Annotated in this window: 45 protein-coding genes and 2 pseudogenes (1 of these 47 cut by a window edge); 24 read left to right on the forward strand and 23 right to left on the reverse strand. The window is 74.9% G+C overall.

Features of this window, described 5'->3' with window-relative positions; all coding sequences use genetic code 11:
- Window positions 1-330 precede the first annotated feature (330 nt).
- Window positions 331-2,930, forward strand: a pseudogene (locus tag D450_RS29790) (ATP-binding protein).
- Window positions 2,930-3,607, forward strand: coding sequence for a response regulator (locus tag D450_RS0109190; protein WP_017538373.1), 678 nt, complete (start codon window positions 2,930-2,932; stop codon window positions 3,605-3,607). Before D450_RS29790 ends, D450_RS0109190 begins: the two are co-directional and overlap by 1 nt.
- A gap of 19 nt (window positions 3,608-3,626) precedes the next feature.
- On the opposite strand, the gene D450_RS0109195 is transcribed toward D450_RS0109190, so the two are convergent.
- Window positions 3,627-4,736: a glycerophosphodiester phosphodiesterase family protein gene (locus D450_RS0109195; RefSeq protein ID WP_017538374.1), complete on the reverse strand. Its 1,110-nt coding sequence runs from the start codon at window positions 4,734-4,736 to the stop codon at window positions 3,627-3,629.
- Window positions 4,737-4,881: 145 nt separating this feature from the next.
- Entirely contained in the window at window positions 4,882-5,814 is a 933-nt protein-coding gene (locus D450_RS0109200) for an aminoglycoside phosphotransferase family protein (protein WP_017538375.1), read from the reverse strand.
- 277 nt (window positions 5,815-6,091) lie between these two features.
- On the opposite strand from D450_RS0109200, the gene D450_RS0109205 reads away from it, so the two are divergent.
- Window positions 6,092-8,125: a heavy metal translocating P-type ATPase gene (locus D450_RS0109205; RefSeq protein WP_017538376.1), complete on the forward strand. Its 2,034-nt coding sequence runs from the start codon at window positions 6,092-6,094 to the stop codon at window positions 8,123-8,125.
- Between the two features lie 12 nt (window positions 8,126-8,137).
- Here the strand turns inward: D450_RS0109205 and D450_RS0109210 are convergent, their stop codons facing one another.
- Window positions 8,138-8,398: a hypothetical protein gene (locus D450_RS0109210; RefSeq protein ID WP_017538377.1), complete on the reverse strand. Its 261-nt coding sequence runs from the start codon at window positions 8,396-8,398 to the stop codon at window positions 8,138-8,140.
- A gap of 70 nt (window positions 8,399-8,468) precedes the next feature.
- Window positions 8,469-9,158 (reverse strand): sirohydrochlorin chelatase, encoded by a 690-nt coding sequence (locus tag D450_RS0109215; protein ID WP_017538378.1) that lies wholly within the window; start codon window positions 9,156-9,158, stop codon window positions 8,469-8,471.
- 785 nt (window positions 9,159-9,943) lie between these two features.
- Between D450_RS0109215 and D450_RS0109220 the strand changes: the two genes are divergently transcribed.
- The 3 genes from D450_RS0109220 (at window position 9,944) to D450_RS0109230 (ending at window position 12,587) form a co-directional block, all read left to right on the forward strand.
- Window positions 9,944-10,753: a nucleotidyltransferase domain-containing protein gene (locus tag D450_RS0109220; protein WP_017538379.1), complete on the forward strand. Its 810-nt coding sequence runs from the start codon at window positions 9,944-9,946 to the stop codon at window positions 10,751-10,753.
- 61 nt (window positions 10,754-10,814) lie between these two features.
- The gene (def, locus tag D450_RS0109225) at window positions 10,815-11,390 is read left to right on the forward strand and encodes a peptide deformylase (protein WP_017538380.1); all 576 of its coding nucleotides are present in this window, start codon (window positions 10,815-10,817) and stop codon (window positions 11,388-11,390) included.
- A 225-nt stretch (window positions 11,391-11,615) separates the two neighbouring features.
- Window positions 11,616-12,587: a coiled-coil domain-containing protein gene (locus tag D450_RS0109230; protein WP_017538381.1), complete on the forward strand. Its 972-nt coding sequence runs from the start codon at window positions 11,616-11,618 to the stop codon at window positions 12,585-12,587.
- A 53-nt stretch (window positions 12,588-12,640) separates the two neighbouring features.
- Here the strand turns inward: D450_RS0109230 and D450_RS0109235 are convergent, their stop codons facing one another.
- The 3 genes from D450_RS0109235 to D450_RS35170 all read right to left on the reverse strand — a co-directional run bounded on the left by D450_RS0109235 (window position 12,641) and on the right by D450_RS35170 (window position 15,900).
- Window positions 12,641-13,903 carry an MFS transporter gene (locus tag D450_RS0109235; RefSeq protein WP_026128459.1) on the reverse strand — a complete coding sequence of 421 codons (1,263 nt, stop codon included), beginning with the start codon at window positions 13,901-13,903 and terminating at the stop codon, window positions 12,641-12,643.
- 16 nt (window positions 13,904-13,919) lie between these two features.
- Window positions 13,920-14,720 (reverse strand): alpha/beta hydrolase, encoded by an 801-nt coding sequence (locus D450_RS0109240; protein ID WP_017538383.1) that lies wholly within the window; start codon window positions 14,718-14,720, stop codon window positions 13,920-13,922.
- Between the two features lie 91 nt (window positions 14,721-14,811).
- Window positions 14,812-15,900: a CPBP family intramembrane glutamic endopeptidase gene (locus D450_RS35170; protein WP_275041888.1), complete on the reverse strand. Its 1,089-nt coding sequence runs from the start codon at window positions 15,898-15,900 to the stop codon at window positions 14,812-14,814.
- Between the two features lie 184 nt (window positions 15,901-16,084).
- Here D450_RS35170 and D450_RS29795 point away from each other — a divergent pair.
- Together D450_RS29795 and D450_RS0109255 are read left to right on the forward strand one after the other, a co-directional pair.
- Window positions 16,085-18,270 (forward strand): annotated as a pseudogene (locus D450_RS29795) (elongation factor G-like protein EF-G2).
- A gap of 385 nt (window positions 18,271-18,655) precedes the next feature.
- Window positions 18,656-19,339: a formylglycine-generating enzyme family protein gene (locus D450_RS0109255; protein ID WP_039820288.1), complete on the forward strand. Its 684-nt coding sequence runs from the start codon at window positions 18,656-18,658 to the stop codon at window positions 19,337-19,339.
- Between the two features lie 274 nt (window positions 19,340-19,613).
- On the opposite strand, the gene D450_RS0109260 is transcribed toward D450_RS0109255, so the two are convergent.
- Together D450_RS0109260 and D450_RS35600 are read right to left on the reverse strand one after the other, a co-directional pair.
- The gene (locus D450_RS0109260) at window positions 19,614-20,327 is read right to left on the reverse strand and encodes a hypothetical protein (protein WP_017538386.1); all 714 of its coding nucleotides are present in this window, start codon (window positions 20,325-20,327) and stop codon (window positions 19,614-19,616) included.
- 2 nt (window positions 20,328-20,329) lie between these two features.
- Window positions 20,330-20,773: a response regulator transcription factor gene (locus D450_RS35600; protein WP_017538387.1), complete on the reverse strand. Its 444-nt coding sequence runs from the start codon at window positions 20,771-20,773 to the stop codon at window positions 20,330-20,332.
- Window positions 20,774-20,974: 201 nt separating this feature from the next.
- Here D450_RS35600 and D450_RS0109270 point away from each other — a divergent pair, with 201 nt between their 5' ends.
- On the forward strand, window positions 20,975-21,742 hold the full coding sequence (locus tag D450_RS0109270) for an SDR family oxidoreductase (protein WP_017538388.1): 768 nt from the start codon (window positions 20,975-20,977) through the stop codon (window positions 21,740-21,742).
- Between the two features lie 105 nt (window positions 21,743-21,847).
- Here the strand turns inward: D450_RS0109270 and D450_RS0109275 are convergent, their stop codons facing one another.
- A complete protein-coding gene (locus D450_RS0109275) occupies window positions 21,848-22,648 on the reverse strand; it encodes a M48 family metallopeptidase (protein ID WP_017538389.1) in 801 nt (266 codons plus the stop codon).
- Window positions 22,649-22,775: 127 nt separating this feature from the next.
- On the reverse strand, window positions 22,776-24,707 hold the full coding sequence (locus D450_RS0109280) for an amidohydrolase (protein WP_017538390.1): 1,932 nt from the start codon (window positions 24,705-24,707) through the stop codon (window positions 22,776-22,778).
- A 469-nt stretch (window positions 24,708-25,176) separates the two neighbouring features.
- Between D450_RS0109280 and D450_RS0109285 the strand changes: the two genes are divergently transcribed.
- Complete coding sequence (locus D450_RS0109285; RefSeq protein WP_017538391.1) at window positions 25,177-26,319, forward strand: acyltransferase family protein; 1,143 nt, start codon at window positions 25,177-25,179, stop codon at window positions 26,317-26,319.
- A 136-nt stretch (window positions 26,320-26,455) separates the two neighbouring features.
- On the opposite strand, the gene D450_RS0109290 is transcribed toward D450_RS0109285, so the two are convergent.
- Window positions 26,456-27,472, reverse strand: a complete 1,017-nt coding sequence (locus D450_RS0109290; RefSeq protein WP_017538392.1) for a CDP-alcohol phosphatidyltransferase family protein — start codon at window positions 27,470-27,472, stop codon at window positions 26,456-26,458.
- A 240-nt stretch (window positions 27,473-27,712) separates the two neighbouring features.
- Between D450_RS0109290 and D450_RS0109295 the strand changes: the two genes are divergently transcribed.
- A complete protein-coding gene (locus D450_RS0109295; RefSeq protein WP_017538393.1) occupies window positions 27,713-29,152 on the forward strand; it encodes a GuaB1 family IMP dehydrogenase-related protein in 1,440 nt (479 codons plus the stop codon).
- A gap of 82 nt (window positions 29,153-29,234) precedes the next feature.
- On the opposite strand, the gene D450_RS0109300 is transcribed toward D450_RS0109295, so the two are convergent.
- Window positions 29,235-29,723 carry a nitroreductase family deazaflavin-dependent oxidoreductase gene (locus tag D450_RS0109300; RefSeq protein ID WP_017538394.1) on the reverse strand — a complete coding sequence of 163 codons (489 nt, stop codon included), beginning with the start codon at window positions 29,721-29,723 and terminating at the stop codon, window positions 29,235-29,237.
- A 235-nt stretch (window positions 29,724-29,958) separates the two neighbouring features.
- On the opposite strand from D450_RS0109300, the gene D450_RS0109305 reads away from it, so the two are divergent.
- From D450_RS0109305 to D450_RS0109330, 6 genes are all read left to right on the forward strand, one after another.
- Window positions 29,959-30,747 carry an ABC transporter ATP-binding protein gene (locus D450_RS0109305; RefSeq protein WP_017538395.1) on the forward strand — a complete coding sequence of 263 codons (789 nt, stop codon included), beginning with the start codon at window positions 29,959-29,961 and terminating at the stop codon, window positions 30,745-30,747.
- Window positions 30,744-32,897, forward strand: coding sequence for a YhgE/Pip domain-containing protein (locus D450_RS0109310; RefSeq protein ID WP_017538396.1), 2,154 nt, complete (start codon window positions 30,744-30,746; stop codon window positions 32,895-32,897). Before D450_RS0109305 ends, D450_RS0109310 begins: the two co-directional genes overlap by 4 nt.
- 90 nt (window positions 32,898-32,987) lie before the next feature.
- Window positions 32,988-33,578, forward strand: coding sequence for a TetR/AcrR family transcriptional regulator (locus tag D450_RS0109315; RefSeq protein WP_017538397.1), 591 nt, complete (start codon window positions 32,988-32,990; stop codon window positions 33,576-33,578).
- A gap of 128 nt (window positions 33,579-33,706) precedes the next feature.
- A complete protein-coding gene (locus D450_RS0109320; RefSeq protein WP_017538398.1) occupies window positions 33,707-34,462 on the forward strand; it encodes an ABC transporter ATP-binding protein in 756 nt (251 codons plus the stop codon).
- The gene (locus D450_RS0109325; protein ID WP_017538399.1) at window positions 34,459-36,792 is read left to right on the forward strand and encodes a YhgE/Pip domain-containing protein; all 2,334 of its coding nucleotides are present in this window, start codon (window positions 34,459-34,461) and stop codon (window positions 36,790-36,792) included. The genes D450_RS0109320 and D450_RS0109325 overlap by 4 nt, the downstream gene beginning before the upstream one ends.
- Window positions 36,793-37,163: 371 nt before the next feature.
- Window positions 37,164-37,562 (forward strand): DUF3592 domain-containing protein, encoded by a 399-nt coding sequence (locus D450_RS0109330; protein ID WP_017538400.1) that lies wholly within the window; start codon window positions 37,164-37,166, stop codon window positions 37,560-37,562.
- 19 nt (window positions 37,563-37,581) lie between these two features.
- Here D450_RS0109330 and D450_RS0109335 read toward each other — a convergent pair whose 3' ends face one another.
- Genes D450_RS0109335 through D450_RS0109360 form a run of 6 tightly spaced genes read right to left on the reverse strand, consistent with a single transcriptional unit; the run spans window position 37,582 to window position 45,192 of the window.
- Window positions 37,582-38,817, reverse strand: a complete 1,236-nt coding sequence (locus D450_RS0109335; RefSeq protein ID WP_017538401.1) for a cytochrome P450 — start codon at window positions 38,815-38,817, stop codon at window positions 37,582-37,584.
- Window positions 38,814-40,412, reverse strand: coding sequence for an acyl-CoA synthetase (locus D450_RS0109340; RefSeq protein WP_017538402.1), 1,599 nt, complete (start codon window positions 40,410-40,412; stop codon window positions 38,814-38,816). The genes D450_RS0109335 and D450_RS0109340 overlap by 4 nt, the downstream gene beginning before the upstream one ends.
- Entirely contained in the window at window positions 40,412-41,569 is a 1,158-nt protein-coding gene (locus D450_RS0109345) for a thiolase domain-containing protein (protein WP_017538403.1), read from the reverse strand. The genes D450_RS0109340 and D450_RS0109345 overlap by 1 nt, the downstream gene beginning before the upstream one ends.
- Window positions 41,566-42,633, reverse strand: coding sequence for a hypothetical protein (locus D450_RS0109350; RefSeq protein WP_017538404.1), 1,068 nt, complete (start codon window positions 42,631-42,633; stop codon window positions 41,566-41,568). The genes D450_RS0109345 and D450_RS0109350 overlap by 4 nt, the downstream gene beginning before the upstream one ends.
- On the reverse strand, window positions 42,630-43,640 hold the full coding sequence (locus tag D450_RS0109355) for a Zn-ribbon domain-containing OB-fold protein (RefSeq protein WP_017538405.1): 1,011 nt from the start codon (window positions 43,638-43,640) through the stop codon (window positions 42,630-42,632). Before D450_RS0109355 ends, D450_RS0109350 begins: the two co-directional genes overlap by 4 nt.
- Window positions 43,624-45,192 carry an acyl-CoA synthetase gene (locus D450_RS0109360; RefSeq protein WP_193789656.1) on the reverse strand — a complete coding sequence of 523 codons (1,569 nt, stop codon included), beginning with the start codon at window positions 45,190-45,192 and terminating at the stop codon, window positions 43,624-43,626. Before D450_RS0109360 ends, D450_RS0109355 begins: the two co-directional genes overlap by 17 nt.
- Window positions 45,193-45,365: 173 nt before the next feature.
- Here D450_RS0109360 and D450_RS0109365 point away from each other — a divergent pair, with 173 nt between their 5' ends.
- The 3 genes from D450_RS0109365 (at window position 45,366) to D450_RS32355 (ending at window position 48,757) form a co-directional block, all read left to right on the forward strand.
- Window positions 45,366-46,184 carry a crotonase/enoyl-CoA hydratase family protein gene (locus tag D450_RS0109365; RefSeq protein ID WP_017538407.1) on the forward strand — a complete coding sequence of 273 codons (819 nt, stop codon included), beginning with the start codon at window positions 45,366-45,368 and terminating at the stop codon, window positions 46,182-46,184.
- A 355-nt stretch (window positions 46,185-46,539) separates the two neighbouring features.
- Complete coding sequence (locus D450_RS31755) at window positions 46,540-48,375, forward strand: DUF7507 domain-containing protein (protein ID WP_017538409.1); 1,836 nt, start codon at window positions 46,540-46,542, stop codon at window positions 48,373-48,375.
- 142 nt (window positions 48,376-48,517) lie between these two features.
- Window positions 48,518-48,757 (forward strand): helix-turn-helix domain-containing protein, encoded by a 240-nt coding sequence (locus tag D450_RS32355; protein ID WP_083932589.1) that lies wholly within the window; start codon window positions 48,518-48,520, stop codon window positions 48,755-48,757.
- Between the two features lie 94 nt (window positions 48,758-48,851).
- Here D450_RS32355 and D450_RS0109385 read toward each other — a convergent pair whose 3' ends face one another.
- The 3 genes from D450_RS0109385 to D450_RS0109390 all read right to left on the reverse strand — a co-directional run bounded on the left by D450_RS0109385 (window position 48,852) and on the right by D450_RS0109390 (window position 51,045).
- Window positions 48,852-49,289: a DUF4333 domain-containing protein gene (locus D450_RS0109385; RefSeq protein ID WP_017538411.1), complete on the reverse strand. Its 438-nt coding sequence runs from the start codon at window positions 49,287-49,289 to the stop codon at window positions 48,852-48,854.
- Window positions 49,290-49,305: 16 nt separating this feature from the next.
- Window positions 49,306-49,608, reverse strand: coding sequence for a DUF397 domain-containing protein (locus D450_RS35405; protein ID WP_083932590.1), 303 nt, complete (start codon window positions 49,606-49,608; stop codon window positions 49,306-49,308).
- A 465-nt stretch (window positions 49,609-50,073) separates the two neighbouring features.
- Window positions 50,074-51,045 carry a GlxA family transcriptional regulator gene (locus tag D450_RS0109390; RefSeq protein ID WP_017538412.1) on the reverse strand — a complete coding sequence of 324 codons (972 nt, stop codon included), beginning with the start codon at window positions 51,043-51,045 and terminating at the stop codon, window positions 50,074-50,076.
- 98 nt (window positions 51,046-51,143) lie between these two features.
- On the opposite strand from D450_RS0109390, the gene D450_RS29810 reads away from it, so the two are divergent.
- Window positions 51,144-52,496, forward strand: coding sequence for an APC family permease (locus tag D450_RS29810; RefSeq protein WP_017538413.1), 1,353 nt, complete (start codon window positions 51,144-51,146; stop codon window positions 52,494-52,496).
- 13 nt (window positions 52,497-52,509) lie between these two features.
- Here the strand turns inward: D450_RS29810 and D450_RS0109400 are convergent, their stop codons facing one another.
- Window positions 52,510-53,595: a VanZ family protein gene (locus D450_RS0109400; RefSeq protein ID WP_017538414.1), complete on the reverse strand. Its 1,086-nt coding sequence runs from the start codon at window positions 53,593-53,595 to the stop codon at window positions 52,510-52,512.
- A 500-nt stretch (window positions 53,596-54,095) separates the two neighbouring features.
- Between D450_RS0109400 and D450_RS29815 the strand changes: the two genes are divergently transcribed.
- The 3 genes in view from D450_RS29815 to D450_RS0109415 are tightly spaced (at most 26 nt apart) and all read left to right on the forward strand, a layout consistent with a single transcriptional unit that may run on beyond the window.
- Window positions 54,096-56,762, forward strand: a complete 2,667-nt coding sequence (locus tag D450_RS29815; protein WP_152520820.1) for a sensor histidine kinase — start codon at window positions 54,096-54,098, stop codon at window positions 56,760-56,762.
- 26 nt (window positions 56,763-56,788) lie between these two features.
- Window positions 56,789-57,187, forward strand: coding sequence for a roadblock/LC7 domain-containing protein (locus tag D450_RS0109410; RefSeq protein WP_017538415.1), 399 nt, complete (start codon window positions 56,789-56,791; stop codon window positions 57,185-57,187).
- Window positions 57,188-57,198: 11 nt separating this feature from the next.
- Window positions 57,199-57,517, forward strand: the 5' portion of a protein-coding gene (locus D450_RS0109415) for a DUF742 domain-containing protein (RefSeq protein WP_239647436.1). It continues 56 nt past the right edge of the window; the window shows 319 of its 375 coding nt (coding positions 1-319); its start codon is at window positions 57,199-57,201; its stop codon lies off the right edge, out of view.

Consider the following 57,517-nt stretch of genomic DNA (forward strand, 5'->3'; position numbering starts at 1 on the left):
CCGGAGCCGTGCTGACCAGGGTCCTGGGGACCGGACGGGGGGTAGGGGGGACCGGCGGCCATCGTGGGGACTCCTCAGGGGGTTCTCGGGGGAGGGGGGGAGGAAACGCCCGGCTGGGCGGGCGCGATCCACCGTACACACCGGCGGGGTCGCCCCCGGCACGTGACGACCGGCACACCGCCCGTCAGGGGTGCGTTAAGAATCTCCGCTTCCTCCCCGTCACCCCCTTCAATGGCGTTTCGGGCGGGTTCCCGCCCACCGAGGGGCCACCCGCCCGCCGGACGGGCCGATCACGGAAGAGCAGTGGAAGACCAGGCGAAATCACCCACAATGGATGGTGTGACACGAGGACGGCTGCGCATCTACCTCGGGGCGGCGCCCGGGGTGGGCAAGACCTATGCCGCGCTGAGCGAGACCCGCAGGCGCGCCGCCCGCGGCACGGACGTGGTCATCGGCTTCGTCGAGACGCACGGCCGCGGGCGCACCGCCGAACTCACCGAGGGTCTGGAGGTGCTGCCGCGCCGCCGGATCGCGCACCGCGGGACGGAGTTCGAGGAGTTCGACGTCGACGCCGCGCTGCGCCGCGCCCCGAAGGTGGCCCTGGTCGACGAGCTCGCGCACACCAACGTCCCGGGCAGCCGCAACGCCAAGCGCTGGCAGGACGTCGAGGAGCTGCTCAACGCCGGCGTCGACGTCGTCTCCACGGTGAACATCCAGCACCTGGAGTCGCTGAACGACGTCATCAAGCAGATCACCGGCACCCGGCAGGGCGAGACCATCCCCGACGAGATCGTGCGCCGCGCCGACCAGATCGAGCTGTGCGACATGTCGCCCTTCGCGCTGCGGCGCCGCATGTCGCACGGGAACATCTACCCGGCGGAGAAGGTCGACGCCGCGCTGTCCAACTACTTCCGCGAGGGCAACCTGACCGCCCTGCGCGAGCTGGCCCTGCTGTGGGTGGCCGACCGGGTCGACGAGGGCCTGGCCCGCTACCGGGGCGAGCACAAGATCCGGCACACCTGGGAGGCCCGCGAGCGGATCGTGGTCGCCCTGACCGGCGGCCCCGAGGGCGAGACCCTCATCCGCCGGGCGGCGCGCATCTCGGCCCGGCTGCGCGGCGGCCACCCCCAGCCCAGCCACCTGATGGCGGTGCACGTGGCGGCTGGGGACGGCCTGGCGCGGGTGGCCACCGAGCCGCTGGTCCGCCAGAAGCGGCTGCTGGCCGAGCTCGGCGGCACCTACCACCAGGTGATCGGCGACGACGTGCCCACCGCGCTGCTGGAGTTCGCCCGCGGGGTGAACGCCACCCAGATCGTGCTGGGCTCCTCCCGCCGCCGCTCCTGGCAGTACGTGTTCGGTCCCGGCGTGGGCGCCACCGTGGCCCGCGAGTCCGGCGACATCGACGTGCACATCGTCACCCACGAGGAGGTGGGCAGCGGCCGGGGGCTGCCCCCGCCCCTGCGCGGGGCGATCGGCCGCGCCCGCGCCGCCTGGGGCTGGGCGATGGCGGCGCTGCTGCCGCCGCTGCTGGCAGGGCTCCTGCACCTGCCGCCCTTCAACGCCCTGGGGCTCACCACCGACCTGCTGGTGTTCCTCACTGCCACCGTCGGGGTGGCCATGGTCGGCGGCCTGTGGCCGTCGATCGTCTCCGCGGTGTGGGGCAGCGTCCTGCTGAACCTGCTGTTCACCCCGCCGCTCTACCGGGCGACCATCGCCGACGCCGACAACACCATCGCGCTGGCGGTGTTCGTCTTCGTGGGGGTGCTCGTGGCGTTCGTGGTCGACCTGTCCAAGCGCCACTCGCTCGCGGCCGCCCGCGCGCGCTCGGAGGCCTCCACCATCTCCCTGCTGGCGGGGAGCGTGCTGGCCTCGGAGAATCCGCTGCGCGCGCTGCTGATCCGGATCCGCGAGACGTTCACGCAGCGCTCGGTGGCGCTGCTGGAACAGCAGGACGACGGGTCCTGGTCGCTGGTGGAGAGCCACGGCGACGCCCCCTGCGCCACCCCGGACGAGGCCGACGCCCTGGTCTCGGTCAGCGACTCCCTGGCGCTGGCCCTGCGCGGCCGCGTGCTGCCCGCCTCCGACCGGCAGATCCTCAGCGCGTTCGCCAGCCACATCGGCATCGCCCTGGAGCGCCAGCGGCTGGGCCCGGGGGCCGCGNNGCCCTGGAGCGCCAGCGGCTGGCCCGGGACGCCGCGCTGGCGCGGCGCCAGGCCGCCGGGAACAAGATCCGCACCGCGCTGCTGGCCGCGGTCTCCCACGACCTGCGCACCCCGCTGACCTCCATCAAGGCCAGCGTCTCCAGCCTGCGCTCGCCCGAGATCCACCTGGACGAGGCGGACCGCGGCGAACTGCTGGAGAACATCGAGGAGTCCACCGACCGGCTCAACGGCCTGGTCGGCAACCTGCTGGACATGAGCCGGCTGCAGACCGAGTCGGTCACCCCCAAGATCCGCGAGGTGGGGCTGGAGGAGGTGGTCCCGGCCGCGCTCATCGGCGTCCCCCCGGCGGAGGTGGAGGTGGACGTGCCCGACGCGCTGCCGCGGGTGCGGGTCGACGCCGGGCTGCTGGAGCGGGCGGTGGCCAACGTGCTGCAGAACGCGGTGCGCCACTCCCCCGCCGGCGGACCGCCGGTGCGGGTGGCCGCCAGCGCCCACGAGGGGGCGGTGGAGCTGCGGATCGTGGACCACGGTCCGGGCGTGGACGACGAGTACAAGGAGCGCATCTTCGAGGCCTTCCAGCGCCTGGGGGACGCCCCCCGCGGGACCGGAATCGGCCTGGGCCTGGCCGTGGCCCGCGGGTTCGCCGAGGCCATGGACGGCGGGCTGGCCGCCGAGGACACCCCCGGCGGCGGGCTGACCATGGTCTTCACCCTGCGCTCCGCGGCCCGGCCGGGCGCGGGGCCCGAACCGGAAACCGAGGACGCCTGATGCGGATTCTCGTCGTCGACGACGACGCCCAGATCATCCGGGCCATGCGGATCAACCTGCGCGCCCGGGGCTACGACGTGGACACCGCCTTCGACGGGGCCTCGGCCCTGCACGCGGCGGCGAAGAACCCCCCGGACGTGGTCCTGCTCGACCTGGGCCTGCCCGACATGGAGGGCGGCGAGGTGATCGAGGGGCTGCGCGGCTGGACCCAGGTGCCCATCATCGTGCTCTCGGCGCGCCACTCGGCCAGCGAGAAGGTGCGCTCGCTGGACCAGGGGGCCGACGACTACGTGACCAAGCCCTTCGGCATGGACGAGCTGCTGGCCCGGATCCGCGCCGCCCAGCGGCGCTCGGCCCCGGTGGAGGAGGCCCCGGTGGTGGCCGCCGACGCCTTCACCGTGGACCTGGGGGCCAAGCGGGTGAGCCGGGACGGCCGGGAGGTGCGGCTCACCCCCACCGAGTGGCACATCCTGGAGATCCTGGCCCGCAACGCCGGACGGCTGGTGAGCCAGCGCCGGCTGCTGCAGGAGGTGTGGGGCCCGGCCTACCAGAGCGAGACCAACTACCTGCGGGTCTACATGGCGCAGCTGCGCCGCAAGCTGGAGCCGGACCCGGCCCACCCCCGCCACCTGATCACCGAGGCGGGGATGGGCTACCGGTTCGAGAAGAGCGGCTGAGCCGCGGGGCGGGCGCGCCTCAGGCGCGCTCGTCCAGGTACTCCTCGCGCGCCTGGCGCAGGTGGTCGGGGTTGTCGGAGAACACCCCGTCCACGCCGGTGCGCAGCACCTCCACGTAGTAGGTGCGGTGGTCGCCGTAGGCGGTGGGGCCGCCGCCGGTGCGGTACCCCTCGGGCAGGAAGCCGTTCTCGCTGCGCAGGGTGTAGGGGGTGACCAGCAGGCCGCGCTCGTGGGCGTCGTCCACCAGCGCGGTGGGCTCGGCGGCCCGGCCGTCGTCCCCGATGGGCAGCACCCAGCGCAGGTCGGGGCCGATGGCCTCGGCGTACTCGGCGATCCCGTCGAGCGCCCCGGGGGTGGTCAGCTCCTGCTGCCCGGAGCCGATGAGCTGCACCACGGGGGTGTCGACCAGGCCGTCCACCTCGCGCGCGCTGTCCGGCTCGAAGGACTGCACGATGACCGGGGCGTCCTCGCCGTCGAGCCCGTGCCTCTCCAGCGAATCGGCCAGGGCCCTCTCGGTGTCCAGGCCGATGGAGTCGAAGTAGGCCCCGTGCTTGAGCTCGGGGATCAGCATGACGTCCCGGTAGCGGGGGTGCTTGGTCATGATCCTCCACTGGAGGACGACCTGCTCCCAGGTGGGGATGCGGAAGGCGCCGTCGAAGCGGGTGTTGTCGGGGCGGATGCCGGGCACGCGCTCCTTCGCGCGCAGCGTCCTGATCTCCTTGAGCGTGAAGTCCTCGGAGAACCAGCCCGTGACCGAGCGCCCGTCGATGGTCTTGGTGGTGCGCCGGTCGGCGAACTCGGGGCGGTCGGCCACGTCGGTGGTGCCGCTGAGCTCGTTCTCGTGGCGCACCACGAGGCGGCCGTCCTTGGTGGGCACCAGGTCCGGCTCCACCACGTCGGCGCCCATCCGGTAGGCCAGCCGGTAGGCGGACAGGGTGTGCTCGGGGCGGTAGGCGGAGGCGCCGCGGTGGGCGATCACCCAGGGCTCGTCGAGGAGGGACTCCCCCGCGGCCGCCGGGTCCGGGCGCTCGGCCGGCTCGGCGGCGGCGGGGGCCTGCAGGGAGGCGAGCATCGCGCCCGCGGTGGCGGCGGTGGCGGCCAGGGCGATCCATCTGGGGGTGCGCGGCATGGGTCTCCTTATGTCCGCAGGTGGTGCACGGGCATGGGAGGTTTCCGCACCCGCGCGTCGCCGGGCTTCACTCGGCTTGAACGAAAGCCCACGCGCGACGGAAAAGTAAACGGACGGTCCGCTTGTGGCCAGGGCCCCGCGCGCCTCACGCGCCCCCGTCGGCCAGCTCCATGAGGAAGGCGAACTGCGCACCGCCGGCGCGTCCCCGGTCGGCCAGGGCGACGGCGTAGACCGGCGCGAGCGCGCGGCACCACTCCAGCAGCCGCTCCTGGGACACCCCCATGGCCTCGGCCAGGGCCGCGGCCCGCGTGCGGGCCTCGTCGCAGCCCCGGGTCCGCCACAGGACCCAGTCGATGCCGTCGGCGGCGGGGTCGCCCAGGCAGGCCCGGGGGTCGACGGCGACCAGGCCGCGCTCGGGCCCGCCGTCCAGGACGTTGCCGGGGTGCAGGTCGCCGTGGAGCGGGACGCTGTCCTCCTCGCCCGCGCCGTGCGCCAGGGCGCGCGCCCAGGCGTGGCCGTGGTGCAGCAGGGGGGCGGGCACCAGGTCGGCCGCGGGCCCCTCGGCGCGCTGGCGCTCCCACAGGTCGAAGACGAACTGCATGCGGTTGACCAGGGGGTTGAGCTCCATGCGCTCGCGCCGGGAGACGGGGACCGCGTGCAGGTCGGCGATCAGCCCCCCGATCTCGCGCATGGACGGGACCTCCTTGCCCATGGCGACCGTGCGGCCCTCGCCGATGGCCTCCAGCAGGATGGCCCCGCGGGCCTCGTCCACGGCCCACACCCGCGGCACCCGGCGGGTGCCCTCCCACAGCCGCAGGACGCGCGCCTCCGAGGTGCCCATGCCGGCGTCGGGCGAGACCTTGAGGATCGCCGCCGACCCGTCGGAGCGGGTGCAGTGCAGCACCACCGAGGTGCGGCCGTGCGGGGCGGGGCCGGCGACCTTCAGGTCCCAGGCGCGGGCGAGCGACGCCACCAGGTCGGGAAGCTCCTCCAGCCAGGCGGACGCGCCGCCGCCGAACCTGCGCAGCAGGCGCTCTCGCTGCCGGTCGTCGACCAACTGCGCTGTGACGTTGCTCATGGGTCCACCTTAGGGATCGGTCCGCCTCGTGCTCAGGGGTTCGCCGTCGCCCCCGTGCCGGCGCCGTGGGGTTCTCCCGGCCGCCCCCGGTGCCTCCGGCGCCGCGGGGAGACCTACCCACGGGCACCGGTGGTCTATACCCCTGCCCTCCGGGGTGCCGGGCCCGGTGTCCGGACACGCCGCACCGCACCCTTGACGCGTTCATACCCCCTAGGGGTATAAAGGGGAGGGATCGGCGGCACCGCCGGTCCCTCGTCCGAGCAGGGAGGCGGATCACATGGAGGCCGACCACGAGGACCACGGCGGCGGCCGGCAGGGCCACGGCGGACACGAGGGGCACGGCGGGCACGATGACCACGCCGCGGCCTTCCGCAGCCGGTTCTGGCTCAGCCTGGTCCTGGCCCTGCCGGTGGTGGCGACCAGCCCCATGGTCGCCGGGTGGCTGGGCTACACCGTCCCCGGCGCGCTGGTGTGGGTCCCCCCGCTCCTGGGCACGGCGGTCTTCCTCTACGGCGGGTGGCCCTTCCTCAGCGGCGCCGTCGCGGAGCTGCGCCCTCCGCGGCCGGGCATGATGACCCTGGTCGCGATGGCGATCACCGTCGCCTTCGCCGCCAGCCTGCTCTCCTCGCTGGGCGTCGCCGGCCGGGAGCTGGACTTCTGGTGGGAGCTGGTCCTGCTGGTGGTCATCATGCTGCTGGGCCACTGGCTGGAGATGCGGGCGCTGGGACAGGCCTCGGGCGCCCTGGAGGCCCTGGCCGAGCTGCTGCCGGACACCGCCGAGCGGATCGGCGGCGACGGCGCCGCCGAGGAGGTGCCCATCGCCGACCTGCGCTCCGGCGACACCGTGCTGGTGCGCCCGGGCGGGCGGGTCCCGGCCGACGGCGCGGTCTCCGAGGGCGGCGCCGCCATGGACGAGTCGATGATCACCGGCGAGTCGCGCACCGTCCGCCGCGGGCCGGGCGACACCGTGGTCGCCGGCACCGTCGCCACCGACTCCTCCGTCCGGGTGCGGGTGGAGGCGGTCGGCGAGGACACCGCACTGGCCGGGATCCGGCGCCTGGTCGCCCAGGCCCAGGAGTCGCGCTCGCGGGCCCAGGCCCTGGCCGACCGCGCGGCCGCGCTGCTGTTCTGGTTCGCCCTGGCCGCCGGGGTCCTCACCGCCGCCGTCTGGGCCGCGCTGGGCAGCCCCTCCGACGCGGTCACCCGGACCGTGACGGTGCTGGTCATCGCCTGCCCGCACGCGCTGGGACTGGCCATCCCGCTGGTGACCGCCATCTCCACGGCCAAGTCGGCCCGGGCCGGGATCCTGGTCAAGGACCGGCTGGCACTGGAGCGGATGCGGCGGGTGGACACGGTGCTGTTCGACAAGACCGGCACCCTGACCAAGGGCAGCCCCGCGGTCGCGGACACCGCGGCGGTGCCCGGGCGCACCGGGGACGGGGTGCTGGCCCTGGCCGGGGCCGCCGAGGCCGACTCCGAGCACCCGCTGGCCAAGGCGATCGTGCGGGCCGCCGCCGAACGCGGGCCGGTGCCCGGCGCCGAGGACTTCCGCTCCGAGACCGGGCGCGGCGTGCACGCGCGCGTCGAGGGCGCCCGGGTCTCGGTCGGCGGGCCGTCCATGCCGGCCGAGCAGGGGCTGGAGGAGCCCCCGGCGCTGGCGGAGCGCACCGCCGACTGGCGGGCGCAGGGCGCCACGGTGCTGTACGTGATCGCCGACGGGGAGGTCGCCGGGGCGCTGGCCCTGGCCGACGAGGTCCGCCCGGAGTCCGAGCAGGCCGTCCGCGACCTGCACGGGCGCGGGGTGCGGGTGGCCATGGTGACCGGGGACGCGCGCAACGTCGCCGACGCGGTCGCCTCCCGGCTGGGCGTGGACGAGGTCTGGGCCGAGGTGCGCCCCGAGGACAAGGACGCGGTGGTGCGGGAGCTGCAGGACCGCGGGAGCACCGTGGCCGTGGTCGGCGACGGGGTGAACGACGCACCGGCCCTGGCCCGCGCCGACGTGGGCCTGGCCATCGGGGCCGGGACGGACGTGGCGATCGAGTCGGCCGGGGTGGTGCTGGCCTCCGACGACCCGCGCGGGGTGCTCTCGGTGCGCACCCTGTCCGAGGCGGGCTACCGCAAGATGGTGCAGAACCTGGCCTGGGCCGCCGGGTACAACGTCGTGGCGGTCCCGCTGGCGGCGGGCGTGCTCGCCCCGGTCGGGTTCGTGCTCCCCCCGGCGGTGGGGGCGGTGCTGATGAGCCTGTCGACCATCGTGGTGGCCCTGAACGCCCAGCTCCTGCGGCGGGTGCCCCTCAAGCCCGGCGCATAGGGCGCCTCCACGCTACCGCTGCGGGTGCCCGGGAGGCGGCGGAGGCTGGCCGGGCCCCTGCTGCGGATACCCCGGAGGGGGACCCTGCTGCTGCGGGTGGCCGCCCGGACCGGGCGGCGGGCCGGGCTGCTGCGGCGGGTAGGGCGGCGCACCCTGCACGGGCGCCTGGGGCCGGGACCTGCGCGAGGCGATGACCACCGCCGCCACGATCCCGGCGACGACCAGGAGCGCGACCACGACGAACACGATGATGAGGAGCGAGGAGACCATCATGGGGGCCAACGTACCGGAGCGGGCGCCGCGCCCGGCGCGGCACCCGTTCCCGGTGCGGTTCGGGCCGCCTTCAGGCCGCCAGCCGCGCGGTGGCGGCCCGGTGCTTGGCCAGCAGGGTGTCGACCACGTTGGCGCAGGGCCACAGCGGCGGGGTGACCAGTGCGTCCAGCTCGTTCAGCCGCTCGGAGCCGGCGTCGGCCACCAGCCGCCAGGAGGCCACCGCCACCCGGCCGCGACCGGCCCCGCGCAGCCGCTCCACAGCGTCGGCCACGGTCGGCGCCCACGCCCTCACGTAGCCCACCTGGACGGGGGCGCGCAGGCGGCGGCTGAGCATCCGCGCCACCTCGGCCACAGACTGGCGCTCCTCCCGGCTCTCGCCGCCGTCGGCGGCCAGCACCACGCCGTCGCCCGGGGTCCAGCCCCGGTCGGCCAGCCGCCCCGCCAGCTCCCCGACGACGGAGGGCACCGCACCCAGCGGCGCGGTGGCGCACACCCCGCCCCCGGCGTCCGGGCCGGCGCCCAGGTCCAGGGCGGCGTACAGCTCGGCACTGTCCACGCAGCCCCCGGCGACATAGGCGGGCACCACGACCTTGGGCCCGTCGACGGCGTCGAGTTCGCGCTGCACCTCCTCTCGGGCGCCGAACGCCGGGACCACCGGCGCCTCGCCCCGCCCGGCGACCGCTCCGGCCAACTCGTGCAGGGATTCCGCGCGGTGGGCGTCTTTCGCGTCGTCGGCCACGAGGACCATGGTGGGGACCATTACCGCCTCCTCTTCGATCGCCGTGCCGCCGGCCGTCGTTGAATACTAGGGTCCGACGGTTTCACTCCCATGACCTGGTGTTACGCACCGGAAAACTCACCGGGCGCGCCGGGGCGCGGTGAAGGGGGAGCCCCGGCCGCCGCAGATCACGGCGGCGCATGGCGGGGGGCCAGGTCACGAGTGGGCTCAGTGGCGATGATAGGGCGTTCTGCGGATTTTCTCGATTTGGAATTCACGCCTTCCTCTCTACTCTCTCCAGGACGCTTCAGAAGCGTCGGCGACGCGCGCTCCGGAACCACGAAGGCTACTCCGGAACACCGATCCGACAAGCTCTCCAGAGAAGAGCCGGCGCCACACCGCACACGGCTCCGCGAGTTCACCGGGGAAACCCTGAATACCCATGGGAACGCGAACGACAAACCTTTACAAAATTCTTCCGCGACTATCCGCATGCCGAAACGGGAAACGAACGTGCACAAGGGCGTGCACGGCACCGGAACCGCAGATCGGACGCGTGTTGCCGATCTGCAATCCCGCGCAGGCCGCCTCTAGCACGTACCACACTTTGCGTCAAGGGGGAGCGCACCACTTTCGCAGGTCGCCCGCGCACCTCCTGACGTGGGGAGACAGGACGCTGATGCGGCGTGATCACTTGCCATCGGTACGCACGCCGCCCAGACTTGGTGCCGTGACGAGGAGGGACGCGCGGCGCTCGGAGCCGAGCGCCCGGGCCCGCCCGGGCGGCGCGCCTCCCCCCGCCCCGAGCAGACTCTGGAGTACTCCCGATGGTGATCCACCCGCGTGTGCAGGCGCTGGCCGACGAGTTCCTGCGGAACGCGGACGCCGAGGCGCCCGGTCTGGTGCAGGGCCTGTACCTGACCGGGTCGGTGGCGCTGGGGGACTTCCGGCCGCACACCAGTGACGTGGACTTCGTGCTGGTCACCGACGACGCCCCCACCCCGCAGGAGCGCGCGGCGCTGCGCCGCGCGCACGGCGCCACCCGGGCCCGCGTGCACCGCCCCCAGTTCAACGGCATCCACGTCACCTGGGACGACCTGACCCGCGACCCGGCGGCCTGCGGCCCGGTGGCCGCGGTGGTCGGCGGCCGGTTCCGCGACTCCACCCGGGCCGAGGTCAACCCGGCCACCTGGCACGTGCTCGCCGAGCGGGGGGTGGCGGTGCGCGGACCGGTACCGGTGGAGCTGGCCGTCAGCGACCAGCGGGAGAGCCTGCGCGCCTGGTCCCTGGGCAACCTGGAGGAGCAGTGGCGCCGCTGGCGGGCCAAGGCCGGCCGCCTGCTGACCCCGCGCGGGCTGGCCGCGCTGGGCTCGCTCGCCCCCTCGTGGAGCGTGCTGAGCGTCTCGCGCCTGCACTTCACCCTGCGCACCAGTGAGATCACGTCCAAGTCGGGCGCGGGGTCCTACGCGCTGCACGCCTTCCCCGGGCACTGGCACCGCATCGTCAACGAGTGCCTGCGGGTGCGGCGCGGCAGCGAGCAGCCCTCGCTGTTCGAGAACGCCCTGGAGCGGCGCCGCGCCGCCCTGGACTACATCGAGATGGTCATCGACGACGCCCTGGAGCCCACGACCGCCTGAGGCCCGCCGCCCGGCGCCGTTCCCGGAGCGCCCGCACGGCCGTGGCAATAGGCTGGAGGGCATGAGCAAGCGCCCCATCGTCCGCTTCGGCGACCCCGTCCTCGTCTCCCCGACCACCCCCGTCACCCGGTTCGACCGGCACACCCGGGCCCTGGTCGACGACCTGCTGGACACGGTGGACGAGCCCGGCCACGCCGGGGTGGCCGCGCCGCAGATCGGCGTGGGGCTGCGGGTGTTCAGCTACCGGGTGGACGGGGCGGTCGGCTATGTGATCAACCCGGAGATCGCGGAGCTGTCCGAGGAGGTCCAGGACGACGAGGAGGGCTGCCTGTCGGTGCCGGGGCTGTGGTTCCCGACACGGCGCGCGATGCACGCCACCGTCCGCGGCGTGGACCTGCGCAACGAGCCGGTGACGGTGAGCGGGTCGGGCCTGATGGCGCGCGCCCTGCAGCACGAGACCGACCACCTGGACGGCACGGTGTACCTGGACCGGCTGGAGGCCGAGACGCGGCGCCGGGCGCTGCGTGAGGTGCGTCGCTCCGACTGGTTCCTCTCGGCGGACGCCCCCGCCTCCCCGTCGCCCCTGCCGGCGCCCGGAACCGCGCGGCTTCCCGGCGCTTTCGGCGGCACGGGCTGACCGGGGCGCCTGACGTCCGTTCCGCCGGATTCGTGCGGGTCGGACGGGAAACGTGGCGACTCGCTAGGCGGATAACGGCAGGATCACGTATGGTGTGGCGCAGCATCGCGCGGCCCCCGGGTCTCAGCCGCCCCTCCCGCTGAGCACCCTCCCGGGCGGGCCGAACGCAGCCCCTCCCCGACGGAGATCCTTCACGTGACGCGAACCCACAGACTCCCGACCCGTGTGCGCGCGGGCGCCACCGTCATCGGCGCCGCCGCAGCCGCCTCCCTGCTGATGGCGGCCCCCTCGGCCTACGCCGACGACGACGAGCCCAGCCTGGAGGAGCTCAACTCCGAGGCCGACGGCCTGGCGGAGGAGCTCGACGGCGAGCTCGTCGTCTACGAGGAGGCCCAGACCGCCGCCGAGAAGGCCCAGAAGCGGCTGGCCGAGGTCGAGGACCGGTACGACGAGGCCCGCTCGAACGTCACCGAGCTCGCCGCCGCCCAGTACAAGGGCAGCGGCATCGACCCCGCCATGGAGGTCGTGATGAGCAGTGACCCGGACCTGACCCTGGACAGCGCCGCGATGGCGGGACAGGTCTCCTACAACAACGGCGAGCGGCTCCTGGCGCTGTCGGAGTCCAAGGCCGAGCTCGAAGAGGCCTCGGACAAGGCGGACGCCAAGCTCGACGAGGCCGAGGAGATCGTCGACGAGCTCAAGGACCGGCAGGACGAGATCAAGGAGCGCATCGAGCGCTACGAGGCCGAGCAGGTCCCCGAGCCGCCCGAGGACGGCTCCGGCGACGGGGACGGGGGCGGCACCGGCGGCGGGCCGGTCCCCGACCGCCTCAAGGGCTGGGGCTTCGACGGCGCCACCCCGCGCATGGCGGCGATCCGCGACGAGGTCATCGCCAACTTCTCCCTGCCCTACGAGGTGGGCTGCGTGCGCTCCAGCGCCGACGACCACGGCACCGGGCAGGCCTGCGACTTCATGATGAGCGCCGGCGGGGCGATGCCCAGCTCGCAGAACGCGCAGATCGGCCAGAGCGTGGCGAACTACGCCCAGAACAACGCCGACCGGCTGGGCGTGAAGTACGTCATCTGGGAGCAGAAGATCTGGGACTCCCGCAACCCGGGCGCCGGCTGGAAGCCGATGGAGGACCGCGGCAGCGTGACCCAGAACCACTACGACCACGTGCACATCTCGTCCTTCTGACGGACGTGGCGGCCCTGGGCCCTCCCCGCGCGCGGCGCGGGGAGGGCCCGGCGTCATGCGCCCCGGGGGCGGGGGCGGGCGGCCGCGGCGGCCGCGGGCGCGGAGGCCAGCACCACCGCGGCCGCGCCCAGGAACGCCGGGCCGTAGCCGGCGGCGCCGATCGCCGCGCCCAGCGCGACGGCCCCGAGGCCGGTCCCGCCGTCGAAGCCGATGTTCCACACCGCGCTGGCGGTGCCGTAGGAGCCCGGGCCGCCGCGCCGGAACATGGCGGTGATGGTGTCGTTCTGCACCGCCCCGAACCCGGCGCCGAACAGCGTGGCCCCCGCCACCGCCAGGCAGGCGGCCGCCCCCGCGGGCGCGGGGGCCCACAGCGCCCAGGCGGTCAGGGCGGCCCCCGCCGCGCAGGCGGCCACGCCCGGCAGCAGCAGCGCCGGGCGGCCCGTGCGGTCGCTCGCCACCCCGGCGGCCCAGCGCAGCGCGACCGACCCGGCCCCGTAGCCGAGCAGCGCCGCCGCGGCCACCCAGGGCAGGTGCTCCAGGGGGAGGGACAGGAAGGTGAGGAAGCCCGCCGCGGCCGCGGCCGCGGCCAGCATCAGCGCCAGCGGGACCGCCATCGCCGCGGCCTGCTCCCGCCGGGAGGGGGCCGGGGCGCGGCCGGCCGCGTCGCCGGGGGCGCGGCCGGGGCCGATGAAGACCGAGGCGGCGGCGCCCACCAGCGGCAGCAGCGTCGCCGTCCAGAAGGCGGGGGCGAACCCCACCTGGAGGGCGACCCCGACGCCGGTGGACAGGAAGACCACGTTGGGCACGCCCACCGCCAGCCCGTAGTAGCCCGCGGCACGGCCGATCTCGCGCGGTTCCACCAGCCGCGCCGCCAGCGCCGCCCCGGCCACGCTGAACAGGCCGAACCCGGCGCCGCGCACCGCGCTGACCGCCAGGACCGGGCCCAGCTCGCCCCAGACCAGCAGCAGCGGCGTGGGCAGGGCCATCAGCAGCGCGCCGGCCGGGAAGGTCCACCGGTAGCCCCCGGCCCGGCCCAGCAGCCAGGGCATGCCCAGCTGGGTGAGGACGGTGGCCGCCATGAACACGGCGGTGGCGGCGCCGGCCCCGGCCTCGGACGCGCCGTGGCGGACCGCCCAGAGCGGGACCAGGGGGAGCATCAGGACATAGCCGGTGAAGCTGGCGACCGTCGCGGCCACGAGCAGCCGGAAGGGCCGCCCGCGCAGCCCCGGCCGCCGCGGGTCCGCGGGACCGGGCGCGGGCTCGGGCTCGGGCGCGGGCACAGGGTCGGACGCGCTCTCCATGGCGGGGGAATTCATCCGACGATGGTATCCATCACGTCCCGCAGGCGGGCGGCGTGATCCGGTTGTCCGCGATCCACGCGGCGATGCGGGCGGCGCGCTCGGGCGTCACCGCCCGTTCGGCGTGGCCCATGCCGGCCTCGATCCACAGGTCGCCGGGGCCGCGGACGGCCTCGTGCAGGCGCCGGGCGTGCTCCAGCGGGAAGTAGGAGTCGGCGTCCCCGTGCACCACCAGCAGCGGGGTCGGGGCGAGGTGCGCGGCCATCTCGGTGGGGTCGGGCGGGACCGGGTCCCAGTGCCGGTCGGTCACCCGGACGCTGCGCGCGGCCCGCAGGAACAGCCGCCCCGCGGCGCGCTCGACCCCGAAGTGCAGCAGCCGCATCCGCGGGGTGCCCCGGTAGTACCAGCGGCTCGGGCCGCTGACCGAGACCGCGGCGCCCACCCCGCCGTGCAGGCCGGCGTGCCGGACCACCACGGCGGCGCCCATCGAGAAGCCGACGGTGGCGATGTCGGTGTACCCCAGGCCGCGCAGGTGGGCCACGGCGGCCTCCAGGTCGTGGACCTCCTCGTTGCCCACGGTGGACACGCCGCCGGAGCCGTAGTGCCCGCGGAAGTCGAACAGCAGCACGTCCCCGGCGGCCAGCAGGCGCTGGGCGATCATCCGGGTGTCGGGGCTGCGCCAGGACCCGGTGAAGCCGTTGGCGACCACGACCGCACTGGTCCGGCCGGGGGTGCCGCGCAGCAGCACCGAGTCGATGGGGACCCCGTCGGAGGCGGTCAGCATCCGGCGCTCGGGGAGGTTCGGGAAGGCGGTTCGCGAAGGTGCGTCGGTCACCCCACCATCGTGCCCGACCGGTTCGGGAATCGGCGGGAGTGGACCCCTGTGTCCCGGAGGGAGGGCGTGCACCACCACCGCGCCGGCCGGCTCAGTACCGGGGCGGCCACCCGCCCTCCTCGGAGGGGTGGGGCGGCCAGGGGGCCGCGCTCTCCGGCGGCGGGCCGGGGGCCGGTGCGTGTCCGGGACCGGGCGGGGGCGGCCCGGGAGCACCAGGGGGCACCGGAGGCACAGGGGGTACCGGAGGCACAGGGGCACCGGCGGCCCCGGGGGCGCCGTAGGGGACGCCGTGCGCGGGGGTCGGCGCGTGCACCTCTCCGTCCCCGGGGTCCTCGGGCCCGTCCTCCCCGGCGGGCGCCTCATCGGCGGGCGCGGATCCGGCCGGGGCGCCGCGGGAGCGGCGGCCGCTGCGGTGGCCCCGGCGGCCCGCGCGGCCGGCGTGGCGCCGTCCCCGGCCGGTGAACAGCAGCGACCGGGCCTCCACCGCGATGTGCAGCAGGATCGGGACGATCAGGCTGCCGGTGCCCAGGTAGAGCACCATCAGCAGGGCGCCCAGGACGCCCGGGCCGACCAGGCCCCACCACCCCTGGTAGAGGTGGGCCAGCGCGAACAGCGCACAGGAGAGCACCGCGGCCGCCCCCACCGGAAGGCCGAACGCCACCCCGAGGGCGGTGAGCAGCCCGCGGTAGAGCAGCTCCTCACAGATCCCCGCGGTCACCGCCAGGGCGGCGGCCGCCCGCCGCTCGCTCCGGGTCTGCGGCGCCAGTCCGGCGATGACGTCCCCGCCCGGCTCGGCCGAGGGGGCCAGCGACGGGCCGGGGCGGCCGCCGCGGGAGGCACGGGAGAGCACCCAGATCACCGCCAGCGCCAGTGCGAACCCCATCCCGGCGGCCACCAGCGGGCCCCAGGCCGAGGGGGCGCGCAGCCCCAGGTCGCCCCAGGAGACGCCGGGGGACAGCAGCACGGCGGCGGCGGCGACGGCCGCCCAGGCCCACTGGATCCCCAGGGTCAGGCCGTAGAACCGGATGAGGGCGCGCGGGTCCCGCTCCCGCGTGGAGGCGACCCTGCGGTAGGCGAAGCGGCCCAGGACGGGCTCGCCGACCGCCGCGTACAGCAGCAGGACGGCGGCCAGGACGGTCCCGGCCGCACTGAATTCGGGAATGCTCTCGGACCACGGCACGGCCACAGCCTAGGAGATGCGCGCACCGGGGACGCACATTCCGGATCTTTCCGCCCGCCTCTGAACGCCCCCGGCCGACACCCCCGGTTCGACCCGCCGACACCCCCTTGTGATATGGGGCGCCGCGGGCGACCGTGGGAAGTGTCCTGGATCACATCCTGCGGACGAGAGAAGGTTGGGAAGCATGGCGGACAAATCCGGACCGGCGACCACCGGCAGGGCACCCGGGGCCGACCGGCCCGCGGACATCCGCAACGTCGTGCTGGTCGGCCCGAGCGGGGCGGGGAAGACGACGCTGATGGAGGCCCTGCTGCACGCCTCCGGCGCCACCGGGCGCCGGGGCCGGGTGGAGGACGGGACCACCGTCGGCGACCACGACGAGGCGGCGGTCCGGCAGAAGCGGTCGGTGGGGCTGAGCACGGCCCCGCTGTCGGCCGGCGGCCTGAAGATCACCCTGGTGGACACCCCCGGCTACGCCGACTTCCTGGGCGAGCTGCGGGCCGGCCTGCGCGCGGCCGACGCCGCGCTGTTCACGCTCTCGGCCCTGGACGGGGTGGACCCGCGGACCCGGCTGCTGTGGGAGGAGTGCGCCGCGGCGGGCATGCCGCGCGCCGTCGCCCTGACCCGGATCGACCACCCGCGCGCCGACGTCGCGGCCACCGTCGAGCAGTGCCGCCGGGAGCTGGGCGGCGGGGTGATGCCCGCCTACCTGCCGGTCTACTCCGGCGACGGCGAGGACCGGCGGCTGGACGGGCTGGTGGGGCTGCTCTCCCGGACCTTCTTCGACCACCGCCCCGGGGCGCCGGAGCCGGGCGCGGCCGGCGGGCCGGTCCCCGGGCACGTCGCCGCCGAGGTGGAGGAGCTGCGCAACGGGCTCATCGAGGAGGTCATCCAGGAGAGCGAGGACGAGGTCCTCATGGAGGCCTACATGGAGGGCGGCGAGCTGGACCCGGACCGCCTGGTCGCCTCCCTGGAGACCGCGGTGGCCCGGGGCGGCCTGCACCCGGTGGTGCCGGTCTGCCCGGTGAGCGGACCGGGCGTGGCCGAGCTGCTGCGGGAGCTTCCCGCGTCCACGCCGTCCCCGGCCGAGCGGCCGGTCCCGGAGGCCGTGGACACCGGGGGGCGGCCGGTCCAGGGGCTGGAGTGCGACCCGGACGGGCCGCTGCTGGCACAGGTGGTGCAGACCGTCAGCGACCCCTACGTCGGCCACATCAGCCTGGTGCGGGTGTTCTCCGGCACGCTGCACCCGGACGAGCCCGTGCACGTCTCCGGCAGCAGCCCGCAGGGGCGCGACCGCCCGGACCGGGACGGCGAGGAGCGCATCGGTGCGCTGTCGGTGCCGATGGGGCGGCAGCTGCTGCCCGCCGCCAAGGCCGTGGCGGGCGACATCTGCGCGGTCGCCAAGCTCTCCACCGCCGAGACCGGGGACACGCTCTCGGGCAAGGACCGCCCGCTGACGATCCGGCCGTGGGCGTTCCCCGAGCCGCTGCTGCCGGTGGCGCTGGGGGCGGCGGCCAAGNGGCGTCCAAGTCCGACGAGGACCGCCTGGCGCAGGCGGTGGCGCGGCTGTCGGCCGAGGACGCCGCGCTGAAGGTGGAGGTGAACCCCGAGACCCGGCAGATGGTGCTGTGGTGCACCGGCGAGGCCCACCTGGACGTGGCCCTGGACCGGCTGAAGTCGCGCTACGGGGTGGAGGTGGAGACCGGCGAGGTGCGCATCCCGCTGCGGGAGACCTTCACCGTCCCGGCGCAGGGGCTGGGGCGCAACGTCAAGCAGAGCGGGGGGCACGGCGAGTACGGGATCTGCCGGATCAAGGTGGAGCCGCTGCCGTCCGGGGCGGGCCTGGAGTTCGTCGACGAGATCGTCGGCGGCGTGGTGCCGCGCCAGTACATCCCGTCGGTGGAGAAGGGGGTGCGGGCGCAGATGGAGAGCGGGGGGCGGACCGGGTTCCCGCTGGTCGACCTGCGGGTGACCCTGTACGACGGCAAGTCGCACTCGGTGGACTCCTCGGACATGGCGTTCCAGAAGGCGGGCCGGCTGGCGCTGCGGGACGCGGCCGAGCACGGCGAGACCGCGATGCTGGAGCCGGTGGACGAGCTGTCGGTGCTGGTGGACGACGCCTACGTGGGCGCGGTGATGAGCGACCTGGCGGCGCGGCGCGGCCGGGTGGTGGGCACCGAGCCGGTGGCGGGCGGGCGCACGCTGATCAAGGCCGAGGTGCCGGAGCTGGAGACGGTGCGCTACGCGGTGGACCTGCGGTCGGTGGGGCACGGGACCGGGTCGTTCAGCCGCCGGTACCTGCGCCACGAGCCGCTGCCGCCCAACCTGGCGCGCAGGTTCCGCGAGGAGGCCGGGACGAACGGGGGCTGAGCGGCGCGGGTCCCGGCCCCGCCGTGGGAGCGCTGTCCGGTCACGGCCACCACGGACACGGGGCGCGGTGCGTCATAGGGACATGGAGGCGCCGTGCGGACGGCACCGCCGCCGAGCGGGTCCGGCCTCCCGACCCTGTCCCCGAGCGACCGCCGCCCTGCAGCCCCGTGCCCGGGAACCGAAGCGAAAGCCGAGGGCCGCCATGTCCGACGCCCCTGCCACCGCCCCCGACAACGAGACCCCGCGCCGTTTCCCCGGCCAGGAGGGCCCGTCCAGGGCCCCCAACCCCTGACCCGACGCCGCCGGGGCGGCGGGCGGACCGCCCGCCGCCCTGCACCGGGACGGCGGCCGATACGGTCGGCGTGTGCACATCGACATTCCGGCCATGGCCGAGATCCCCCCAGGGCGCGTGGTGCTCTCGGACCGGCGGACGCGGACGCGGTGGCCGGTCGACGTGGCGCCGTTCCTGCTGTCCGCCGCCCCGGTCACCCAGGAGTTCTACGCACAGGTGACGGGAGAGCGGCCCGGCGGCTTCCAGGGCGCCCGCCTCCCCGTCGAAGGCGTGTCCTGGACGGACGCGGTCCGGTTCTGCGCCGCGCTGTCCGAGCACGAGGGCCTGCGCCCCGCCTACCGCCTCCGCCCGGACGGGAGCGGGGCGGAGTGGGACCCCGGCGCGGACGGCTACCGGCTGCCGACCGAGGCCGAATGGGAGCACGCCTGCCGTGCAGGGACGACCGGCCCGCGCTACGGCGAGCTCGGCGCGATCGCCTGGTACCGGGAGAACTCCGGGGGACGGATCCGCCCGGTGGGCGGCAGGCGCCCCAACGCGTGGGGGCTGTACGACATGCTGGGCAACGCCTGGGAGTGGTGCTGGGACCTCTACGACCCGCAGGTCTACGGCCCCTACCGGGTCCTGCGCGGGGGCGGCTGGGCCGACGCGCACTGGAGCTGCCGCGCCTCGGTCCGGCGCCGCAGCCACCCGGCGTTCCGCATCGACGACGTGGGCTTCCGCATCGCCCGCTCCGTGCCCGGAGAGGCCCCCCGACGGCCAGGCGCAGCGAATCCGTGAGGCCGAGGCGCCCAGAGGGCACGGGAGGCGGGCGATGGCGCTGGTCGGCATGGACGACGGGGTGCGGCTCCGCACCGCGACCGACGGGTCGAGCGGCCCGCCGGTCGTGCTGCTCCCCGGCGGGCCGGGGATGTTGGGACTACCTCGCGCCCGTCGCCGGGCTGCTGACCGCGGATGCGGGCACCGCCACCGTGCACAGGTTCGACCAGCGCGGGTGCGGGCGCTCGGACGCCTCCGGCGACCAGCGGACGGACCGGCTCGTCGCGACGGGCGCTCAGTGAGACGCGCCCCGCCGGGTGGATGCGAAGGTGCGGGCGGTCATGGCGGCGAAGGGGGTCAGCACCGCCGCCGTGACCGTCGTCGCCGCGATGGCGAACGCCGGGGCACCGTCCGGGAGCAGGAAGGCGTACAGGGGAGCGGACAGGACCAACAGGAGTCCGGCTCCGGCCATGACCGCCCCGCCCAGGGAGTGGGAGGCGTGCCAGGCCGTTACGGCCTTTTCCGGTAGTGGGCCTCCGGTCGTTCCCGCGGGGACGGCGGGGGTCGCACGGCGGGCGATGGCCGGCATCGCCGCTCCGACACCGAGCAGGACGGCGCCGCACAGGGCCACCGCGGTCGGTGCCACCGGCGGGTCCGCCCCCGCGGCCAGTACGGTCACGACGGCGTGCACCCCCGGGAAGACCGCCGACAGCAGCACGAGGAGCACGTTCAGCCCGGTGGTCCGCGCGGCGGGGGCGACCGCCCTCTCCCCAGGACCCGCCACCGTGACCAGCGTCGTGACCAGCGACGTGACCGTCAGATGCAGGAGTGGTACCGCCGCGGCGACGACCCACCGGGGGACCTCGGTCGCCGCGCGCCGGGCGGAGGCCTCCCGGGTGACGACGGCCTCCGGGATACGGTCCCACCACCCCAGGCTCACCGCGAGCATTCCGACGAGGCCCAGCAGGGCGCACGCCGTTCCGGCGACGGGGACACGGGATCTGCGCATGGTCACTCCTCTTGCCGGGAGCGGCGGACGGGGGACGGCCACTCCCCGACGAGGCTAGGAAGCCGCCCTCGGCCGCACATCCCCCCGGCGTCATGGTGGGGGGACATGCCGGAGGTCATGCCGGGCGGCTCTCGGATCCAGCCGTGGGAGCGCGCGATGTGGGCGGCGATGTGGGCGGCGTTGTGGCGGTTGCCCGCGTTCAGCTTCGCCATGGCCGACGAGAGGTGGTCGCGCACCGTCCCCGGCGCCAGGAAGGCGCGGCGCGCGATGTCGGCGACCGGGGCGCCGTCCGAGGCCAGGGAGAGCAGGTCGGCCTCCCGCGCCGTCAGGGGCGAGTCCCCGGCGGCGATGCCGTCCGTACCGGGCATCTGGAGGTCCAGGACGGCGGCGTCGGGAGGTACCGCCTCCGCCTGCCGGGCGACCGTCCAGGCGAGCACCGCCGCCACGGCCCCCCGGGACGGGGAACGCCCACCGGGTCGCGGTCTCCATCGCGTTCACGGCGCGCCCGGTAGCGGGGCGGCCGGTCGGTTCGTCCTGTCGTGAGGCGCCCATGGGGACGTTGCTCGGTGCCTCGGTGCACGGCCGAGCGGATCCCAGTGTGGTCTGTCACGGGCCGCGGTTGTCACGTTCGCGGGTCCCGGAGTGTCATGGCGGGCATGAAGACGATTCTGGTCACCGGTGGGACGGGAACTCTCGGCACGGCGGTCGTGCGGCGGCTCCAGGCAGCGGGACGGGAGGTGCGGGTGCTGAGCCGGCGGGCGGACCCGGCCGGGGAGCAGGTGCGGCCCGACGGCGGGCCGGTGCGGTTCGTCGGCGACCTGCGCACCGGCGACGGGGTGGACGCGGCGGTGTCCGGCGCCGACACCGTCGTGCACTGCGCGACCATGCTCGGCCGGGACGACGTCCGGGCCACGCGGGTGCTGGCCGAGGCCGCCCGGCGCGCCGGAGGCGACCCCCACCTGCTCTACATCTCGATCGCGGGCATCGACGCCATCCCCCTGCCCTACTACCGTGCCAAGCTCGCGGCCGAGCACGTCGTGGAGAACAGCGGGCTGCCGTGGACGATCCTGCGCACCACCCAGTTCCACGACCTCCTGGCGACGGTCTTCCGGGCGCAGCGCGCGCTGCCGTGGACGACCGTGCTCTCCGGGGTGCGCTTCCAGCCGGTCGACGTGCGCGACGTGGCCGTCCGCCTGGCCGAGCTGGCCGAGAAGGGGCCGTCCGGCAGGGCGCCCGACCTGGGCGGCCCGCGGGTGCGCACCATGCGCGAGCTGGCGCGCGCCTACAGCGGCCGCCCGGTGCTGCCCGTGCCGCTCCCCGGCCGCATCGCCGGCGCCTTCCGCGCGGGCCACAACCTGGTCCCCGGCAACCGGTCCTCCGGACCCGGCTTCGAGGACTTCCTGGCGGATCGGTGAGCGGCCCCGGGGAGGACAGGGGTGTACCGACCGTCCCCGCCCTGCCTTCACCGAGCGCGGAGACAGGGCGGGGACGGAAAAGGCGGAGGGGAGGGAGCGGCGGCCTCAGAACACCCGGCCGGGGCGGGAGCGGTCCGCCAGGGCCTGGAAGCGCCAGGTGTTGACCGGGTGCGTGGACAGGAAGTTCACCAGCATCACGAAAAGCCCGTTGTCGGTGTTCCCGCGGTCCGCGATCGCGTGGAAGTCCACCGAGGGGTACAGGTACTTGCCCGCCGCCAGGACGCGCAGGCCGTACATGCCCTCCGGGCAGAACCGGTAGGCGTGGTTGTCCGCCGTGTACTCCTGGGCGCGGTTCAGCGTCGCCCCGATGCCGGGGATCACGTTGGCCACCGACACACCGAACTGGCGCCAGAACGACCCGTGCCCCGCCGCGATGTGGCCGACCTCGTGGCCGATCACGAACCGCAGCGCATCGGCGTCGGCGAGCCGGCCGCCGACCTCGAACAGGTCGCTGTTGACCGCCACGTACCTCCGGAACCCGTGCCCGGAGGCGAAGGCGTTGATCTGCCCGTTGCCCAGCACGACGTAGGCGTCGGGCACCTTGTCCATGCCGAACGCGCGGGCCGCGTCGGCGACCATGCGGTGCGCCTCGGGGAACTCGGTCTCGGTGATCAGCACCCCGTTGACCCGCTGCTTGGCGTAGAGCTGCCCGCGCGCGAAGAACACGAAGGCCGGGATCGCCAGCAGCATCAGGGGCCGGCCGCCGTCGCCCTCGTACGCCCGCGCCACCGCTCCGAGCACCGCCAGGGCCGTCACCGACACGCACAGCCCCAAGAGCATGTTCTCCCAGGGATGGCGCAGTTCACGGGCGCGCCGCCGGTCCCCCCACAACCACCGCTTGGCCATGCTCCCCATTCTGGGCGCACAGGCCCGGCTCGGCCTGTGGCCGCGCGGATAGAGGGGGATACGCGGGTCTGGAGGGACGGCGGTCCGGCCCGCCCGTGCCGGTGCGCGGGCGGGCCGGGGCCGGGCGCTAGAAGCGCTGCGGCGGGTCCTCATAGCCGTCGTGGCCGTCGCGGCCGTCATCGCCCTGCCGGTCGCGGTCGAACCGGTCCTGGTCGAACCGGTCCGGGTACGGCTCGCCCTGCGGCGGCGGTGCGTCGCCGAAGGGGGCCCCGCTCGGCGGCGGTGCCGACACGGGCGGGCCGGAGGGCGGCGGCGCGGCGATCGGCGGGCCCTGCGGGGGCGGCGGGGCCTGCGGCGGCGCCCCGAACGGCTCGGAGGCGTAGGGGTCGGCCGGGTAGGGCTCGGGCGCCTGCGGCGCGGGCGGCGGGGCCGCGAACGGGTCCGGCTCCTGGAAAGGGGCGCCGTCGCCGATGTGGCCGCCGGGTCCCCCCTGCAGCGGAGGGGCCTCGGGCGCGGCGGGGTCCGCTCCCAGGTCCCACGGCTCCTGCCCGCCGGGGGCGGGCTCGGCCGGCCCCGGCTCCCCCATGGCGAGCAGCGCGTCCATGTCGGCCTGCCGGGTGGAGACCGGGGCCTCCGCGGCCTCGGGCGGGGCGTCGTAGCCGGGCAGGCCCTCCGTGGGCGGCATGGGCGGAGCGGGCGCGTGCAGCGGCGCCTGCGCCCCGGTCGCCGCCGCGGGGGCGTCGGTCCCGGTGCCCAGGTAGGTCAGCGCGGCCACGGTGAGCGAGGCCAGCCCCGCGCGCAGGGTGGGCTCGCGGTCGGGCGCGAAGTACGGGGAGTGGTTGCTGGGCACCCCCGAGAGCTTCTCGTAGGGGGTCTCCCCCGGGGCCTGCTGCCACACGTCGTGCGGCGTGCCGCCGATGAACCAGTACACGTACGGCACCGGCCGGGGGTCGCCCGGAAGGCCGAACTCGCCCACGTCCTCGCTGCCGGTGAACGGCTCGGGCATCTCGATGACGTAGTCGTCGCCGAAGTAGGCCCGGTGGGCGGCCATCACCTCGCCGGTGCTCCCGGGGTCGTTCTCGGTGGTCCCCGCCCGCTGGACGATGTCCACCTCGGGCTCGCGCGGCGCGCCGGAGGCGGCCGCCTCGGCCTTGACGATGCGCCGGATCGCCTCGTGCAGCTGGTCGGCGACGGCCGCGTTCAGCGCCCGGGTGTTGATCTCCAGGTAGGCCTCGTCGGGGATGATGTTGGCCTTGCTCCCCGCGCGCAGTACGCCGACGGTGGCCACGGCCATCTCGCCGGGGCTGACCTCGCGGGCGACCACGGTCTGCAGCCGGGTGACGATGTTGGCGGCGATGACCACCGGGTCGACGGTGGTGTGCGGCCGGGAGGCGTGCCCGCCGACCCCGTGCACGCGCACCCGCAGCACCGCGCCGGCCGCCAGGATCACCCCGGGCCGGTGGGTGACGAGCCCGGCGGGCTGGGGTCCCACGTGCTGGCCGAGCACCACGTCGGGGCGGCCGAAGCGGGTGTAGAGCCCGTCGCGGAGCATGCCCAGCGCCCCGTCGATGGTCTCCTCGGCCGGCTGGGCGACCACCATCAGCGTGCCCTGCCAGCGGTCCCGCGCCTGGGCCAGCAGGTCGGCGGCGCCGACCAGGCAGGCGGTGTGCACGTCGTGCCCGCAGGCGTGCATCACCGGCACGTCGTCGCCCTCGGGGTCGGTGCCCCGGGCGGTGCTGGCGTAGGGCAGGCCGGTCTTCTCCTCCACCGGCAGGGCGTCCATGTCGGCGCGCAGCATGACGGTGGGACCGTCGCCGTTGCGCAGCAGGCCGACCACGCCCGTCCCGCCGACACCGGTGTGCACCTCGAACCCGGAGGTGCGCAGCCACTCGGCGACCGCGCTGGCCGTGCGGTGCTCCTGGTGCGAGAGCTCGGGGTTCTTGTGCAGGTCGACGTAGAACCCCTCGACCGGGGGGAACACCTCGTCGACGAGGCTCATGACGGCGCCGCCGTGCTCGGCGGCGCGGGTGGGTTCGACAGCGTGCGGCACGTACTCCACCGCCTTCCGTTCTCCGTGATGCGCGGACCGGCGGTGGACGGCACAGGTCACCGGCACCTCGCCCGCCCGCCGATTCTCTCGCCCGCCCTGGGCGAACTCAAACGGGGGGTGGGCTCCCGCGGCCCCCGCCCGCCCGGCCCCCTGCTCAGCTGTGCGCCCGATGGGAAATTTGAGAGACCACTCAGGAACGGCTGCGGGCGGACCCGGCGGATGTTATCGTCACGTTATCCGGACGCACGCCCGCCCCGTCCCCGCGGGACTCTTGCGGAAAGCCGCGAGCTGGAATTACTCTCCCCTGCGTTCGGCCGACCACCCTTGGGCACCGCCCTTCGCCCTGTGTACGGGTAGGGTGCCCGCCTGGAATTCTCTCAGGATTCCCAGCTTCGCCGCCCCCGGGCGGCGCCGCGCCGCGTCCGCGGCCGGCCGTTGCGACGACGTCCCTGCCCCGAGAAGGTGACCCGGAGACCCCGTGGCCTCGACGACCCGCCTGCCCGACGAGCCCCCCGCCCCGGACCGCGCCCCCGGCGCGGAGGCCGCCGCGCCCGCGCGCCCGCCGCGGGCCGGGCGCGACGCCCTGCTCGACAACGCCAAATTCCTGCTGATCGTGCTGGTCGTGGCCGGGCACGCGATCGAGCCGACGACCGAGTCGCGCATCGCCGAGGCGGTCTACTTCTGGGTCTACCTCTTCCACATGCCCGCGTTCGTTCTGATCAGCGGATACCTGTCGAAGTCCCAGGACGGCTCGGGGCGGCGCATCGACAAGCTGCTCACCACGATCGCCGCGCCCTACCTGATCTTCTGGGGCGTCTACGCGCTGCAGTCGCTGTCGGTGGACCGCAACCTGCCCGACGGTCCGCTGGAGCCGCTCTGGCTGACCTGGTTCCTGGCGGCGCTGTTCGTGTGGCGCCTGACGGTGCCGCTGTGGAAGCGGATCCGCTTCCCCCTGGCGGTGGCGGTGGCGGTCTCGCTGGCCGGGGGGCTGGTCGCCACCGGCGACGTCCTGGGGATGTCGCGCATCGTCAGCCTGCTGCCGTTCTTCGTGGCCGGGCTGCTGATGGAGCAGCGCCACCTGGACCTGCTCAAGTCGGGCTGGGTGCGCGCCTGGTCGGTGGGGGTCCTGGTGGTCACCGCCGCCATGTCCTACCTGTACCTGGAGCAGCTCAGCCGCGAGTGGATCTACTGGCGGGAGAGCCTGGCCGACCGGGACATGGACATCCTCCCGGTGGGCATCCCGGGCCGGATCCTGTTCATGCTGCTGGCGTTCTCACTGACGGTGGCGGTGCTCTCGCTGACCCCGCGCGCCAAGACGTGGTTCACCCGCTACGGCGCCCTGACCATGTACGCCTTCCTGCTGCACGGCCTGGTCATCCGGATCGCCGAGCAGTTCGGCTGGTACGAGTGGGCCCTGGGGACCCTGGGCGACATCGGCGCGTTCGCGGTCACCGGCGTCCTGGGCGTGGGCCTGACCTTCCTGCTGATGTCGGCGTGGGTGCGGGCCGGGACGCACTGGCTGGTCGAGCCGAAGCTGGACTGGATCCTGCGGCGCGACCGCGACCTCCGGCCCGCCCCGTCCCTCCGGCTCCCCGACCTCCGGCTCCCCGGCCGGCGCTGAGGCCGCGGCGGAGGCGGCGCGAACCGGGGGAGGGAACCGTCGGCGAAGGGCGTCGAAGAGGGGCGGGGCCGTGCGGCCCCGCCCCTCTTCTTCCCCGCGTTCCTCTCCGCGCCGTGCGGGCGGTGTGCGCAGCGGCTCAGCCCCGGTTCCCTCCGTGGTCCCGGCGCAGCCGCTCCAGCTCCTTGCCGAAGTCGCGGGTGGCCAGCCACAGCTTGGCGACGATGGCCAGCTCGAAGGCCAGCAGCGCCGCGCAGGAGAGCACGGTGACCGCGACGACGAGCGTGGTGCCCGGCCACACCGCCGAGAGCACCGCGGTCAGCGGCGCGACCACGCACACGAACATCTCGAACTCGATGCCGCTGAACAGGTGCGGCCGCACCCGGCTGCGCAGCAGCCACCGCCGCAGCCGCTCGTACCAGCCCATCCGCTCGCTGAACCCGGCGTGCACGTCGACCACCCGGGCGCCCTCGGCCTTGGCCCGGGCGTAGACCTGCTCGCGGTCGAGCGAGGGGTCCTCGCGCAGCGCCTCCTCCATGAACACCACGCGCTCGCCGCTCTCCTCGCCCTCGGCCTCGGGGACCCGGCCGGCGGTGGTCTCGGTGCTCTCCGGGTCGGCCACGCCGGCGTCCACGTCCCGCCCCGCGGCGGCCTCGCGCAGCTTGTCCCGCATGGCCTGGCGGGTCTTGGCGACCTGGGCGCCGTTGAGGTAGCGCAGCAGGTCCACGAAGACCGCCACCGGCGCCAGCAGCAGGTAGACCGCCTCCCCGGTGGCCGCCCACTGGCCGACGAGCAGAGCCATCATGCAGCCGAAGAAGCGGATCCGGTCGAAGACGAAGTCGACCCAGGCGCCGAAGACCGACCCGTTGCCCTTGAGCCGGGCGATCTTGCCGTCCATGCAGTCGAGCACGAAGCTCAGGTGGAACAGCACCGCGCCCAGAACCAGCCACGGCCAGGTGCCCAGGGCGAACGCCACCGCCGACCCCAGCCCCAGCACCCCCGCGCCGAAGGTGATCTGGTTGGGGGTGGTGTTCGTGCGGTTGGCGGTCCACACCACCAGGCGGGAGGCGAGCGGATCCACCAGGAAGACGGTCCACCATGCGTCGCGGCTCTTATAGGTCCGCTCGCGGACGTCGGCGAGGGTAAAGGTCGTCATCTCTTCTCCTGCGGGCCTCCCCCGGCGCCGCGTGTCGGCTCCGGCGGGCGGTGCGTCCGCGGGGAGGATCGTCTCCAGGAGGGCGCCTGCGGGAGGGGAGGATGGTCGGGACCGGAAGATCATCCCAGACGGGATGTCGGGTATTCCAATCGGCGCGGTCATAATTGACAAGTAAGAACGGGCTTCGGCCGGGCACTGACCCGACCGGCCGGCCCGGACGGCATCGACCGAGGTAGTGGCGTGCGCTTTCTGAACGACCAGGTCCCCCAGCATGACCTGACCTACAGCGACGTGTTCATGGTCCCCCGGCGGTCCGCGGTGGGCTCGCGCCTGGGCGTGGACCTGTCGACCGGCGACGGGACGGGGACGACGATCCCCATCGTAGTCGCGAACATGACCGCGGTGGCCGGGCGGCGGATGGCCGAGACGGTGGCCCGGCGCGGCGGCATCACCGTCATCCCGCAGGACATCCCCATCGACGTGGTGACCGACGTGATCACCTGGACCAAGCGCCGCAACCTGGTCCACGACACCCCGCTCACCCTGGGGCCGACCGACACCATCGGCGACGCGCTCAACCTGCTGCCCAAGCGGGCGCACAACGCCGTCATCGTCATCGACGGCGAGCGCCGCCCGCTGGGCGTGGTGACCGACGCCGACTGCGTGGGCCAGGACCGCTTCACCCAGCTGCGCGAGGTGATGTCGGGCGATGTGCTCACCGTCGCCGAGGGCACCGAGCCCAAGGAGGCCTTCCAGACGCTGCACGACTTCCGGCACCGGCTGGCGCCGGTGGTCGACGCCGACGGGGCGCTGGTGGGCGTGCTCACCCGCACCGGCGCGCTGCGGGCGACCCTGTACTCCCCGGCCGTGGACCACGACGGCGACCTGCGCATCGCGGCCGCGGTGGGCATCAACGGCGACGTGGCCGGGCGCGCCGCGGAGCTGCTGGAGGCCGGGGTGGACACCCTGGTCATCGACACCGCCCACGGCCACCAGGAGAAGATGCTGAGCGCGCTGCGCAAGGTGCGCGGGCTGGACCCGCGGGTGCCGCTGGTGGCCGGCAACGTGGTGACCGCCGAGGGCACCCGCGACCTGGTCGAGGCCGGCGCCGACATCGTCAAGGTCGGCGTGGGGCCGGGCGCCATGTGCACCACCCGGATGATGACCGCCGTGGGCCGGCCGCAGTTCTCCGCGGTGCTGGAGTGCGCACAGGCCGCCCGCGAGCTCGGGGCCCACGTGTGGGCCGACGGCGGCGTGCGCCACCCGCGCGACGTGGCGCTGGCGCTGGCCGCGGGCGCCTCCAACGTGATGATCGGCTCCTGGTTCGCCGGCACCTTCGAGTCGCCCGGCGACGTGCTGCGCGACGCCCAGGGCCGGATGTACAAGGAGAGCTTCGGCATGGCCTCGGCGCGGGCGGTGCGGCTGCGCACCGCCGAGGACTCGGCCTTCGAGCGGGCGCGCAAGGCGCTGTTCGAGGAGGGCATCTCCTCGGGCCGGATGTACCTGGACCCCGAGCGCCCCAGCGTGGAGGACCTGATCGACGAGATCGTCGCCGGGGTGCGCAGCTCGATGACCTACGCCGGCGCGTCGAACCTCCAGGAGTTCGCCGAGCGCGCCACCATCGGCCTGCAGAGCACCGCCGGGTTCACCGAGGGCAAGCCGGTGCCGACCAGCTGGTAGCGGCCGTCCGGCGGGGGCCTCCCCCGTCGCGGGCCCCGGCGGGAGAACGCTCCCGCCGGGGCCCGCCGCATGTCCGGGGCCCTCAGGCCCGGCCGGGCTCCTCCAGCAGCACGACGGGGATCTCGCGCTCGGTCCACGACTGGTAGTCGGCGTACCGGGGATAGAGCGCGACGAGCCGGGGCCACAGCCGCTCCCGCTCCTCGGGCCCGGCGGTGCGGGCCCGCCGCAGGCTCAGGTCGGCGCCGGTCTGCAGCACCGCACGCGGCTCCTGGAGGAGGTTGCGGTACCACATCGGGTGGCGGTCCATGCCGCCCTGGGAGGCCACGACCGCCACCGAGCCGTCCTCCAGGCCCAGGTAGAGCAGCGGCGCGGTGCGCAGCCGCCCGGTCTTGCGCCCCCGGGTGGTCAGCAGGCAGACCGGGACCCCGTGCGGGCGGTCCCGGTTCGCGGGCAGGCGCCCGCCCAGGCGCCCGTCGGTGGCGCGGTAGAGGACCGCGTTGATCCGGGACACCGCCTTCACGGCGCGCCGGGTCGCGGGCGCGTCCAGCCTCGGGGGCCTGCTCGGGGTCATGGGTCCTCCCATCGGGGTCGCCCGAACGCTACGCCGCCTCCCCCACCTCTGGTCAAGATGTCCCCGATGGCCCGATTCGGCCGCATTTCGGGGAACCGGCGCCGCCACCCCGTGACCGATCCCACCGCCGCACAGTGCCGCACAGGGCCGCACGCGCTCCACTCCTGGCGTACTTTTGTACTGACTGGTCAGTTCAAAAGATGCGGGCGAGCACGAGCGAGCGGAGGACGAGCGCATGCGCACGGCGACGGGGGCGCGGGTCAGGGCCGAGGACCTGGGACTGCGGACCGGCCAGGGGACCGTCTACGCGGGGGTGGGGCTGGACGCCGCCCCCGGATCGCTGACCGTGCTGCGGGCCGACTCCGGCGGAGGGCGCACCTCCCTGCTGCTCACCCTGGCCGGGCGGATGCGCCCCACCTCCGGCACGCTGGCCGTCGACGGCCACGAGCTGCCGCGCGCCGCCCGCCGGGTGCGCGGCACGGCCGCCCTGGCGCTCTGCGAGGGCGTCAACGACCTGGACGAGCGGCTGCGGGTCGAGGAGCACCTGCGCGAGCGGATGCTCATGCGCCTGCGCCCGGCCCCGCGCTCGATCACCGGCCCCGCCCTGGCCGCCGCCGGGCTGGACGGCCTGGACACCCGGTGCCTGGTGGGCGAGCTGAGCATGGCCGACAAGCGCCGCCTGGGGGTGGCGCTGGCGCTGCTGGACGAGCCCCGCCTGGTCCTGGTGGACAACGCCGACACCGGTCTGGGCCCCGAGCAGCAGCGCGCGTTCTTCAAGCGGCTGCGCACCGTCGCCGACACCGGGCCGACCGTCATCGCCGCCTGCGCCGACGCCGAGGCGGCCCGCGGGATCGCCGAGGTGGTCGAGATCGGCGGACAGGGCCCGCCCCCGGAGGGGCGCCACCACGCCGGCCGCGCGCCCGCCGACTCCCCGGCCGACTCCCCCTCCGAGTCCCCCGAGTCCCCGGCCGAGTCCCCCGCACCGACCGCCACCCCGAACCGTTCCGAGAAGGAGAACGCGTGAAGCTCCGGAGGCCCCGGGCCCTTCCCTCGCTCCGCCTGGGCGGCCTGTCCGTCCGGTCGTTCTTCCGGGCGCGGCTGACGACCGCCGCGATCATCGCGCTGACCATCATCCCGCTGCTCTACTCCGGCCTGTACCTGTGGTCGTTCTGGGACCCCTTCGACCGGATGGACAACCTGCCGGTCGCCCTGGTCAACGAGGACCGCCCGGTCGAGGTCGGCGGGGAGGAGCTCAGCGCCGGCGACGAGATCGCCGACGAGCTGCTGGAGGGCGGCGACCTCGACTGGCGCCTCGTCGAGGCCGACGAGGCCGCCTCCGGCGTCGCCCAGGGCCGCTACTACGTGTCGCTGACCATCCCCGAGGACTTCAGCGAGCGCCTGGCCTCCCCCGACGAGGACGGCGCCGACCCGGTGCCGGCCATGCTGGAGGCCGACTTCAACGACGCCAACGGCTTCACCGTGCGCCAGCTGCTCACCTCGGCGTTCAAGGAGGTGCGGTCGGCCGCCGCGAGCACCGCGGTGGCGGACTACCTGGACAAGATGTTCGTCGGGTTCAACGACGTGCACGAGGCCACCGAGGAGGCGGCCGACGGCGCCGGCAAGGTCGCCGACGGCACCGCCGACGCCAAGGACGGCGCGGACCGGCTGGACGACGGGCTCGACGACGCCAAGGACGGCTCCTCGCAGCTCTCCACGGGCACCGGGGAGCTCAGCTCGGGCATCGACCGGCTCTACGACGGATCCAAGACCCTGACGGCGGGGCTGGAGGAGGCCTCCGGCAAGGTCTCCAGCGCCGCCGACGAGCTCAACCCCAAGGCCGACAAGGCCGTCCCGGTGCTGCGGGAGAACGAAGAGGAGATCACCACCGTCGCCGAGGAGGCCGAGACGGCCGCCGACGCTCTGTCCGAGGCGCTGGGCAAGCTCCCGGCGGAACCGACCCAGGTGCGCCAGGACGCCGAGGACGCGCGCGCCCTCTCCGAGGAGATCGGCGACCACCTCGAAGCGAACCCGGACATGGAGACCACCGACCCCGCCGCCTACCGCCTGTTCACCAAGGCCCAGGACCGCCTGTCCTCCGGCGCGGACTACGCCGACTTCATCGCCGACAACTGGGACCGCATCACCACCGTCAAGAACAAGGCCGACAAGGTCGCCGACATCGCCGGGACCGTCGCCGACACCGTCCCCGGCCTCGCCGACGAGGCCGAGGACGCGCAGGACAAGCTCAACGAGCTGGACGAGGGCCTGGGCGAGCTGGCCGAGGGCAGCCGGACCCTGCGCGACGGCCTCGAGGACGCCTCCGGCGGCGCCGAGGAGCTGGACGAGGGCGCCGGCTCCCTGGACAGCGGCATCGGCGAGCTCAACGACGGGGCCGGGCAGCTGGGCTCGGGCCTGGGCGAGCTCAAGGACGGCTCGAACGAGCTGGCCGGCGGCCTGGAGGAGGGCGTCGACCAGATCCCCACCTTCGGCTCCGACGAGCGCGACGCCCGCGGCGACATGATGAGCGAGCCGGTCCGGCTCTCCTCGGCCGTCGACAACGAGGCCCCGCAGTACGGCACCGGGTTCGCCCCGTTCTTCATCCCGCTGTCGCTGTGGGTGGGCGCCATGATGATCTACATGGTGCTGGCGCCGATGTCCTCGCGCGCGCTGGCCTCGGCCGCCCCGTCGTGGCGGATCGCCCTGGCCGGGTGGGTCCCGGCCGCGGCCATCGGCGCCGTCCAGGTCGCCATCAGCCTGACCGTGCTGCACCTTTCGCTGGGCCTGGAGGCCGAGCGCTGGGCGGCCACCACCGGGCTGCTGCTGCTGACCGTGGCCGCCTACACCGCGGTGGTGCAGTGGGCCAACGCCCGCTTCGGCTCGGCCGGGCGCATCCTGGCCCTGGTGCTGCTGATGCTGCAGCTCACCTCCGCCGGGGGCACCTACCCGATCGAGACCAGCGACGGGTTCTTCCAGGCGATCTCGCCGTACCTGCCGATGAGCTGGGTGGTCTCCTCGCTGCGGGTGCTGATCAGCGGCGGGGACACCACCGTGGTGCTCCAGGCCTGCGGGGTGCTGGCCGCCTACACGGTGGTCTTCGGACTGCTGACCTGGCTGGCCGTGGCGCGCAAGCGGATGTGGACGATGAGCGCCCTGCACCCGGCGCTGAAGCTGTGAGCTGGGCCCGGGGGCGCCCGCGCGGCGCCCCCGGGCCGGAAAGGCGGGATAATGGCAGGTGCGACCATCCCCCGTACGCAGGAGCGACCCGTGAGCGCGCGACGCGAGGCCACCCGGCAGCGCCTCTTCCAGGCCACCCTGGAGGAGGTCTCCGCGAACGGCCTGGACGCCGTGACCGTGGACCAGATCGCCGAACGCGCCGGCCTGGCCAAGGGCACCGTCTACTACAACTTCGGCGGCAAGGCCGAGCTGTTCACCGCCTTCATGGAGTGGGGCGTGGACCGGTTCGCGGCCATGCTCCGCGAGGGCGCCTCCGGTCCGCCCCGTGCGGCGCTCTCCGGGCTGGTCCGCGCCGAGCTGCAGTTCATCGCCGAGTACGAGGACCTGGCCCGGCTGCTGCTGTCGGAGTCCTGGCGCACCCACCAGGCCTGGGAGGCCACGGCGCTGCGCATCCGCCGCCAGGCCATCGACGTGTTCAGCGGGCTGCTGGACGCGCTGGCGGCCGAAGAGGGGATGCGCCCCGGACTGGACACCGCGGTGGCCGGGTCGGCGCTGTTCGGGATGGCGCTCACCGCCGCCCTGGAGTGGCGCACGCTCGCCCCCGAGCGCCCGCTGGAGGAGGTCCACGCCGTGCTGATGCGGCTGATCGACGACATCCTGGAGGCCGAGGGCCGCCCCTGACGGCGCCCCCGCTTCCGCCCGTTGGTTCGGGCTTCGTCCCGGTATCGCCAAGTCCGAGCGTGGCGCGTTGCCCCGCCGCCGCCGGACCCCGCACGCTCGTGACCAGGAGGCGAGCCGAGGGGGGGCGGATGCGCCGTGCGACGGGGGCCCGGGTCGAGGCCGAGGAACTGGAGCTGCGCACCGGGGAGGGCCCGGTCTACTCCGGGGTCGCCCTGCGGGCCGCACCGGGGTCGCTGACCGCCGTCGCCGGGGACGCCGGGAGCGGGCGCACCGCGCTCCTGCTCACCCTGGCCGGGCGGATGCGGCCCTCCGGCGGGCGGCTGGTGGTGGACGGGCACGAGCTGCCCCGGCGCGCCCGCCGGGTGCGCGCCATCACCGCCCTCGGGCTCTCCGCGGGCGTCAACGACCTGGACGAGCGGCTGCGGGTCGCCGAGCACCTGACCGAGCGGATGCTGCTGCGGTTCCGGCCCGCCCCCCGCTCGGCGGTCGACCCGGCGCTGAAGGAGGCCGGCCTGGACGGGCTGGACACCCGGACGCTGGCCAAGGACCTGACGGCGCTGGAGCGCCGGAGGCTGGGGGTGGCCCTGGCGCTGCTGGAGGAGCCGCGCCTGCTGCTGGTGGACGACGCCGACGAGGGCCTGGGCGAGGAGCACCGGCGCGCGTTCTGGGGGACGCTCCGCGCCCTGGCCGACTCCGGGCTGACCGTCGTCGCCGCCTGCGGCGACGCCGCCGAGGCCGACGGGGACACCGCGGTGGTCCGCCTGGAGCGGGCCGCGCGCGGCACGGACCCCGGCTCCGGTTCCCGCGACGGCGACGGGGGCGAGGGCGGCCGCCGGCGCTCGGTGCGCCTGTCCGAGCTGTTCGGGCGCAAGGAGGCCGGATGAAGGCCCCGAAGATGCGCTTCCTGCCCACCCTGCGCCTGGGATGGCTCTCGGCCCGCTCCTTCCTGCGCCACCCGCTGACCATCGCCGCGCTGTGCGCCCTGACGATCGTGCCGCTGCTGTACACCGGCATGTACCTGTGGGCGTTCTGGGACCCCTTCGGCAAGCTGAGCAACCTGCCGGTGGCGCTGGTCAACGAGGACGAGCCGGCGACCGCGGACGGCGAGACCGTCACCGCCGGGGACGACCTGACCGAGGAGCTGGTCGAGCGCGGCGACCTCGCCTGGCGGGTGACCGACGCCGACGACGCCGCCTCCGGGGTCGCCGACGGGCGCTACTACGCCTCGGTCACCATCCCCGAGGACTTCAGCGCCGACCTGGCCTCCCCCGCCGACACCGGGTCCGACCCCACGCGCGCGCGGCTGGAGGTCCACTACAACGACGCGACCAACTACATCGCCTCGGAACTGCTGTCGATGGGGCTCACCGAGATCGAGAAGGCGGTCGACGCCACCGCGATCTCCCGGTACCTGGACACGATGTTCGTCGGCTTCAACGAGATCCACTCCCGCACCGAGGAGGCCGCCGACGGGGCCGGCGAGCTGGCCGGCGGCGCCTCGGAGGCCAAGGACGGCTCCGGCCGCCTCTACGACGGGCTGACCGACGCCGAGGACGGGGCCGGGGACCTCGCCGACGGCGCCGCCTCCGCGGAGGAGGGGGCGGGCGACCTCGCCGACGGCGCGGCCACCGCCGAGGAGGGCGCCCAGGACCTGGCCCAGGGCGCCTCCACCGCCCACGACGGCGCCTCCGAACTGGAGTCCGGGCTGGGCGAGCTGCACTCGGGGGCGGCGGAGCTGGCCGAGGGCGCCGGCTCGGCCTCGGAGAGGGTCAACGCCAAGGCCGAGGAGGTCGATGCGCTCGCCGACGAGTGGATCCCGCTCGTCAAGGAGCACTCCCCCGAGATCGAGGAGGGCGCGGGGGACGTCGCCGACGCCGCCGACGCGCTCGCGGCCGCCCTGGACGAGTGGCCGGAGATCTGCCACAAGGACACCGCGCGGCTCAACGCCTTCGAGGAGGAGCTGGACGACCCGGCGCTGCACCCCGACATCCCGCCGGAGGTCCGGGAGACCCTCAAGGAGGCGATCGACCTCGCGCTGAAGGCGGACCGGTACGTGGAGGAGCACCGGGACCGCATCGACGCCGTCGCCTCGGACGCGCGCGACGTGCGGGACCTGGCCCGGGAGCTCCAGAACGAGGCCCCGCACCTGGCCGACGACGCCGAGGACGCCCGGAACCAGGTCGACGAGCTCGCCTCCGGGCTGGAGGAGCTGGCCTCCGGGGCACGCGGGCTGCGCGACGGACTGGCCACCGCCGAGGACGGCGCGGGCGACCTGGACGACGGGCTGGGCGACCTGGAGGACGGGGCCGACGACCTCTCCGGCGGCCTGGGCGACCTGCGGGAGGGCGCCGACGAACTGGACGCGGGCCTGGGCGAACTCGCGGGCGGGGCGGGGACGCTGGACGAGGGCGTCACCGAGCTGCGCATCGGCGCCGGCGACCTGGACGACGGGCTGGGCGACCTGGAGGACGGCTCGGACGAGCTGGCCGGGGGCCTCCAGGACGGGGCGGAGCAGATCCCCACCTTCGACGAGGACTCCCGCCAGGCCCGCGACGCGATGATGAGCTCGCCCACCCGGCTGGACTCCACCACCTCCAACCCCGTCGCCGACTACGGGACCGGGTTCGCCCCGTTCTTCCTGGGGCTGTCGCTGTGGGTGGGCGCCATGGTGGTGTACATGGTGCTGCCGACCGCCTCGGGCCGGGCGCTGGCCTCCACCGCCCCCTCCTGGCGGGTGGCGGTGGCCGGGTGGCTGCCCGGACTGGCGCTGGGCGCGGCGCAGGCGGTGGTCATGGTCGGCGCCCTGCACCTGCTGCTGGGGCTGGACGCGGTGGACTGGCCGGGGCTGATCGGCTTCCTGGTGCTGGTCGCCGCCGCCTACACCTCGATCGTGCACTGGGTGGACGTCCAGTTCGGGGCGCCGGGCAAGGTGATCGTGCTGGTGCTGCTGATCGTGCAGATCGTCTCGGCCGGAGGCACCTACCCGCTGCAGACCAGCCCGGGGCTCCTGCAGGCGATCGCCCCGTACATGCCGATGTACTGGGCGGTGACCGCGAGCCGCCACCTGATCAGCGGCGGGGACCCGCAGACGGTGCTGCACGCGTGCCTGGTGCTGGGCGCCTCCACCCTCGGCGGGCTGCTGCTGGGGTGGGCGGCGGTGGCCGGCAAGCGGGTGTGGAGCATGTCCCGGCTGCACCCGGCGCTGGAGATCTGAACGGTGAGGGGCCGGGTCCCACCACGGACTCCGGCCCCCGCCGTACGGGCCCGAACGCGCCCGGCCGGGCCCCGTGCGGCCTGACGGCGCGGCCCCGTATTCCCCGCCGCCGGCTGCTCCCGACGCTATCGGCGCCGCCGGCCGGGCCGCATCGCCCCGGGAGCGTATCCCCGTCTACGACGAAAGGCGGTCCCCTGCTCGTCCAGGAGGAGGGCGGAGCGCCCGAGGCGTCATGGGGCACCTGTCATGGGCCCCGGACGCGTGGCCCGGCGCGCACGCAGCGTCAGAGTGCGGCAGGGCACCTACCCGCGGCCCACCGGGTGTTCTAGCCTGTGCAGCGGTATCGCCTGACCCTGTGGAGCAGATCCGCCGTGGCCGACTTCTATCCTCTCCTGCCGATCGCCGCCGGCGTCGGGGTGCTCTACGCCTACTTCCGCCACGCCCTGTGGACCGGGCTGCTGCTGCGCAACGGCCTGCGGGCCGAAGGCGAGATCGTCGGATACGCCGAGTCCAACACCACCGCCCGGATGATCGTCCGGTTCACCACGCACCTGGGCGAGGAGGTCCACGCCCAGCACGAGAGCACGGGGTGGACCGCCTCCAAGCACGGCGACGCGGTGACGGTCACTTACCACCCCAACCGCCCCGAGGTCGCGCGCATCGTCGACGCACCGTGGCTGAGCAACTGGGTGCACATCATGTTCGCCCTGGTCGGCATGGTCCTGGTCGGGGTCGGCTGCTTCCTGGGCTACCTGCACTGGATCGCCTGAGCCCGGCCGCGGCGCCCGCTCAGCGGTAGCGCACCGGAAGCCGCTTGACACCGTTGATCCAGGCCGAGCGGAACCGCTCGGGCGGGCCCTCGGCGCGCAGGCCGGGCATCCGGTCGGCGATCGCGTTGAAGATCAGGTCGATCTCCATCCGCGCCAGGTTGGCGCCCAGGCAGTAGTGCGCCCCGGTGCCGCCGAACCCCAGGTGGGGGTTGGGGTCGCGGCCGATGTCGAAGGAGAACGGGTCGGTGAAGACCTCCTCGTCGAAGTTGGCCGAGCTGTAGTAGAGCCCCACCCGGCTCCCCCGCGCGATCGGCGTCCCGCCGATCGCGGTGTCGGCGGTGGCGGTGCGCTGGAAGGCGATCACCGGGGTGGCCCAGCGCACGATCTCGTCGGCGGCGGTGGCCGGGCGCTCGGTGCAGAACCGCTCCCACTGCCCGGGGTGGTCCAGGAAGGCGAGCATGCCGTGGGTGATGGCGTTGCGGGTGGTCTCGTTGCCGGCGACGGCGAGCAGGATGACGAAGAACCCGAACTCGTCGTCGTCGAGCCCGCGCCCGTCCACGTCGGCCTGGACCAGCGCCGAGACGATGTCGCCGCGCGGCTCCTCGCGCCGCTCGGCGGCCATCGCCATGGCGTAGGCCAGGATCTCGGCCGAGGCCACCGCCGGGTCGAGGGCGTACTCGGGCTCGTCGTAGCCGAGCATCCCGTTGGACCAGGCGAACAGCCGCCCCCGGTCCTGCTGGGGCACGCCGAGCAGGTCGGCGATGGCCTGCAGGGGCAGCTCCATGGCGACGTCGGCGACGAAGTCGCCGACGCCCTTGCCGGCCGCGCGGGCGACGATGCGGTCGGCGCGCTCCTTGAGGGCGTCGGCCATCCGCCCGATCGCGCGCGGGGTGAACCCGCGCTGCACGATCTTGCGGAGCTTGGTGTGCTCGGGCGGGTCGGTGTTGATGAGCAGGTGGCGCCGCTGGACGTCCATCGCGTCGGGGTCGATGCCCTCGAAGTAGCGGACGATGGCGGTGTTGGCGTTGGTGGAGAAGAGCCGGGAGTCCACCGAGGCGGTGCGCACGTCCTCGTGGCGGCTGAGGATCCACAGGCCGCCGTCGTCGAAGCCGTGCCCGGGGGGCTGGGGGTTCCAGTACACCGGCCGGGTGCGGCGCAGCCCGGCGAACTCCTCGTGCGGCACGCGGGCGGCGATCAGGTCGGGGTCGGTGAAGTCGAACCCGTCGGGGACGGGGCGCGGGGGCGGTGCGGTCATGGCGGTGCGTCCTCTCGCGACTGGTGCGGGGCGGGACCGCGGCCTTCGGCGGCCGTCGCGCGCGCCCAGCGGTAGTCGGCCTTGCCGCTCGGCGAGCGCTGCACCCGCGGGACGACCCGGTACAGGCGGGGCGCCTTGTAGCCGGCCAGGCGGGCGCGGACGTGGGCGTCCAGGAGCTCGGGGGCGGGGGCGTGTCCCCCCTCGGGGGCCGAGACCACGGCGGCCACGCGCTCGCCGAAGCGCGCGTCGGGCAGGCCGACGACGACCGCGTCGCCGACGCCGGGGGCGCCCTTGAGGACGGCCTCGACCTCTTCGGGGTAGACCTTCTCCCCGCCGGTGTTGATGCAGACCGACCCGCGGCCGCGGAGCACCACGGTGCCGTCGGCCTCCACGGTGGCCATGTCGCCGGTGAGGGTGTGGCGGACGCCGTCGACCTCGACGAACACGGCGGCGGTCTTGTCGGGGTCGTTGAAGTAGCCCAGCGGGACGCGGCCCGAGCGCGCCACCGTGCCCACCTCGCCCGACCCCGGTTCCACGGGGCGCAGGCCGGCGTCGAGGACGGTGATGCGCTCGTCCTCGAACCGGTAGCGCAGCCCGGTCTCGGGGGTGGAGCCGGGCACGCCCCAGGCGACCAGGCCGGTCTCGGTGGAGCCGTAGTTGTCCATGATCATGCGGTCGGGCAGGGCCTTGTGCAGCCGCGCCCGCACCGATCCGGAGAGGATCGCTCCGGTGGAGCTGACGACGAGCAGCGAGGAGAGGTCGCGGCCCCCGCGCTCGACCTCCTCGGCCAGGGGTGCGGCCATGGCGTCGCCGACGATGCTGATCGTCATCACCCGCTCCCGCTCGACCGCGCGCAGCACCTCGGCGGCGTCGAAGGAGGGGACCAGGACCAGGGTGCCCCCGGCCCAGAAGGTGATGAAGGAGGCCAGCTGCGCGGCGCCGTGCATCAGGGGCGCGGCCGGCATCATCACCACGCCCTCGGTGGCCGCCGCCCGGTCCGCCACGTCCCCGGGGGCCGCCGCGGGCTCTCCTCCGGGGTTCCCGCCGCCGTGCCCGGCGAAGAACAGGTCCTCCTGGCGCCACATGACGCCCTTGGGCATGCCGGTGGTGCCGCCGGTGTAGATGATGTAGAGGTCGTCGCCCGAGCGGGCGGGGAACGGGGGCCCGTCCGGAGCGGCGTCCAGGAGCGCCTCGTAGCCGTCGGGCGCCCGCACGGTGCAGCGCAGCGACGGGGCGGCCGGGGCGGCCTCGGCCGCCCGGGCGTCGAAGGCGGCGTCGTGCACCAGGGCGGCGGGGTCGGCGTCGGCCAGCAGCGAGCGCAGCTCGCCGGCGACGTAGCGGTAGTTGACGTTGACCGGCACGGCCCGGATCTTCAGGGCCGCCAGCAGCGCCTCGATGTAGTGCGGGCCGTTGTAGAGGTACTGGGCGACCCGGTCGCCGGGGCGCACCCCGTTCGCGGCCAGGTGGCGGGCCAGCCGCCCCGCGCGCGCGTCCAGCTCGGCGTAGCTGCGGCGCTCGTCCCCGCAGACCAGCGCGGTGCGGTCGGGGACCCGGGCGGCGACGGCCTCGAACAGGTCGGCGAGGTTGAACTCCATCAGGGGCCCTCCGATCCGACGATCCACATGGCGAAGAACTGCGCGCCGGCCCCGTAGGCGTGGCCGAGGGCGGTGCGGGCGCCCTCCACCTGGTGGCCCTCGGCGCGGCCGCGCACCTGCTGGGCGGCCTCGGCGAAGCGGATCAGCCCGGAGGCGCCGATGGGGTTGGTGGACAGCACCCCGCCGGAGCGGTTCCAGGGGGTGTCGCCGTCCGGGGCGGTGGCGCCCTCCTCGGTCAGCCGCCAGCCCCGGCCCGGCTCGGCGAAGCCCAGGTTCTCCAGCCACATCGGCTCGTACCAGCTGAAGGGGACGTAGACCTCGGCGGTGTCGATGTCGCGGCGCGGGTCGGCCACCCCGGCCTGGGCGTAGACGTCGGCGGCGCAGTCGCGCCCGGCCCGGGGGTCCACCGCGTCGCGCCCGGCGAAGGCGATGGGCTCGCTGCGCACCGCCGCCCCGCGGATCCAGGCGGGCGGCCCGGGGGCGGCGCGGGCGGCGCCGGCGTCGCCGATGACCATGGCGCAGGCCCCGTCGGAGGAGGGGCAGGTCTCCAGGTAGCGCAGCGGCTCCCAGAGCATCGGGCTGGCGGCGACCGCCTCGGGGGTGATGCCGGGCATGCGCAGGTGGGCGTAGGGGTTGCCCAGGGCGTTGCGGCGGTCCTTGGCGGCGACGGCCCAGCCCACGTGCCCGGGGGCGCCGGAGCGCTCGATGTAGGCGCGGATAAAGGGGGCGAAGTAGCCGCCGGCGCCCACCACCAGCGAGGCGGAGAAGGGCTGGCCGACGGTGAGCGCCCAGGTGGCGTTGGACTCCGACTGCTTCTCCCAGGCCAGGGCGAGCACCCGGCGGAAGGCGCCGGAGCGCACGTGGCTCGCGGCGACGATGGCGGTGGACCCGCCCACCGACCCGGCGGTGTGCACGCGCAGCAGCGGCTTGCCGCGGGCGCCCAGGGCGTCGGCGAGGAACAGGTCGGGCATGGCCACGCCCTCGAACAGGTCGGGGGCCTTGCCCAGCACCACCGCGTCGATGTCGGCGAAGCCGAGCCCGGCGTCCTCCAGGGCGCGCAGGGCCGCCTCGCGCACCAGTCCGGGCATGGACACGTCGGTGCGCCTGCTGCGGTGGTGCGTCTGCCCGACGCCGACCACCGCGGCCGCTCGGCTCATCGCGGGCCTCCTTCCTCCGGGTCGGGACCGGCCTCCAGGACCGCCACGAGGTTGTGCTGCAGGCAGGGGCCCTGGGCGGCGTGGGCGACGGCCCGGTCGGCGCCGCCGGCGGCGACGCGGCGCGCGGCCTCACCGATGCGGATCAGGCCGGTGGCCATGACGGGGTCGGCCGCCATGGGGCCGCCGGAGGGGTTGACGCCGGTCCCCTCCCCCAGCCCGAGCGCGGCGCGCAGCAGGACCTCCTCGTGCGGGTGGCGGGCGTGCAGTTCGGCGACGTGCACGGGGCCCTCGTCGACCCCGGCGGCGGCCGCGGCCTGCTCGGCGGAGGCGCAGCGGGACAGGTCGCGGGCGGCGGGGCTGTGCACGTCGATGCGGTGCTCCAGGCCCCGGATCCAGACGGGGCGGACGCCGCGCGCGCGGGCGATCCGGGTGGCGGCGGGGCCGGTGGCCAGCAGCACCGCCGCGGCGCCGTCGGCGGGCAGGGCGGTGTGCCCGGGGCGCAGGGGCAGGGGCGGCACCCGGCCGCCGGTCTCCGGCGGGCCCGCCCGTTCGGCGATGCGGGCCAGCTCCGCCTCGCCGGCCCGGCCGGCGTCGATGACGGCGCGCGCCTGCAGGGCGGCCAGGTCCTCGGCGTCCAGGCCCAGCGGCGCCAGGTAGTAGGGGTCCAGGGTCCGGGCGAGGATGTCGGGCAGCGATCCCTGCGTCGCCTTGCCGAAGCCGTAGGCCAGGGCGATCCCGCCTCCCCCTCCGTCGTCGTCCCCGTGGCGCAGGCGTAGCCAGGCCTCGTACAGCGCCCAGGCGGCGTCCATCTCGACGTGGCTCTCGCTGATCGGGGGCCAGGCGCCGAGCGCGTCGAGCGCGCCGACGAAGGAGAAGGGGGCGCCGGCGAGGTAGTCCAGGCTGCCCGAGACGGTGAAGCCGACCTCGGAGCGGTCGGTCCCGGCCTGCTCCAGCACGGCGGTCACCACCCGGTGGACCAGGGCGGGCTCGGGCGCGCCGGTCCCGCCGGGGTGCACGTCGCGGGCGTAGGCGACGACGGCGACGTCCGGGGCGGGGGCGCTCATCGCTCCTCCTGTTCCGGGGCCGGCTCCCGGAGCGGGTCCGGGGGCGGGTCCGGGACGAACCAGCGGATGCTCGGGCGCGTGCGGCTGCGCTCCTCGGGCGGCAGCCACTCGGCCCGCACCCGCATGCCCGGGCGCACCCGGGCCGGGTCGACGCCGCTGACCAGGGCCAGCAGGTCGACGTCGGCGCCGTCGAGGCGGACGTAGCCGGTGACGAAGGGGACCTCGGGGGCGCGCGGGTCGGGCACGTGGTTGACCGAGAAGGTGGTGAGCGTGCCGGTGGGCGGCAGCTCCACCTCCTCGGTGACGGGGGTGCCGTCGGCGGGGTCGACCTCGCGCGGCGGGACGTACACCGCGCCGCTGCGGGCCCGGCTGCCGAGGATGCGCCCCTCGGTCTGGGCGTCCAGGTAGCGGGCCAGGGCGGGGTCGGCGCGCACGGTGTAGTCGAGGCGCCCGGTGTCGCGGACCTCGGTGACCTCGGGGCGGAAGCAGGCGATGTCGGTGACGGCGCCGGTGCGCTCGGCCTCCGGGCGCAGCCGGGGGCGGACCCGCAGGCCGGCGCGGAGCGCGCGGGGCGGTTCCGCGCCCGCCGCCTCCCCCATGTCCAGGGCGTGCAGCATCGCGGTGTCGGCCCCGTCCAGGAGCACGGCGGCCCAGGCGAAGGGGCGGTCGAAGGGGTGGCGGGGGCGGGGCTCGGCCACCCAGCACCAGGTCTGCACGGTCCCGGCGGGTCCGACCCCGGGGTGGTCGCCGGTGACCGGGGATCCGTCCAGCGGGTCGTACTCGGTGGGCGGGACGAGCACGCGTCCGGAGGCGGTGCGGACCCCGACGAGGCGGCCGTCGCGCAGCTCGGTGAGGAAGCGGCCGATGACGGGGCCGGTGCTGCGGGTGTAGCCGCCGGGGAAGGCGACGCCGTGCGTGCCGATGAGGGGTTCGGGGTCCGCCGGTCCGGGGGCGGCCGGTTCAGGGCCGGTCGGTGCAGGGCCGGTCGGTTCAGGGTCGGTCGGCATTCTTCTCACGGTTCTCCCAGTAGGGGTCCCTGAGGCGGCGCTTGGGGAGCTTGCCGTTGGGCTCGCGGGGCATCTGCGCGATGAAGTCGATGGAGCGCGGGTGCTTCATGCGCGCGAGGCGGCCCTGCAGGTGGTCCATGAGGCGCGCGGCGAGGGCGGGGCCCGGTTCGGAGCCCTCGGCGGGCTCTACGACGGCCTTGACCTGCTCTCCCCAGTCGTCGTCGGGGACGCCGAAGACGGCGGCGTCCATGACCTCGGGGTGGGTGAGCAGCTCCTTCTCGATCTCGGCGGGGTAGATGTTGGCGCCGCCGGAGATGATGACCTCGCTGGTGCGGTCGCTCAGGTAGAGGTGGCCGTCCTCGTCCAGGCGGCCGATGTCGCCGAGGGTGAAGAACCCGTCGAGGCGGGCCTCGTCGGTCTTGCGGCGGTCGCCCTTGTACTCGAAGTCGGGGCCGAGCATCCGCATGTAGACGGTGCCGGTCTCGCCGGGCGGGAGCGCCCGGCCGTCGGCGCCGACGATGCGCAGCTCGGTGATGGGCCAGGGCCGGCCCACCGACCCGGGGTGGGCGTGCCGGTCCTCGGGGCGCTGCACGGTGCCGCCGCCCTCGGTGGCGGCGTAGTACTCGAAGACGCACTCGCCCCACCAGGCGAACATGGCCTCGCGCACCTGCTCGGGGCAGGGGGCGGCGCCGTGCACCAGCCACCGCATGGAGGACACGTCGTAGCGGGCGCGCACCTGCTCGGGCAGATGGAGCAGGCGCTTGAAGTGGGTGGGCACCATGTGGGTGCTCGTGATGCGGTGGCGCTCGACCAGGCGCAGGAACTCCTCGGCGTCCCAGCCGTCCATGTACACCACGGTGTGGCCCATGTGCAGGGCGGTGGTGCTGAACTGGGTGACGGCGGTGTGGTAGGTCGGTGCGGTGACCAGGTGGGCGTTGCCGGGGCCGGGCTCGATGCCGAAGAACCCGAACAGGGCGGTGCCCAGCTCGGCGGCGTCGTCGGGGTCGAGCCCGCTGAGGGCGCGGCGCACGCCCTTGGGGCGGCCCGTGGTGCCCGAGGTGTAGTGCATGGTCTGGCCCGCGGTCCGGCCCTCGGGCAGGTGGTCGGGGCGGCCGCCGATGAACGCGTCGAAGGGGACGAAGCCGGGCACGTCGCCGAAGCCGATGCGCGCCTCCTTGGGAAGCGCCGCCTCCTCCGCGCCGCGCGGGCCCTCGGCGGCGAAGCGCTCGTGGACGAAGAACGCCTTGGCGCCGCTGTCGGCGGTGATGTAGCCGATCTCGGGTCCGGTCAGGTGCCAGTTCACGGGGGTGTAGTAGAGGCCGGCCTGGAGCGCGGCCAGGTAGAGGGTCAGGCCGTCCGACCCGTTGGGGGTCAGGCCGCAGATGCCGTCGCCGGTGCGCAGGCCCAGCGCGCGCAGGGCCTGCACGAGGCGGTTCGCGCGGGCCAGGAGGGCGCCGGCGGTGTGCTCGGCTCCGTCAGGGTCGACGCAGGCGAGGCGGTCGGGGTGGGCGCGGGCCGTTCTCCAGAAGCCGAGGGGGGCGGTGTCCGACATGGAGACCTCCGTCACACCGAAGCTCACTCCCCGGTAAGTAGAGCACGTTCTCTTTTTTGTGACTAGGCCGTGTTCTGCAGCGCATTTCCGATCTAGAATCAGTTCTCACCTCTGCCCCGACACACACCGTTGGAACAGCGCGCCGGCACGGCCGGCGGACCGGGAGGCGAGCGATGGAGGAGAGCACGCGGCTGGACCTGTCCACCCCCCACTGCGAGGTGCGGCGCCACGGCCCGGTGGTCACGGTGGAGATGCGCAGGCCCGAGGCGCGCAACGCGCTGTCCACGGACATGCTGGTGGGGATGGCCGACGCCTTCGCCTACATCGGCGCCGAACCGGGGGTGCGGGTCGGCGTGCTCACCGGCGCGGACGGGGTGTTCTGCGCGGGCGCGGACCTGAAGGGCATGGGGCGGCCGTCGCAGGACGCGCGGGTCAACGCCCGGGCGGCCGGGATCGCCGACTTCCACTGGAAGGGCCTGCTGCGCCAGGACCGCCCGCCCAAGCCCCTGGTGTCGGCGGTCGAGGGCCCGGCGGTGGCCGGGGGCACCGAGCTGGTGGTCGGCACCGACGTGCGCATCGCCGCCGAGGGGGCGGTGTTCGGCCTGTACGAGGCGCGCCGGGGGCTGTTCCCGATGGGCGGCTGCGCCGTCCGGGTCCCGCGGCAGATCCCCTACGCCCGCGCCATGGAGATGCTGCTGACCGGCCGCTCCTACACGGCGCGGGAGGCCGCGGACATCGGCCTGGTCACCCGCGTCGTCCCGGACGGGACGGCGCTGGAGGAGGCCCTGCGCACCGCCCGGGAGATCGCGGTGTGCGGCCCCCTGGCGGTCCAGGCGATCCTGCGCGTCCACCGCGAGAGCGAGGGCCTTCCCGAACACGAGGCGCTCAAGGTCAGCGACGCCGCCGGCTGGGAGGTCCTGTCCTCCCAGGACGCCCGCGAGGGCGCCCGCGCCTTCACCGAGAGGCGCGAGCCGCGGTTCACGGGCGAATGAGCCCTGCCTTGAGCCCGGCAGTGAGCCCTACAGCCCCGACAAGGCGAGGATCAGGAGCAGCAGGGCGAAGCCGATGAGGACGTGCGTCGGCCACGCGGAGAACCTGCCGGACGGGCCGCGTGCAGCCACCGGACCTCCTCGGATCGATCGAAGGCGCCCAGCGTGCCCGCGCCCTGCGCGGGAGATTCCGGAGCGGTCGGCCATTGGCCGGTGGCGGCCGCGGCGAGGCGCGCGACGAGACGGACCGCCGGCTCGGAGGACGCCGTCACCCCCCGGTCGCGTCCTGGCAAAGACACGGCCATAGGCCATGGCGGCGGTCGCGCCTCCGGGGCGGCGTGCCTACGTTGGCCGGACCATGCCGCAGCTCATCCGCACCGCACTGGGGACCGCGACGGCGGTCTCGGCCGTCGTCGTCTCCGTCGCCGCCTCCTCGGCGCTGGCCCAGGAGGGCGCCGACCTGCTCAACGAGACGTTCACGGGGGACTCCGTCCAGGACCCCGGCTTCGTCCCGCTGGACGACGCCTGCCTGTCCGGCGCCGAGCAGCCGCCCGGACCGGACGAGTCCGCGCTGGGACCGTGCCCGGAACCGCAGCGGGGCCCCGTCCCCGAGCGCGGGAGCACGCCCGGGTACCTGCAGATCACCGACGCCGACTACGACCGCAAGGGCGGCGTGCTCTACGACCGCCCGCTGCCCGCCAACGGCGGCCTGGAGGTGGAGTTCGAGCAGTACCAGTACGGCGGCGAGCCCTCGCCGGCGGGCGACGGGGGCCGGGGCGGCGACGGCATCGCCTTCTTCCTCGTCGACGGCGCGGTCTCGCTGACCGAGGCGGGGTCGCAGGGCGGCAGCCTGGGGTACGCCCAGCGCATCGGCGAGCCCGGCGTGCACGGCGGCTACCTGGGGCTCGGCCTGGACGCCTACGGCAACTACGCCAACGACGCCGAGGGGCGGGGGTACGGCTGCGACCAGGCCTCGCCGCTGGGCCGCGACTACACCTTCGCGCCGGACGCGGTGACCCTGCGCGGGCCCGGGAGCGGGGAGCGGGGGTACTGCTACGTCGCCGGTACCGCGACACCCCCGCAGACCGAGGGCGAGGACTGGGGCGGCGGCCTGCCGGGGTCGCTGCGGGCCGGGGCGCTGGCGGACGCCGTGCGCACGGTCCGGCTGACGGTCAGCCCCGACCCGCGCCCGGTGGTGACCGTGTCCATCGACTTCAACGACGGCAACGGTTTCCAGCAGGTGCTCCAGGAGACGATGCCGCAGGCGCCGCCGTCGACCTACAAGTTCGGGTTCACCGGGTCGACGGGGTCGGCGACCGACGTGCACCTGATCCGCAACGTCCACGTGCGGTCGCTGACGACGCTGGACGAGCTCAACATCGTCAAGCAGGTCGACCGCTCGGAGCAGCAGCCGGACGCCTACCGGCCGGGGGACACGGTGCCGTACGAGTTCGTCGTGACGAACACCTCCACCGGGACCTTGAACGATGTGCGGGTGGAGGATCCGCGGATCACGGACATCGACTGCCCCGGCACGGTCCTCGGCCCGGCGGGCACCCCGACGGCGAGCATGACCTGCACCGGGACCCACACGGTGACCGCCGGGGACGGCACCGCCGGGGAGTTCGCCAACACGGCGCAGGCGACCGCCGTCGACGGCAGCGGAGGGCGGCTGACCTCGAACGAGTCGACCGTCACGGTCCCCGTCGAGCCCGGCCCCGACCCGACGCCGAGCCCATCGCCGAGTCCGAGCCCCAGCCCGTCGCCTTCTCCGACTCCGTCGCCCTCACCGAGCCCTTCTCCCAGCCCGAGCCCGTCGCCGAGTCCTTCCCCCGACCCCAGCCCGTCGCCCTCACCGTCACCGAGCCCTGATCCGAGCCCGACGCCTTCGCCCGAGCCGAGCCCATCGCCCGACCCGAGCCCCACCCCGTCGCCGAGTCCGGAGCCGAGCCCTTCTCCCAGCACGAGCCCTGACCCGGGGCCGTCACCGGAGCCGACTCCGTCCAAGGGCGACGGTGGTGAGACCGGCCCCGCAGAGCCCGGTGACGGCACCGGCGGGGGCGGGAGCGGAGGCGTCCCCGGCCTGCCCTTGACCGGTCAGGCGCTCACCTCGCTGGTCGCCATCGGCGGGGCGCTCGCGGTGATCGGGATCGTCACGGCCTGCCTCTTCCGTGAACGCACGCGGAACCGCTGAGGCCCTCGGCTCGTCCGCCCGGCGGGTGCGGTCACCGCAGGCCGCTGCGCTCCCAACGACGCTGTGTTCCCCAAGACGGAGCTGAGACCGGCCTGGGGGCGCCGGCGACTGAGGAGAACGCGGCGAGGGGGAGCCGACCGGCCTGAGCGGGCAGCGCTTCGCCCGGGTCTTCCGCAAGGAGACCGGAAGCGGGCCGGCCGCCTACGTGGAATCGGTGCGGGTCGAGGCCGCCCGCCGTCTTCTGGAGTCCACCGACATTCCGCTGGGACGGGTCGCCGCCCTCTGCGGCCTCGGCACGGTGGAGGCCCTGCGCCGGGTGGTGCGCAGGCGGACCGGATCCGCCCCGGAGGCCTACCGGCGGAGCTACCGCACGGCGCCCTGACCGGCCGCGCCGGTCGACGGCCGCCGCAGCCCGTCCGCCGGGGCACGACGGCGGACGGGCGGACAACGCGAACGCCCCGGCCGGAGCGCGGGGGTCAGCCCGAGGGCTGCTCGTCGACGACTACGTCGAAGTCCACGTTCGTGCCCTCGACCGCGGTCGCGGTGATGGTCACACCGAGGGTCTGGCCGCCCGCGGTGAGGTCGCAGCGGATGGAGGCACCGACCTCGGCCGGCAGGTCCTCGGGGCAGGTGAGGTCGTCAGGCGTCTGCCCGACCTCCTCTTCGAGGACCGCGGCGGCCTGCCGGGCGACCTCGTCCGCGGGGACGGCGCCGGCCTCCCCGCCGGAGTCGGGCGCGCCGGACTCCCCGCCGGTCCCCCCGCTCTCCTCGGCCCCCTGCTCCTGGCCCTGGCTCTCCTCGACCGGCTCCATGTCGCCGATGCTTGCGTTGAACGAGCAGCCGGCGGTGAGGAGCACGGCCAGCGCTCCCAGCCCGGTCGCCGCGGCGGCCTGTCTGCGCCCGGTTCCTCGCATCTCGTTCTCCCTGCTCTCACTCGTGGATGGGGTATCCAGCGTGAGACGCCGGGACCCCGCCTCGCGTTCCGTCCGCAGAGATCACGATCGGGCAGCGCACACAGCACCATCCACGGCACCTCAGGCCGGTCAGGCCTGGAAGCGCCCGCATCGGAGGGATCTCAGGAAGGCCGACCACTCCCGGTTGCCGAAGGCCAGGTGCCCTGGGGGCCCGGTTCTTCGTGTCTCGGACCAGGACTTCCCTGCGCTTCTCAGCCAGCTCGACGCAATCGGCGTTCGCACCGCTGCGGCTGCTCTTGTACCAGTGGACCGGCCCCATGGCCGCCCCTCACTCTCGCCTGTCCCGGCTTCTGATGGCACCTGGATCTCGGCCGGTGAGAGCAGGTGGCCAGGAAGGGGATGCATCGCATCTCCGCAGGTCCGGTGCACGGGATGCGCGTGAGGCAAACAGAGGCCACGGCGGTGACCAGGGCGAGCGTCGAGGAGGTGTGGCCGTGGTCGGTCAGGGCGCGCAGGGCGTCGCGTTCGCGGAAGTGCCGGTGGCCCCGTGCGCGGCGGATGCGAGGTCGGGCGGGAGCGAGTGCCGGGGCTTGCGCATGCACCGCACGGTGAGCAGACAGTGGGGGCCGCGGCGGTGGCGGCGGGGGACGGCAGCCGGGACGCGAGCACGCCCGCCGCCATGACCGGCGCCGTTCCCACGGCTCGGGTCTCCATGGCCACCGTTCGCATTCGCCGCCCCCTGATCGCCCGTTCCCGCCCGGAGGGAGGAGAGAGGCCTCTCGCCTCAGGAGACGGAGCGCGCCTCCCCAGCCTCCCGGTCGACGGCCGCACGGGAGCGTGACGCTGTGAACGCGCGGCGGTAGGCGAGCGGGGCGACCCCCACGTGGCGCGTGAAGTGCCGCCGCAGGTTGGCGGCGCTGCCCAGGCCGCTCTTATCCGCCACCTGCTCGACGGGCAGCCCGGTGGTCTCCAGCAGGAGCTGTGCGTAGCGGACGCGCTCCTGAAGGAGCCAGCGCAGCGGCGGCATCCCCAGCGCCTCCTCGAACCGGCGGGCCAGCGTGCGCCTGCTCAGGTTGGCGCGGCGGGGGGGGGNNNGGGCCAGGCCGGTGCCTCCGCCGCCGCGCACGGCCGCGGGCGCCTCGACGTACTGCGCCTGGCCGCCCTCCCGGTGGGGCGGGGTCACCAGGCGGCGGGCCAGGGCGTTGGCGACGGCGTTCCCGTGGTCGGCGCGGACGAGTTCCAGGCACAGGTCGATCCCGGCGGCGGTGCCCGCCGAGGTGAAGACGCCGCCGTCCTCGACGTAGAGCACCGCCGGGTCGACGCGCACCTTGGGGTGGGCCGCGGCCAGCTCCTCGGCGTGCATCCAGTGGGTGGTCGCCCGGCGGCCGTCCAGCACCCCTGCGGCGGCCAGAACGAAGGCGCCGGTACAGATCGAGGCGATCCGGGCGCCCACGTCGTAGGCGGCGCGGACCGCGTCGACCAGGTCGCGGGGCGCCCGGTCCCCCTCGGTGCAGTTCGGCACGAGCACGGTATCGGCCTCGACGAGGCGGTCCAGGGGCCGGGCCTGCTGGAGGGCGAGGCCGTGCGCGAGCGGGGTGTCGGGGCGGGCGGCGCAGATCCGCATGTCGTACCAGGGGTCGGCCAGGTCCGGCCGGTCGATTCCGAAGACCTCGCACGCCACGGACACCTCGAAGACCGGCGCCCCCTCGACCACGGCGATCGCGACACGGTGGGCGGAGGGGCTGGCAAGATCCATGCGCATATCGGCAAGTTTGCCACTGGTTCGGGGGCCACGGAAGCACAACGCTGTTACGTGCCGCCGGGACCCCTGCGGTTCCGTCCTCGAAGGGAGTGATGTGGGTGGGCACCCGAAGCCGCGTCGCACATGCACCGGAGCCGAAGGGGCCGCACGGCACCATCGGCTACGGGCAGTCCGTGGCGCTCTACACGGGGGCGGTGCTGGGAGCAGGGGTCCTGGTGCTCCCCGGGCAGGCGGCGTCGATGGCGGGGCCGGCGTCCCTACTGGCGTGGCTGTTCATGGGGCTGCTCGGTCTGCCGCTGGCGACGACGTTCGCCGCCCTCGCCACCCGCTTCCCCGACGCCGGCGGGATCGCCACCTACGCCGCGAAGGCCTTCGGTCCGACGGCCGGAGGGCTGTCGGGCTGGTTCTACTTCACCTCCGGGGTGCTCGGGCACACCGTCGTCCCGCTGACCGGCGGCTACTATGTCGCGGCGGCACTGGACGCGGACCCGTCCGCGGCCTACCCGATCGCCGCCGCCATCCTCGCCCTGGCCATGGCGGCGAACCTGGCGGGGATGCGCCTGAGCGGCCGGGTGCAGCTGGCGCTGGCCGCCGGTGTCGCGCTGATGCTCCTGACCGCCGCCCTGGCTGCGCTTCCGCACGTCACCCTGGAGCCGTTCACCTCCGCACGCGCCTTCGCCCCGAACGGGGTCCCGGGCGTGGCCCGAGTCGCCGTGGTGCTGTTCCTCGCGTTCGCCGGGTGGGAGGCGGTGGCGCACCTGGCGGGCGAGTTCCGGGACGTGCGGCGGGATATGCTCCGGGCGACCGTGACGACGGTGGGGATCGTCCTCGTCCTGTACACGGGCATCGCGTTCGCGGTGGTGGGGACGGCGGCCTACGGCGACCCCGCCGTGGACCGGGTCGCGGTCGGCCGGGTCCTGGGCACGGGCCTGGGTGTCGGCGCCGAGGGCACCGCCGCCGTGCTGGCCACGGTGATCACCCTGGGAACGACGAACACCTTCATCGCCTCCACCTCGCGGCTGGGGTACGCGCTCGGCCGCGACGGCTGGCTCCCCCGCCGGCTCGGGCACCTGAACGCGCGCGGAGTCCCGGTGGCCGGCGTACTGACCGTGGGCGCGGGAGGTGCGGCCGGCCTCGCCGCCGGCTTCGCGGGCGGCTGGGGTACCGAGACGCTCGTGGGGATCCCCGCGTCGCTGGTGCTGGTGACCTACCTGGTGGGGATGGCCTCGGGCCTGCGCCTGCTGAGCGGGCGCCCCCGCGTGCACGCGGCGACGGCGCTGGTGCTCACCGCGGTGATCGCCCCGTTCGCCGCCGAGTACATCGTGGTCCCGATGGTGGTCGCCGCGGTGGCCCTGGCGTTCCGGTGGGGATCGGGCCGGGGGCGTGCGGCGCGCAGGGACCCCGGTCCGGAGCCGCGGCAGGAGGCCGGCGCGCTCCGCCCTTGACGGCGGACCCGGGTCAGCTGCCGACGCGCTGTTGCGGGGGGCCGGTGCGCAGGGAGGGGAAGTACCGGATCAGCTTCGTCGGCATGCGGCCCGTCACCGCCGCGGTCGTGGTGATCCTGGTGCCCGCGATCAGGTCCGCCGTGCCCGCCTGGTCCCGGCGGACCAGCTCCGGGGCGCCGTGCACCAGGGCCACCAGCAGCGCCCACGGCTGCAGGCCGAGCACGAACAGCACCACCACCGGGGTGTACAGCAGCGCGGCCCGCAGGGTCGTCCTCCACCGGGCCGCCGGGCCGGACTCCCCCGGGGACGAGACCGCCAGGCGCATGCTCGCGCGCCCCGGGGTGCCGCGGTCGGTGCGCAGCAGCGGCACCAGGAGGCCGACGACCACCGCCGTCGCGACCAGCGCGATCCGGTGCGCCTCGGGCGCGCGCACCAGGGTGATGGTCCCGGTGTCGACGAGCACGGCCACCGCCAGCAGCGTCCCGTTCCACCAGAGCACCAGGTCGAGCACGTGCCCGCCCAGGCGGCGGGAGAGCCCCGGCGGCATGGTGTCCATGACGGCCCCCGGCCACGCGCGCGGCAGGAGCCGGACGGCGGCGCAGCCGATGAGCCACCCCGCGGCGCCCCCGGCCGCTCCGAGCAGCACGTCGTCCACGGCCGCCACCCGGTAGGCGCAGGGGTACAGCCCGAGCACGCCGGTGTACTGGACGGCCTCGACCGCCAGGGCCAGCAGCGCCGCCAGGGCGGCCGTGAAGGGCAACCCGTGCCGGTAGCGGTACCGGAGCAGGGCGCCGACCAGCGCGAACACCCCGGACGCGGCCCCGGCGTGCAGGGCGGCGGTGCGCCAGGACCCGGGCAGTTCCCCCAGGGTGAGGGGGTGCGGCAGCACCGGGGCGCCGCCGTCGATGGCGCACAGCCCGTCGGCGCCGCGCGGCAGCGGCCACACCGCCAGCAGCCCCACCGCCAGTCCGGCCGCCAGCACCGCCAGGGTGACCTGCCCCTGCCAGCCGGCGATGCGCCCGTAGCGCCCCAGGTGGACCCGGAAGAACAGGGCCGCCCCCACCGCCGCGGCGAACACGACGGCCGGCACGGCGGCCACGGCCCCTCCCGGTCCTGCGCCGAGAATCCCTCCCATAAGGCCCCAAGGCTAGCCGCGGCCGGTGCGGCCGCGCGGGCGAACGGCCGAACCCGGGGCGGAGGGGCCGCGGCGGGGCCGGAGGAGGGGTGCATCCGCGCACGTCTGTAACTATTCGATAATTCTTGGTCAGGCTACGAACGCGTAGCGCGGTCACCGCGATCCAGACAAACCGCTACATCGGCATCGCGGTTGCCCAGTTAAGGACCAAAGTCATCCCCGCCCCAACCCGCCCGTCAGGCCCAGGAGGCCCCACCCCCCTGCGATTCCGGCCCTTCCCGGGCGAGATACGATCCCTGGGCCGAATCCCCGCGCCTTCCTCCGCGTAGCGCGGACAGGTCGGCCCGGCCGGAGGGCGCCACGAGCGCGCCGGCAGCCGGTCCTCCACATCCGAAGCACCTGGAACGCCCCTTCGCCGTTCCACCGCGTCCATGTGTGCTCAAGGCACGGGCCATAGGAGAGCAGTGCAGGAAGCAGAGAAGCGGCGGGTCCCGAGCATCCGCACCCGGCTCCGCAGGATCGTCATGACCCCCACTGCGGCCCTGGTCGCGGTGTGGCTCGTCGTCAGCGGGGTGCTGTTCTACAACGCCGCCATGGAGCTCGCCCTCAGCAAGGGCAACGAGCGCTACCTGACGCCGTCCGCGGTCGCGCTCACCACGGTGATGAAGGAGCGCACGATCACCGTCGGCTACCTGGAGCACCCCGAGGAGCTCGGCGACGAGCTCGACGAGGCCCAGGCCGCCTCCGATGAGCACATGGGCACGATCATCACCGACTACGACGAGCTCAAGGCGATCGCCCCGGATTCGGCCGCCGACCGCATCACCACGCTCCAGGACGCCTACGGGGGCATCGACCGGCTGCGCGCCGACGTGCGCGAGGGCGACGCCTCCCGCTCGGACGTCCTCGACTTCTTCAACGGGGTCACCGAGGCCGCCGCCGACGTCTTCGACGAGCTCTCCCGGACCGGCAACAACGTCGAGTCCATGGGTCCCGGCATCAGCGCCACCTCCACCTTCCGCGCGGTCGACCACCTGGGCCGCGCCGACGCCAGGCTGGTGAAGTCCTTCTCCGAGGACGAGCTCAACCACCCCGACATGCACGCCTTCGTCCGGGAGTTCGGCGCCTTCGACGCGCGCATGGAGGAGACCGCCCCCTACCTCGGCCCCGAGCAGCGCGCGCAGTACCGGGAGCTCACCGGGTCCGAGGAGTACGGGCGCCTGGAGGAGTACGTCGCCCAGATCATGGAGCGCCCCGCACAGACGGAGACCGACCCGATCACCGGCGAGGTCACCGAGCGCTTCCCCATGCCCGTCTCCAAGGCGGACTGGGACGAGGCCTACCTGGCCGTCTTCGACGAGATCACCGACATCGGCGCCAATGAGGCCCTGTACGCCGGCGGCATCCAGGCCAACGTCGCCTACCGCTCGCTGGCCTTCGCCGTGCTGGGGAGCGCCGGCGTGGCCGCCCTGGCGATCCTGACCGTGCTGACCGCCACCCGCTCCGCCCACCGGCTGGTCGACCGCCTGCACCGTCTGCGCGACGACACCGAGGAGCTGACCGGGCGCCGACTGCCCGGCATCATGAGCCGGCTGCGCCGCCACGAGCCGGTCGACCTGGACGAGGAGCTCCCCGACCTGGTCGCCAACCAGCACGACGACGAGATCGGGCAGGTCGCCCGCTCGTTCGACGCCGCCCAGCGCACCGCCGTCGAGGCGGCGATCAACCAGTCCGAGCTGCGGCACGGCGTCAACCGGGTGTTCCTGAGCATCGCGCACCGCAGCCAGACCCTGATCCACCGCCAGCTGCGCCTGCTGGACCGGATGGAGCGCGACCAGGAGGACCCCGCCCAGCTCACCGAGCTGTTCAAGCTGGACCACCTGGCCACCCGGTCCCGCCGCAACGCCGAGAACCTGCTCATCCTCGGCGGCGAGAACCCGGGCCGCACCTGGCACCGGCCGATGCCGCTGGTGGACGTGCTGCGCGGGGCGATCTCCGAGTCCGGCGACTACTCGCGGGTGCAGCGCACCCACATCGCCCGGGTCGCGCTGATCGGCCCGGCGGTGGCCGACGTCATCCACCTGGTGGCCGAGCTGGTCGACAACGCCACCGCCTTCTCCCCGCCGCACACCCGGGTGATGCTCAGCAGCGAGCAGGTGCCCAACGGTGTGACCGTGGAGATCGAGGACCGCGGCCTGGGCATGCAGGACGAGGAGTTCGAGGCGGCCAACGCCCTGCTCGCCGACCCTCCCGAGTTCGACGTCATGCGGCTCAACGACAAGATGCGGCTGGGGCTGTTCGTGGTGTCGCGGCTGGCCAAGAAGCACGGCATCAAGGTGTGGCTGCGCTCCTCCCCCTACGGCGGGGTGCAGGCGATCGTGCTGCTGCCGCCGGAACTGGTCTCCGAGGCGCAGGCGCTGCCCGCGGGCGAGGTGCGCGTGGTGCGCGCGCCCGAGTCCGCCGACGGCGACCTGCTGGGCGGCTCCGAGAAGGCGCCCGCGCCCTCGCCCGCCGCGGAGGACCGCGAGCAGGGCGGCGGCGGGGAGCCGGCCGGGGACGGTGCGGAGGCGCCCGACCGCGCCCCGCTGGAGATCCGGGCCGAGGAGCGCACCGACAAGGCGATCACCGCTCTGGCCGCGTTCGCCGCCGAGGACGAGGGCGCGCCGAACGGCTCGGGCGGATCGAACGGCTCGGGCGGCGGGGACGCCGCCCGCGACGGCGGCCCCGCCACCACCCCTTCGGGCCTGCCCCGGCGCGGCGCCCGCCGCTCCTCCTCCGACCCGTCCGGCGCACCGCCTTTCGCGGCCGTCCCGGACTCGCGCGACACCCGCCCCGAGTCGGCCCCGGCGCCCGGTTCGGGCGAGCGCCCGGCGCTGCCCAAGCGGCGCCCGCAGACCAACCTCGCACCCCAGCTCGCCGACGACTGCCCCAACGACCCGAGCACGGGCCCCGGCGGGGGCGGCGCACCGGGGTCCGAATCCGCCCCACAGGATCCGGACCGCTCCGAACGGCTCCGCCGCAACATGTCCGCGTTCCAGCAGGGGACGCGCCGCGGCCGGGAGGAGAGCCGCGGAACCGACCGGGGCGCCGCCGGAGACGACACCACCGAGGACACTGAGAAGGACTCCTGACCTTGACGAACAACGCTGCGAAGGACTTGAACTGGCTCCTCGACGGGCTCGTCGAGCGCGCCGTGGGGGCCCGCTACGCGATCGTCCTGTCCGCCGACGGCCTGCTCATGGGCAGCTCGGCCGACCTGGCCAAGGACGACGCCGAGCAGCTGTCCGCGGTCGCCTCGGCCTTCCAGAGCCTGGCCCGGGGCACCGGAAAGCAGTTCAACGGCGGGGAGGTGCTGCAGACCGTCGTGGAGATGGAGCGCGCCTACCTGTTCGTCACCGGCGCGGGCAGCGGCGCCTGCCTGGCCGTGGTCTCCGAGGAGGGGTCCGACGTCGGCCTCATCGCCTACGAGATGAACGTCCTTGTCGAACAGGTCGGCCGGTTCCTCGACGCGGCCCCCCGCCAGGAGGGGCGGCCCGCACCGGAGTCGGCCGGGTGACGGGAGGCATCATGCCCGATCCCCACGAGTGGAGCCCCGGCCCCGACGATGCCGGGTCGGTCGTCCGCCCCTACATCCTCACCGAGGGGCGGCAGCACGCCGACGGCGTCCAGCTGGACATGGTCAGCGTGGTCATCGCCGCGCGCGCCGAGGTGGACGAGATGGCCCTGGAGCCCGAGCAGCTGCGCATCCTGGAGCTGTGCCGCAGGGCCCAGTCGGTGGCCGAGGTCTCCGCGCACCTGGACATCCCCGTCGCCGTGGTGAAGGTGCTGCTCGGCGACCTCATCGGCCGGGGCTACGTCCTGGCCCGCGCCCCTTACACGAGCGAGA

It is taken from the genome of Nocardiopsis halophila DSM 44494 (assembly GCF_000341245.1).
Taxonomy (GTDB): Bacteria; Actinomycetota; Actinomycetes; order Streptosporangiales; family Streptosporangiaceae; genus Nocardiopsis_A; species Nocardiopsis_A halophila.

Bases quoted from the DNA above. Each gene is read 5' to 3' on its own strand.
- D450_RS0109190 (WP_017538373.1), top strand. From the start codon at position 2,930: ATGCGGATTCTCGTCGTCGACGACGACGCCCAGATCATCCGGGCCATG.
- D450_RS0109200 (WP_017538375.1), bottom strand. From the start codon at position 5,814: ATGAGCAACGTCACAGCGCAGTTGGTCGACGACCGGCAGCGAGAGCGC.
- D450_RS0109215 (WP_017538378.1), bottom strand. From the start codon at position 9,158: ATGGTCCCCACCATGGTCCTCGTGGCCGACGACGCGAAAGACGCCCAC.
- D450_RS35405 (WP_083932590.1), bottom strand. From the start codon at position 49,608: ATGGGGCCGGTCCACTGGTACAAGAGCAGCCGCAGCGGTGCGAACGCC.
- D450_RS0109235 (WP_026128459.1), bottom strand. From the start codon at position 13,903: ATGAATTCCCCCGCCATGGAGAGCGCGTCCGACCCTGTGCCCGCGCCC.
- D450_RS0109270 (WP_017538388.1), top strand. From the start codon at position 20,975: ATGGCGGGCATGAAGACGATTCTGGTCACCGGTGGGACGGGAACTCTC.
- D450_RS0109210 (WP_017538377.1), bottom strand. From the start codon at position 8,398: ATGATGGTCTCCTCGCTCCTCATCATCGTGTTCGTCGTGGTCGCGCTC.
- def (WP_017538380.1), top strand. From the start codon at position 10,815: ATGAGCAAGCGCCCCATCGTCCGCTTCGGCGACCCCGTCCTCGTCTCC.
- D450_RS0109365 (WP_017538407.1), top strand. From the start codon at position 45,366: ATGGAGGAGAGCACGCGGCTGGACCTGTCCACCCCCCACTGCGAGGTG.
- D450_RS0109220 (WP_017538379.1), top strand. From the start codon at position 9,944: ATGGTGATCCACCCGCGTGTGCAGGCGCTGGCCGACGAGTTCCTGCGG.
- D450_RS0109205 (WP_017538376.1), top strand. From the start codon at position 6,092: ATGGAGGCCGACCACGAGGACCACGGCGGCGGCCGGCAGGGCCACGGC.
- D450_RS0109300 (WP_017538394.1), bottom strand. From the start codon at position 29,723: ATGACCCCGAGCAGGCCCCCGAGGCTGGACGCGCCCGCGACCCGGCGC.
- D450_RS0109345 (WP_017538403.1), bottom strand. From the start codon at position 41,569: ATGAGCCGAGCGGCCGCGGTGGTCGGCGTCGGGCAGACGCACCACCGC.
- D450_RS0109355 (WP_017538405.1), bottom strand. From the start codon at position 43,640: ATGCCGACCGACCCTGAACCGACCGGCCCTGCACCGACCGGCCCTGAA.
- D450_RS0109255 (WP_039820288.1), top strand. From the start codon at position 18,656: ATGGCCGAGATCCCCCCAGGGCGCGTGGTGCTCTCGGACCGGCGGACG.
- D450_RS0109360 (WP_193789656.1), bottom strand. From the start codon at position 45,192: ATGTCGGACACCGCCCCCCTCGGCTTCTGGAGAACGGCCCGCGCCCAC.
- D450_RS0109305 (WP_017538395.1), top strand. From the start codon at position 29,959: ATGCGCACGGCGACGGGGGCGCGGGTCAGGGCCGAGGACCTGGGACTG.
- D450_RS0109275 (WP_017538389.1), bottom strand. From the start codon at position 22,648: ATGGCCAAGCGGTGGTTGTGGGGGGACCGGCGGCGCGCCCGTGAACTG.
- D450_RS0109320 (WP_017538398.1), top strand. From the start codon at position 33,707: ATGCGCCGTGCGACGGGGGCCCGGGTCGAGGCCGAGGAACTGGAGCTG.
- D450_RS31755 (WP_017538409.1), top strand. From the start codon at position 46,540: ATGCCGCAGCTCATCCGCACCGCACTGGGGACCGCGACGGCGGTCTCG.
- D450_RS0109260 (WP_017538386.1), bottom strand. From the start codon at position 20,327: ATGCGCAGATCCCGTGTCCCCGTCGCCGGAACGGCGTGCGCCCTGCTG.
- D450_RS29810 (WP_017538413.1), top strand. From the start codon at position 51,144: ATGTGGGTGGGCACCCGAAGCCGCGTCGCACATGCACCGGAGCCGAAG.
- D450_RS0109350 (WP_017538404.1), bottom strand. From the start codon at position 42,633: ATGAGCGCCCCCGCCCCGGACGTCGCCGTCGTCGCCTACGCCCGCGAC.
- D450_RS0109325 (WP_017538399.1), top strand. From the start codon at position 34,459: ATGAAGGCCCCGAAGATGCGCTTCCTGCCCACCCTGCGCCTGGGATGG.
- D450_RS0109290 (WP_017538392.1), bottom strand. From the start codon at position 27,472: ATGACGACCTTTACCCTCGCCGACGTCCGCGAGCGGACCTATAAGAGC.
- D450_RS0109385 (WP_017538411.1), bottom strand. From the start codon at position 49,289: ATGCGAGGAACCGGGCGCAGACAGGCCGCCGCGGCGACCGGGCTGGGA.
- D450_RS0109195 (WP_017538374.1), bottom strand. From the start codon at position 4,736: ATGCCGCGCACCCCCAGATGGATCGCCCTGGCCGCCACCGCCGCCACC.
- D450_RS0109335 (WP_017538401.1), bottom strand. From the start codon at position 38,817: ATGACCGCACCGCCCCCGCGCCCCGTCCCCGACGGGTTCGACTTCACC.
- D450_RS0109340 (WP_017538402.1), bottom strand. From the start codon at position 40,412: ATGGAGTTCAACCTCGCCGACCTGTTCGAGGCCGTCGCCGCCCGGGTC.